The 50,999-nt window shown below is 37.8% G+C and carries 37 protein-coding genes, 17 pseudogenes and 1 other annotated feature; of the genes and pseudogenes, 25 read left to right on the top strand and 29 right to left on the bottom strand.

Going from position 1 to position 50,999, the window contains the following annotated elements; translation table 11 throughout:
• Nucleotides 1-151 (bottom strand): hypothetical protein (locus F944_RS16935; RefSeq protein WP_004986520.1); only part of this gene is annotated, 151 nt, incomplete at its 3' end.
• A 64-nt stretch (nt 152-215) separates the two neighbouring features.
• A pseudogene (locus F944_RS02915) lies at nt 216-565 on the bottom strand (AAA domain-containing protein); the annotation flags it as partial.
• Between the two features lies 1 nt (nt 566).
• Between F944_RS02915 and F944_RS02910 the strand changes: the two are divergent.
• The 5 genes and pseudogenes from F944_RS02910 to F944_RS02890 form a co-directional block, all read left to right on the top strand.
• A pseudogene (locus tag F944_RS02910) lies at nt 567-800 on the top strand (transposase); the annotation flags it as partial.
• 183 nt (nt 801-983) lie between these two features.
• Nucleotides 984-1,625: an SOS response-associated peptidase gene (locus F944_RS02905; protein WP_004986506.1), complete on the top strand. Its 642-nt coding sequence runs from the start codon at nt 984-986 to the stop codon at nt 1,623-1,625.
• Between the two features lie 111 nt (nt 1,626-1,736).
• Nucleotides 1,737-2,363 (top strand): LexA family protein, encoded by a 627-nt coding sequence (locus tag F944_RS02900; protein ID WP_004986501.1) that lies wholly within the window; start codon nt 1,737-1,739, stop codon nt 2,361-2,363.
• A gap of 14 nt (nt 2,364-2,377) precedes the next feature.
• Nucleotides 2,378-3,673 (top strand): Y-family DNA polymerase, encoded by a 1,296-nt coding sequence (locus F944_RS02895; RefSeq protein WP_004986500.1) that lies wholly within the window; start codon nt 2,378-2,380, stop codon nt 3,671-3,673.
• 4 nt (nt 3,674-3,677) lie between these two features.
• Nucleotides 3,678-3,896, top strand: a pseudogene (locus tag F944_RS02890) (hypothetical protein).
• 423 nt (nt 3,897-4,319) lie between these two features.
• Here the strand turns inward: F944_RS02890 and F944_RS02885 are convergent.
• The gene (locus F944_RS02885; RefSeq protein ID WP_010589064.1) at nt 4,320-5,276 is read right to left on the bottom strand and encodes an IS5 family transposase; all 957 of its coding nucleotides are present in this window, start codon (nt 5,274-5,276) and stop codon (nt 4,320-4,322) included.
• 20 nt (nt 5,277-5,296) lie between these two features.
• Between F944_RS02885 and F944_RS16630 the strand changes: the two are divergent.
• A pseudogene (locus F944_RS16630) lies at nt 5,297-6,530 on the top strand (IS3 family transposase).
• Nucleotides 5,572-5,688 (top strand) — a sequence feature (AL1L pseudoknot). Its footprint overlaps the pseudogene before it by 117 nt.
• A gap of 170 nt (nt 6,531-6,700) precedes the next feature.
• On the opposite strand, the gene F944_RS02865 reads toward F944_RS16630, so the two are convergent.
• From F944_RS02865 to F944_RS16625, 3 genes and pseudogenes are all read right to left on the bottom strand, one after another.
• Nucleotides 6,701-11,743, bottom strand: coding sequence for a tyrosine-type recombinase/integrase (locus F944_RS02865; RefSeq protein ID WP_004986494.1), 5,043 nt, complete (start codon nt 11,741-11,743; stop codon nt 6,701-6,703).
• On the bottom strand, nt 11,740-12,408 hold the full coding sequence (locus tag F944_RS02860) for a hypothetical protein (RefSeq protein WP_004758937.1): 669 nt from the start codon (nt 12,406-12,408) through the stop codon (nt 11,740-11,742). Before F944_RS02860 ends, F944_RS02865 begins: the two co-directional genes overlap by 4 nt.
• A gap of 149 nt (nt 12,409-12,557) precedes the next feature.
• Nucleotides 12,558-13,102 (bottom strand): annotated as a pseudogene (locus tag F944_RS16625) (IS3-like element ISAba14 family transposase); the annotation flags it as partial.
• Nucleotides 13,103-13,525: 423 nt separating this feature from the next.
• Between F944_RS16625 and F944_RS16620 the strand changes: the two are divergent.
• Nucleotides 13,526-13,927, top strand: a pseudogene (locus tag F944_RS16620) (IS30 family transposase); the annotation flags it as partial.
• A 700-nt stretch (nt 13,928-14,627) separates the two neighbouring features.
• Nucleotides 14,628-15,938, top strand: coding sequence for a replication initiation protein (locus F944_RS02840; RefSeq protein WP_004986490.1), 1,311 nt, complete (start codon nt 14,628-14,630; stop codon nt 15,936-15,938).
• A gap of 123 nt (nt 15,939-16,061) precedes the next feature.
• Here the strand turns inward: F944_RS02840 and F944_RS02835 are convergent, their stop codons facing one another.
• The 3 genes and pseudogenes from F944_RS02835 to F944_RS16930 form a co-directional block, all read right to left on the bottom strand.
• The gene (locus F944_RS02835) at nt 16,062-17,060 is read right to left on the bottom strand and encodes a ParB/RepB/Spo0J family partition protein (protein WP_004758941.1); all 999 of its coding nucleotides are present in this window, start codon (nt 17,058-17,060) and stop codon (nt 16,062-16,064) included.
• Nucleotides 17,060-17,677, bottom strand: coding sequence for an AAA family ATPase (locus F944_RS02830; protein ID WP_004758942.1), 618 nt, complete (start codon nt 17,675-17,677; stop codon nt 17,060-17,062). Before F944_RS02830 ends, F944_RS02835 begins: the two co-directional genes overlap by 1 nt.
• A gap of 186 nt (nt 17,678-17,863) precedes the next feature.
• Nucleotides 17,864-18,019 (bottom strand): annotated as a pseudogene (locus tag F944_RS16930) (IS5/IS1182 family transposase); the annotation flags it as partial.
• A 421-nt stretch (nt 18,020-18,440) separates the two neighbouring features.
• Between F944_RS16930 and F944_RS02825 the strand changes: the two are divergent.
• From F944_RS02825 to F944_RS02815, 3 genes and pseudogenes are all read left to right on the top strand, one after another.
• Nucleotides 18,441-19,334 carry a phytanoyl-CoA dioxygenase family protein gene (locus F944_RS02825; protein ID WP_004758968.1) on the top strand — a complete coding sequence of 298 codons (894 nt, stop codon included), beginning with the start codon at nt 18,441-18,443 and terminating at the stop codon, nt 19,332-19,334.
• Nucleotides 19,331-19,738, top strand: a complete 408-nt coding sequence (locus F944_RS02820) for a RidA family protein (RefSeq protein ID WP_004758971.1) — start codon at nt 19,331-19,333, stop codon at nt 19,736-19,738. The genes F944_RS02825 and F944_RS02820 overlap by 4 nt, the downstream gene beginning before the upstream one ends.
• Nucleotides 19,739-19,799: 61 nt before the next feature.
• Nucleotides 19,800-20,339, top strand: a pseudogene (locus tag F944_RS02815) (NAD(P)H-dependent oxidoreductase); the annotation flags it as partial.
• Between the two features lie 95 nt (nt 20,340-20,434).
• On the opposite strand, the pseudogene F944_RS16615 reads toward F944_RS02815, so the two are convergent.
• Both F944_RS16615 and F944_RS02810 read right to left on the bottom strand, forming a co-directional pair.
• Nucleotides 20,435-20,955, bottom strand: a pseudogene (locus F944_RS16615) (transposase); the annotation flags it as partial.
• Nucleotides 20,956-21,126: 171 nt separating this feature from the next.
• Entirely contained in the window at nt 21,127-21,999 is an 873-nt protein-coding gene (locus F944_RS02810; RefSeq protein ID WP_228623686.1) for an AraC family transcriptional regulator, read from the bottom strand.
• A gap of 184 nt (nt 22,000-22,183) precedes the next feature.
• Here F944_RS02810 and F944_RS02805 point away from each other — a divergent pair, with 184 nt between their 5' ends.
• Nucleotides 22,184-23,656, top strand: coding sequence for an amidase family protein (locus F944_RS02805; RefSeq protein WP_004986488.1), 1,473 nt, complete (start codon nt 22,184-22,186; stop codon nt 23,654-23,656).
• A gap of 155 nt (nt 23,657-23,811) precedes the next feature.
• Here the strand turns inward: F944_RS02805 and F944_RS02800 are convergent, their stop codons facing one another.
• Nucleotides 23,812-24,471, bottom strand: coding sequence for an IS1595-like element ISAba36 family transposase (locus F944_RS02800; RefSeq protein ID WP_000782406.1), 660 nt, complete (start codon nt 24,469-24,471; stop codon nt 23,812-23,814).
• A 163-nt stretch (nt 24,472-24,634) separates the two neighbouring features.
• Here F944_RS02800 and F944_RS02795 point away from each other — a divergent pair, with 163 nt between their 5' ends.
• Nucleotides 24,635-25,546: an OmpW/AlkL family protein gene (locus F944_RS02795; protein WP_004986483.1), complete on the top strand. Its 912-nt coding sequence runs from the start codon at nt 24,635-24,637 to the stop codon at nt 25,544-25,546.
• Between the two features lie 192 nt (nt 25,547-25,738).
• Here F944_RS02795 and F944_RS16610 read toward each other — a convergent pair.
• Nucleotides 25,739-26,035, bottom strand: a pseudogene (locus F944_RS16610) (transposase); the annotation flags it as partial.
• Nucleotides 26,036-26,105: 70 nt separating this feature from the next.
• Here F944_RS16610 and F944_RS02785 point away from each other — a divergent pair.
• Nucleotides 26,106-27,181 (top strand): IS3 family transposase gene (locus F944_RS02785; protein ID WP_101433652.1). Its coding sequence is split into 2 segments (ribosomal slippage): nt 26,106-26,358 and nt 26,358-27,181, totalling 1,077 coding nucleotides; the frame shifts between segments, so codons are not numbered across the junction.
• Between the two features lie 23 nt (nt 27,182-27,204).
• On the opposite strand, the gene F944_RS02780 is transcribed toward F944_RS02785, so the two are convergent.
• Both F944_RS02780 and F944_RS02775 read right to left on the bottom strand, forming a co-directional pair.
• The gene (locus F944_RS02780; protein WP_004986481.1) at nt 27,205-27,771 is read right to left on the bottom strand and encodes a hypothetical protein; all 567 of its coding nucleotides are present in this window, start codon (nt 27,769-27,771) and stop codon (nt 27,205-27,207) included.
• A 56-nt stretch (nt 27,772-27,827) separates the two neighbouring features.
• Entirely contained in the window at nt 27,828-28,217 is a 390-nt protein-coding gene (locus tag F944_RS02775) for a hypothetical protein (RefSeq protein WP_228200829.1), read from the bottom strand.
• 86 nt (nt 28,218-28,303) lie between these two features.
• On the opposite strand from F944_RS02775, the gene F944_RS02765 reads away from it, so the two are divergent.
• The 3 genes and pseudogenes from F944_RS02765 to F944_RS02755 all read left to right on the top strand — a co-directional run.
• Nucleotides 28,304-29,442, top strand: a protein-coding gene (locus tag F944_RS02765; RefSeq protein ID WP_092586050.1) for an IS3 family transposase whose coding sequence is annotated in 2 segments (ribosomal slippage) — nt 28,304-28,562 and nt 28,562-29,442 — 1,140 coding nt in all. Because the reading frame shifts where the segments join, the coding sequence is not laid out codon by codon here.
• 35 nt (nt 29,443-29,477) lie between these two features.
• A pseudogene (locus F944_RS02760) lies at nt 29,478-29,690 on the top strand (LexA family protein); the annotation flags it as partial.
• A 24-nt stretch (nt 29,691-29,714) separates the two neighbouring features.
• A pseudogene (locus F944_RS02755) lies at nt 29,715-30,722 on the top strand (Y-family DNA polymerase); the annotation flags it as partial.
• Between the two features lie 286 nt (nt 30,723-31,008).
• Here F944_RS02755 and F944_RS02750 read toward each other — a convergent pair.
• Nucleotides 31,009-32,235, bottom strand: a complete 1,227-nt coding sequence (locus F944_RS02750) for an OmpP1/FadL family transporter (protein ID WP_004986468.1) — start codon at nt 32,233-32,235, stop codon at nt 31,009-31,011.
• A 235-nt stretch (nt 32,236-32,470) separates the two neighbouring features.
• On the opposite strand from F944_RS02750, the gene F944_RS02745 reads away from it, so the two are divergent.
• Complete coding sequence (locus tag F944_RS02745) at nt 32,471-33,475, top strand: phosphotransferase enzyme family protein (RefSeq protein WP_004681103.1); 1,005 nt, start codon at nt 32,471-32,473, stop codon at nt 33,473-33,475.
• A gap of 98 nt (nt 33,476-33,573) precedes the next feature.
• Nucleotides 33,574-34,608: an AraC-like transcriptional regulator QhpR gene (qhpR, locus tag F944_RS02740; RefSeq protein ID WP_004681105.1), complete on the top strand. Its 1,035-nt coding sequence runs from the start codon at nt 33,574-33,576 to the stop codon at nt 34,606-34,608.
• Nucleotides 34,609-34,676: 68 nt separating this feature from the next.
• On the opposite strand, the gene F944_RS02735 is transcribed toward qhpR, so the two are convergent.
• The 5 genes from F944_RS02735 to F944_RS02715 form a co-directional block, all read right to left on the bottom strand.
• The gene (locus tag F944_RS02735) at nt 34,677-36,020 is read right to left on the bottom strand and encodes an aspartate aminotransferase family protein (RefSeq protein ID WP_004758963.1); all 1,344 of its coding nucleotides are present in this window, start codon (nt 36,018-36,020) and stop codon (nt 34,677-34,679) included.
• 381 nt (nt 36,021-36,401) lie between these two features.
• Nucleotides 36,402-37,607: an IS256 family transposase gene (locus F944_RS02730; protein WP_004986466.1), complete on the bottom strand. Its 1,206-nt coding sequence runs from the start codon at nt 37,605-37,607 to the stop codon at nt 36,402-36,404.
• A 169-nt stretch (nt 37,608-37,776) separates the two neighbouring features.
• Nucleotides 37,777-38,100, bottom strand: a complete 324-nt coding sequence (locus F944_RS02725; RefSeq protein ID WP_004678285.1) for a type II toxin-antitoxin system HicB family antitoxin — start codon at nt 38,098-38,100, stop codon at nt 37,777-37,779.
• An 8-nt stretch (nt 38,101-38,108) separates the two neighbouring features.
• Nucleotides 38,109-38,354 (bottom strand): hypothetical protein, encoded by a 246-nt coding sequence (locus F944_RS02720; protein ID WP_004678286.1) that lies wholly within the window; start codon nt 38,352-38,354, stop codon nt 38,109-38,111.
• A 53-nt stretch (nt 38,355-38,407) separates the two neighbouring features.
• The gene (locus F944_RS02715) at nt 38,408-38,839 is read right to left on the bottom strand and encodes an Arc family DNA-binding protein (RefSeq protein ID WP_004986465.1); all 432 of its coding nucleotides are present in this window, start codon (nt 38,837-38,839) and stop codon (nt 38,408-38,410) included.
• Nucleotides 38,840-39,012: 173 nt separating this feature from the next.
• On the opposite strand from F944_RS02715, the pseudogene F944_RS16605 reads away from it, so the two are divergent.
• Nucleotides 39,013-40,346 (top strand): annotated as a pseudogene (locus F944_RS16605) (ISNCY family transposase).
• A 127-nt stretch (nt 40,347-40,473) separates the two neighbouring features.
• Here the strand turns inward: F944_RS16605 and F944_RS02695 are convergent.
• The 5 genes and pseudogenes from F944_RS02695 to F944_RS16600 form a co-directional block, all read right to left on the bottom strand.
• Nucleotides 40,474-40,899, bottom strand: a complete 426-nt coding sequence (locus F944_RS02695) for a hypothetical protein (RefSeq protein WP_004986461.1) — start codon at nt 40,897-40,899, stop codon at nt 40,474-40,476.
• Nucleotides 40,900-40,954: 55 nt separating this feature from the next.
• Nucleotides 40,955-41,917, bottom strand: a complete 963-nt coding sequence (locus F944_RS02690) for an IS30-like element IS18 family transposase (RefSeq protein WP_004986464.1) — start codon at nt 41,915-41,917, stop codon at nt 40,955-40,957.
• Nucleotides 41,918-42,136: 219 nt separating this feature from the next.
• Nucleotides 42,137-42,532 carry a type II toxin-antitoxin system tRNA(fMet)-specific endonuclease VapC gene (vapC, locus tag F944_RS02685; protein WP_000639719.1) on the bottom strand — a complete coding sequence of 132 codons (396 nt, stop codon included), beginning with the start codon at nt 42,530-42,532 and terminating at the stop codon, nt 42,137-42,139.
• Nucleotides 42,529-42,759, bottom strand: coding sequence for an antitoxin (locus F944_RS02680; protein ID WP_000401521.1), 231 nt, complete (start codon nt 42,757-42,759; stop codon nt 42,529-42,531). The genes vapC and F944_RS02680 overlap by 4 nt, the downstream gene beginning before the upstream one ends.
• A 580-nt stretch (nt 42,760-43,339) precedes the next feature.
• Nucleotides 43,340-44,673, bottom strand: a pseudogene (locus F944_RS16600) (ISNCY family transposase).
• Nucleotides 44,674-44,838: 165 nt separating this feature from the next.
• Here F944_RS16600 and F944_RS02660 point away from each other — a divergent pair.
• Nucleotides 44,839-45,264, top strand: coding sequence for a hypothetical protein (locus tag F944_RS02660; protein ID WP_004986461.1), 426 nt, complete (start codon nt 44,839-44,841; stop codon nt 45,262-45,264).
• Nucleotides 45,265-45,391: 127 nt separating this feature from the next.
• On the opposite strand, the pseudogene F944_RS16595 reads toward F944_RS02660, so the two are convergent.
• Nucleotides 45,392-46,725 (bottom strand): annotated as a pseudogene (locus F944_RS16595) (ISNCY family transposase).
• 388 nt (nt 46,726-47,113) lie between these two features.
• Here F944_RS16595 and F944_RS17445 point away from each other — a divergent pair.
• A complete protein-coding gene (locus F944_RS17445) occupies nt 47,114-47,191 on the top strand; it encodes a hypothetical protein (protein WP_261484713.1) in 78 nt (25 codons plus the stop codon).
• A 35-nt stretch (nt 47,192-47,226) separates the two neighbouring features.
• Nucleotides 47,227-47,652 (top strand): annotated as a pseudogene (locus F944_RS17365) (IS5 family transposase); the annotation flags it as partial.
• Between the two features lie 321 nt (nt 47,653-47,973).
• Here the strand turns inward: F944_RS17365 and F944_RS02635 are convergent.
• Entirely contained in the window at nt 47,974-48,195 is a 222-nt protein-coding gene (locus tag F944_RS02635; protein WP_035245357.1) for a helix-turn-helix domain-containing protein, read from the bottom strand.
• Nucleotides 48,196-48,390: 195 nt separating this feature from the next.
• Here F944_RS02635 and F944_RS02630 point away from each other — a divergent pair, with 195 nt between their 5' ends.
• Together F944_RS02630 and F944_RS17175 are read left to right on the top strand one after the other, a co-directional pair.
• Nucleotides 48,391-48,642: a hypothetical protein gene (locus F944_RS02630; protein WP_004986445.1), complete on the top strand. Its 252-nt coding sequence runs from the start codon at nt 48,391-48,393 to the stop codon at nt 48,640-48,642.
• 203 nt (nt 48,643-48,845) lie between these two features.
• Nucleotides 48,846-49,279 (top strand): annotated as a pseudogene (locus tag F944_RS17175) (transposase); the annotation flags it as partial.
• A 98-nt stretch (nt 49,280-49,377) separates the two neighbouring features.
• Here F944_RS17175 and F944_RS02620 read toward each other — a convergent pair.
• Nucleotides 49,378-50,574: a tyrosine-type recombinase/integrase gene (locus F944_RS02620; protein ID WP_004986438.1), complete on the bottom strand. Its 1,197-nt coding sequence runs from the start codon at nt 50,572-50,574 to the stop codon at nt 49,378-49,380.
• Nucleotides 50,575-50,999: the final 425 nt, after the last annotated feature.

Raw genomic sequence — 50,999 nt, 5'->3', positions numbered from 1 at the left:
AATACCAAACACGCAATGTTTCAGGAGTACAACCGATTTTAGGAGCAATAGCTGTGATTGCTGCCCAAGTAGAAGGATAATCTTTTTCAGATTCAATTAGTAATTGAACCGCTCTTTCTCTGATTTCAGGGGTATATTTTAATTTTGTCATCGGGATAGTCTCTCAGAATATTGACTCTCCGACAAACCCGGTACGGTTCAGTACTTTACAAATTCTTTTTAGTCTGCTGTTTGCTTTGATCAGCATAATTTAAATGCAGCTGACCACTACGAGCAAAAACCAAGAAATCTTTTAGATCCCTTACACCCTCACTATTGGTGCGTGCCAAATTAATTTCTTCTGGACTTAAGGCCGAGACAACATGTAATCCTTGACGAGCACTAGTAATTGCTACATTTAGACGGCGCTGACCACCTTGACGGTTAAGCGTACCAAAATTCATAGATAAGCGGCCATCACGGTCTTTTGCGTAAGTAATTGAGAAATCGATAATATCGCGTTCACCCCTTGCACATTCTCTAAATTTTTAACAAATAAATGCTCAATGCCTGCTTTACTCAATGTCGACCTACATTCACCATGGCAGAAAGGCACATGCGAAAATATGAATGGTTTAATTAGGCAATATTTACCTAAAGGGATTGATTTAAATCAGGTAGATCAGCATTATTTAAATCAAGTTGCCATGTCACTGAATACTCGTCCTAGAAAAGAGTTAGATTGGCTTACACCATTAGAGAAGTTTGCTCAAATTTTTGATTATCATAAGGCTTTTGAAACTGTCGCTCCTCATGTTTGAATCTGCCTGTTTGTGCATTTTCATTAGTTTTAGTACGTGAAGGACAAAAGTTCACGACTCTTGATTTGTTGCTTATAGTCTGTCTAATTGTATTTTCTTACCTATCATTCAAATATTGGTACATTCCGTTATGGAATTTTAAGGCAAATAATTCGAAATGTGACACTTAAAGGTATGATAATCATGTGCTCGAATTACCTATTTCCAAGTAAAAGAAATTTGATGCTTTTGGGTGTCGATACTAGCCAGTTCGATCTTGAGCTTAAGGATCATGTCTTTCCTTCTTATCACGCTCCAATCATCTTGAATGGCTCAGAACATTTGGAACTTGATATCGCAAAGTTTGGATTACTTCCGAGTTGGGCGAAAGAATTGAAATTTAGCAGCCACACTTATAATGCACGTACCGAGTCTGTAGCTGATAAGCCCAGCTTTCGACACTCATGGAAATACAGCAAGTTCTGCCTAGTCCCTGTGCAAGAGTTCTACGAACCCAAATACATCAATGGCAAGCCATACTGGTACACCATCAAGCGTAAAGATGATCAGCCTTTCACGGTTGCAGGGATCTATGATGATGCGGCGATTGATGGCAATAAGGTACGTTCCTTTTCAATGTTGACCATCAATTCGGATCATCACCCCTTCATGAAGCAATTCCATGCACCGATGGATGAAAAACGCTCCATCATCGTTATTCCACAGCAGTACAGAAAAGACTGGCTGACTGCAGATCATGAACACGCGCATGAATATTTTTTTCAACTGCCCGATGAATTCATCACTTTTCCACGCGATGAGCAGAAACAAAACGTCTTATTCTGACGCATCCTTGTTTATCCACAACTTTTTAAATTTGATTTTCAAACGTTGTTAGTAATATCCTATTTAGACAAATTCTACTTCCAAACACGTCTCGTAGCGTAGGAGTATCACATGTCTAAGAAGTTGCCTATCTACTTCTCTGACGACGCATGGTCATCTTTACAAGAGCTCATGGGTCCAGAGGGTAAGCCAAGCCCTACCATCAATACCGTGCTTGAACAAATCGCTGTTCAAAATGAACTGGTTGCGCAGTTAGGGCTTACTGCAGTTCTACCCAAATCTAAAGTATCCATTCCCGTCTCTTTAGAGCGCATCCCTGCAGGCCCAGCCTTCAGCACCAAGGATGAGCAAGACAAAGCGCTCGATCTGAATGAGTTCCTGATTCACAACCCGATTTCTACGTTCATTGCTTATGTAGACAGTGAATCCATGCTTGATGCTGGCCTAGAGATTAATGATCCAATCATTATTGATCGCAGTATTGAAGCCAAGCATTACGATATTGTTATTGCCCTGATTGATAACAATGCCTCGACAATTAAGCGGCTGATGATCACCAATAAGATGTCAAAGTCCGAAACCAAAGAGATATTTGGCGATGAAGATTATCCGCTTCCAGAACTTTGGTTGAAGGCTGAAAATCCTAACTACAATCACATCATCCCTGATGACAGTCAGACCATCTCAATCTGGGGTGTGGTGACTTTTAATTTAAAACGTATTTATCACCGCTCATAAAAAGAAGAATAACCATGAAAAGTGAAAATGAAATATTCGCGTTAGTCGACGTGAATAATTGCTACGTCTCGTGTGAACGTGTGTTTAATCCTGCCTTGAATGATCGCCCGACCATCGTGCTCAGCAACAATGATGGCTGTGCGGTGGCCAGAAGCCAAGAAGCGAAAGACCTCGGGATTAAAATGGGTGTTCCTGTATTTCAAATTCAGGATCTGATCAAGCAACATGACATTCAGGTGCTATCAAGTAATTTCTCCTTATATGGCGAAATGTCCAAGCGCTTTATGGAGCTGCTTGGGGACTATGTTGCACCAGGAGACCAAGAGGTCTATTCCATTGATGAATGTTTCCTAAAGCTCACAGCTTATGAGCATCTATTTGACCTGACTGAATATGCGCAAGATATGAGGGCTAAAGCTTGGCGTTGGTTAGGACTACCCTGCTGCATTGGAATCGGTCGCTCTAAAACTGAAGCCAAGATTGCCAATCATCTCGCCAAAAAGAACAAGTTCTTCAATGGGGTCTGTAATCTGGCCCATATGGACCCGTGCTCTACAGAGATGCTACTCGCACAAGTGAATGTATCCGAAGTTTGGGGCGTTGGCAGGCAGAACTGCAAGAAGCTCAATGCCATGGGTATTCAATCTGTTCTAGATCTGATCAATGCCAATCCTAAAGAAATCAAAAAGCAGTTCAGTATCGTGATGGAAAAGACGGTGCTTGAGCTACAAGGCCTTTCTTGTATTGACCTGAGTGATGATGCGGTAGCGAAGAAGCAAATCATCAGCAGTCGTTCATATGGGAACCCAGTCTATGAAATGGATGACATCAAAGCATCTGTCCGGCTTTATGTTGCTCGAGCCGTAAAGCGAATGCGGGAAGATGGCTCAATCTGCAAAATGATTGGGGTCTATATCCAAACCAGTCGCTTTGATAAGTCCGAGCGCTACTCGCCATATATCGTGGTTCAGATGCATGAGCATACAGACGACTTATTACTCATCACCAAGGCAGCAATGAAAGGTATCGATCAGATATTTAAGAAGGGTTTTAAGTATAAAAAGGCGGGAATCGTGCTGCTCGAAATTACGGATAAATCCAAATTTGTACCCGATCTATTCACGGACTATTCACATAGGCATGAACGCGAAAAACTTTCAGATGCCATCGAAGCCATCAGTGAACGGTTTGGGAAGAATCTCGTCACATTGGGAATTGCCAACAATCAAGAAGCCTCATGGCACATGAATCAAAACCTTAGATCACCATCGTATTTAACCAAATGGTCAGACTTACCAAGAGTGGGATAAAAACATGCACTTATTTAAATTAACTGATGAACAACTCGCACAGCTTCTTATCCCGAAACGTTTTGTACCACCTACTCCAGCTGAACATGAAGGCAAGAACATGGTTTATGTTTTTGATAGCTAGGATAAGTTTGAACTGACTTATGCTGAACTGGTGGAGATCATTAGCAAAGCGAGAATGGCTGGACCGAAGTTGATACCTGTTTTAGGTACTGTGAATTAGATTGAGCAGTGGCCGCACGCCACTTGAATCATTATTTGATTGGAAGCGGATTTGGGCTGAGAATAATTTAGCTCAAATTTAACTTAACAAGCCCATTAAAAAATGGGTAACTGTCAGATCGAGTTTGGACTACAACACTTTAGCTCATCGATTTACCAAAGCGCTAATCTTCACACTATTGTCTAAAATCCAGTAATCAAACTATGATGCTAAAGCTTTTAAATTCCCCTTATTATGAATCAAAGTCAGCATGATGCTTTTCATAAAGACAGTTTACTTATAACAAGGAAATTTCTAAACAATACCCCTTTCAACATACTTAGGCTATTTCAACCAGATTTCATTTTCTTGCATGATTTTTAACATTAAATGGCTTTGTTGCATAAAGATTTTAAAAATAGAGCTTTCCTAAGTTGCTCAAATTTAAGTGACAACTTGGGTATGAGGTCGGCCTAATTCTGTAAATTTATTTAAAATGGCTATACGGGCATGTACTTCGTTGACTTGGCTTTGAAAGTTCCTAGCACTGAGTTTATCGCCTAATAATTTAATGCAGTGCATCTTGGTTTCAACCAGACTTTGCTGATGATAGCCCGACCATTTTTTCCATAGTGTCCTGCCTAAACGTTTAACAGCGCGAAGTAATTCATTTCGCTCTAGCGAATGAGCTTTTTTATCTTTCCAAGGCTTGGCATTTTTTCTTGGTGGAATCACTGCGTGTGCTTGCCGATCTGCAATAACCTGACGACATTGCTTGGTGTCATAAGCTCCGTCTGTATAGACTGAATCAATCTGCTCATCCAACGGGATTTGATCCAGTAAATCACCAAGGACTTGTGAATCACTTACGTTATTGGTTGTAAGCTGAACAGCTCGTATTTGTAGGGTTTTAGCATCTATACCAATATGCAGTTTACGCCATTGCCGACGATATTCAGGCTGATGTTTCTTACGCTTCCATTCGTCTTCACCTAAAAATTTTAAACCCGTAGAGTCGACGAGTAGCTGTAACCCATCACGACTTTTCTGGTAGCTAATTCGAATATCAATATACTTTTGTCTTCTACAAAGCGTCGTGAAGTCTGGTGCTGTCCAATCTAATCCGCAAAGTTTAATTAAGCTTTGGACAAAGCCAGTGACCATGCGTAAAGTGAGTCTAAATAGAGATTTGATCATCAAACAGCATTGAATCGCTATGTCGGAGTAGGTTTGACTTCGACCTTGTTTGCCTTGTGGTTCTGCATACCATTGTGTTTTTGGATTGAACCAAATGGCAATATTCCCACGATTAATGAGAGCTCGGTTATATGCGGGCCAATTGGTTGTGCGGTAGATTTTGTGTGTAGGCTTTGAACCGTACCGGGTTTGTCGGAGAGTCAATATTCTGAGAGACTATCCCGATGACAAAATTAAAATATACCCCTGAAATCAGAGAAAGAGCGGTTCAATTACTAATTGAATCTGAAAAAGATTATCCTTCTACTTGGGCAGCAATCACAGCTATTGCTCCTAAAATCGGTTGTACTCCTGAAACATTGCGTGTTTGGTATTTAATGCATCTGGATCAACTAAATCCTGCCAAAGTACAACAGATATCTGACCAAGAAAAAATGAAGCAAATGGAACGTGAAATTAAAGAATTAAAACGTGCCAATGAAATTCTACGTAAAGCAGCCGCTTTTTTCGCCCAGGCGGAGCTCGACCGCCCACACAAATAATGGTGGATTTCATCCATAACAATAAAGACTTATATGGTGTTGATGCGATTTGTAGGATTTTACCGATCGCAGCTTCAACCTATTACCGAACTTTAGATCTCGCTGACAATCCAGAACATCGAGCGAAACGAGATCTACATGATGAGCATCATGCTGAACAAATTAAACGAATTTGGAAGGAAAGTTTAGGTCGATATGGTGTACGTAAAGTTTGGCAAAAATTGAAACGTGAAGGCTATGTTATTGCACGTTGTACAGTTGCTCGATTGATGCAGAAGCTAGATATACAAGGTGTTTGGCGTGGTAAGAACAAACAAACTACCCGCAACCGAGATGATCAAAAACGAGCAGATGATTTAGTGAAACGTAATTTTAGTGCTGATCGACCTGACCCTTGCGAAGCAGTGCTTCTCAGGTCAGTGACTTTACGTATATTCAAACTCATTCAGGCTGGGTCTATACCGCCTTTATTATTGATGTGTTCTCACGAGCAATTGTTGGATGGAAAGTATCTACACGGATGAATACAGATATGGTGCTCGATGCACTTGAGCAAGCATTGCACGATCGAGGCATGCCAAAGAATGTGATTCATCATTCCGACAGGGGTGTGCAATATCTTTCGATTCGCTATACCAATCGTTTAGAAGCAGCAAATTTACGAGCATCAGTCGGTACAACTGGTGATTCATACGATAATGCTTTGGCTGAAACGGTGAATGGCTTATACAAAACAGAGGTGATTGAATATTTAAAAGCAGATTGGCAAGGTTTAGCAGATGTACAACTTGCGACATTAAATTGGGTAGATTGGTTCAACAAAAAGCGTGTACACAGTGCACTGGGTTATGTATCGCCTTTTGAGTTTGAAGCAATGTACTATGATAAGATTAACCCGTTAGGTCAGGTGGCCTAACTTAAATAAAAAAGTCTCCGACAAACCCGGTACGGTTCACATAGCTGTCTTTAACAAATTCACAGAATCTAGCTGCACTTATACCCAAGTTGTCACTTGAATTTAGCTCAATTAGGGTAGCGCTGTCTTTTAAACCTTTCTGTAATAAAGCGTGCGTAAGTCATATTTAATTAGATTCTGATATCATCTCTAATCACCAAATATCGTGCACTCAACCACGTAAGTGCCCATCGCACGGCGCTTAATGTGGCTTGTTGAGACATAATTCTAAAATAATTATATTTATTATGTTTCATCATCATCGGAAAAAATTGATGTTCTGTAAGGATTGAAAGCATAGGTTCATCCTCTGCGGTAAAATGCATCAATGCTTTTGTTACATTACTTTCATACAACCATTTTTTTATTAACCAATTATAAGTTTCTGATTGGTTTTGTTCTAAATAATCAAATCGCTCTAAAATCTCTTGTGCAGAATTAAAATCTACAGCACTGAGTAATTCAGGCAAACGAGCTAACTTTCCTTGTGTCGATAATGGGTGTCTTCCTATATTTGAACCACGTTTACCTGACGGAATGTTTGCCATCGTAATCAAAGCTCTCTTCCAGGGCTCAATATCTAATCGTGGCTGCCCCTGCGCAGAAATAAGATACCGCTCAATATATTCAAACTTTTGAAATAATTCGTGTTTAATTAATTTTCCAGTCGAATTCCCTCTTTTTTTAGCATAGATGACCCACCTCTGACTTTGTCTTTTTTTGAGTACATATTTTTCAATGGTATCTCTCAACTCATATTTTAGATTACCATTTTGTTGATGAATCGCTTGGAAATGCCTGAATAAATTACTCCGACTCATGACTCGCTTAAAAAATGCAGTATGTAAATTGGGTTGCTGTTGTTGCATGCTATAGGCATAAGTAGCCAGAAATAAGATATGAACATAATGCTTTAATGTTGTCGATTCATGTAAATGTCCAAGCACTCGACTAATCGCCTTAATCCCTTGCCCAACCTGTCCTTCATTGCCTACTAGCGTATTAAATTGCTCATTCGATGGCATCCAAGTTTGTAGCCATGGCAGTTCTATTGTCAGCGCTTTAAAATCCACCACTGTTTGCAAACACTTTAAAGTATATGCACTTGCAAACGTATGTCTTAAATGATGTAAGCTGAGATCAACATCTCCAGTGACTTTCTTTAATATTTGAGATATTTGATTGAAAAAAGGCCTATGCTCACTGTCCTCATCAGACATTAATATCGAATATTTTTTATTCTTATAAATATCATCTAATCCCTTTTGAATCGTCTGACTTAATAAATTCATCGGAACAACACGTTCTGATCCAAGTGTTTTTAACTGATGCTCACCATAAGGACGAATTCGGAGCATATCCTCATCAATATCTAAGGGCCGTAAATGAAGTGTCTCTGAACGGCGTACACCCATCGCTGCAGATAAACGAAAATGACGCTGAATCTCTAGACGTAAAGCAGCATCACTCACCCCAGATTCTACAGATTGTAATATTTGAACGATCTGCTGCACTTCATTTTTTGCAAAAACTTTAGCACTTGCTTGATGCGCTGTACGATTGTGTAACTTTATACGATCATCATTTAACTGAATTAAAAAATCTCTAAAGCGATTCCACGCAGCGAGATGCTTGCGGTGTGGAAAATGCTCTTGCGTCAACTCCATCCATTTTTGAAATACATCTTCATCAATCTGGCTATCTTTTGTTAAGTCTTCTGAAAACCCCAATATACCTGCACTGACTATGGCCAAATGTAGATGAATTATATTTCGATTCTGTCGACTTAACTCTTCTGCATCACAGCGTAAAATCAACCATTGCACAAAGCACGTTAATAAATTGACTGAGTAGTGATTCGTTTTATTATTGGCAAGCTGTTTAAGCCAAATGCTTGATCTAGACTCACCTTTTAGTTGCTGAATCATCGCTAAAATATCAGACAAATTTAGTTGCTCATCGCCTATTTCTATTTCATTTTCTGGCTCAGTACTATCTAAACCTGTGGTTAATTTTTCATATTCGGATAAGCGTAATAATTCATTTATTGAAAGATCTTCAGTCAGGACTTGGCCTGCTATATAACCTGCAATTAACGGAGTGCTATTTAACATCACATTTTGCTGTAAAGCTTTCAACCATTGAGCCAACGATAGAGTTGACTTAAGCCCTATTTGTTTTAAATATGTATTAAAACACTTTTGCCAAGTCGTTCTTTGTTGATTTCTTGACTGTGCTAAAATCTCTTTTAATCGGGGCTGTAGATACTGTCGGTCTACTAAAATTAAAGTCGAGACATAAGGACTTAACAGTACTGTACGGCGTATCTTCGTCACAGATCTATCATTATTCACTGTCAGCTCAACGAGCCGACTATTCCCCATAGCGACTATATGTTGATCAGAAGCAATAAACTCCAACATCGCTTGTAAATGGCTCACTCTGCACAGTTGTGCATACATGGAGAGTACAACCAGCAAACGTCCTATTTCAATATCACAATTTTGATGTTCAGGTAAATGTTCTAAATCCTTCTGAATAAGATCAAGTAAGTTTTGTTCAATATAACACCATGTACTAAAACTATTTTCAGATGTCAGCCATGTACGATGAGCCTTTTGAGGAAGTTGAACGAATAAAGGAATTTTCGTTTTATCGCGAATATAAGCACAATATGCTTTGATCGCTTGTGGCAAATCAATGTTTGTATTTTTAGCTAAATGGGAAGCTAATACATGTCCAAGCTCGAAAGATACGTTTGGCTCAGGATTTTCCTCAAAAATCAACTGACAATAGGACTCATACTCTGAGTTTTCCAGCCATTCTTTTACATCATTTTCTGAATATTGTATTCTCGGCTTCGTCTCTGCTTGAACTGTTTTAATCTCTTTGGTTACAACAAATGTTGGAATATTCAGGTTTTTAAAAAAATCAAGACATTCGAAACCTAACTGTTTTTGCAGGTTTTCTTGTACATCAAGCCACTGTTGTTTAAATGTTGATACAGGAAATACTGATAACATATCCCATGGATAACGACCGCGTACCCAGTGCCCAAGTCCAGCATCCTTGAACCGTCCAGGTAACTGATTATTATCAGAGCGAACCAGCTTCCGTGCCCAATTTCTACCTAAACCTTCAATCTGATGAGGATCACAAAGTTGCAACGCATAAGATGATAAATCAACACGTGGTTCAACTTGATCCCCCAGCATTCTCATCAAACCACGTAAAACTTGAATCTGTTTGATAAATGCTGCCGTCAATGGCACATAACGATCGGTTGATTCATCTTGATGATGTTTATCTTGAATCAATGCCCAGCCTTGCTGACTTATCCACTTTGGAAAGGGTTGCTTAATCCCCCGTCCTGCAGTTGCAAGATTCATCCATAATTCTGTATACAACGTTAAGTTATCAAAGAGCGTCTGCCAATCTTTCTGTTCGGCAGCCTGATTTATTCTCTTCTTTATTCGTGTAATTTCATTTTGTATTTCAACAATCTTTATCCCAGTCGGGCTACCCACGCGTTCACTAGAAGAGTGCATATATTCAGGAATATCAATTTTTATCGTTCTTAAACAATCAGCCCATAACTGCTCAAGTTTCCTCTGTTCAAAAGATGCATAATGAATTAAGTTATCATAATTCCGACCGGATGCATTAGTCACTGCTTTAACGACAGCTAAATCACCTTGGCTATGCTCATATAACAACCGTGGAAGAAGATCTTTAATGCTTTTGAGGCTGATTTCTAACTCTTTCGGCACACTGTTAATAAGTCTTCTAACTTCGCGTTCAACTGCCGGTTGACGGGTTTTAATCGCAAGATTTTTGACTTGATTCACCAAATCATTGAGCTCACTTGGTAAAACCAAATGTAATTTCTTGGTCCATGGCACATGAAATTTAGACTCTTCTGGCTTTGTTTTGAGTGTCGGTGTGCCTGCTAAAACGCTCAATACGTATGCAGATAAAGTATGATCATACTGAATAGCAATATTATTCTGATCAGTATTTTGACTAAAACACGGCGCTGTTAATTCAGTAACCGAACGTCCAGTGAGTAAACTCAATATCAAAGCTAATTTTGCGCGTAAAATTAAGCTGGTATCAGCCTTAGATGGTTGACAGAGCCTAAACACATCTTGAATCGAATTTAATGACAATCGCCATTTGGTCCAAACTAAACCAGCATTTGTAGCTTCAACATGCTGAAAAATAGACTTAGATGCATAAAGCCCTCGAATTAAATCGGATTGTTCGGCCAAAAAAAATGTAAACAATGGCTCCAATGGTGTTTCATCTTCTTCAATCTCATCATCCTCAAATACTTCAGAGACTAGACCACGATGAATTTCATCTACATCCTCTAAAGGTTGGATAGCAATACTTAATGAGCCGTATCGTTGCAAGATCAGTTTTTGATGCTTTAACCCTATACGGTGTAAAAACTCTCGACGTTTTTTCTTATTTTTTAGTCGATTCTTTTGCCAAATTTGTGATAAAAAGAGCTTTAATGCATAAAAAACTTCATTTAATCGTTTGTCTTCAGAACCAGCGGACATCAAATGAATCAGTTGTTTCGGTCCGTTTTTAGTCAGTAATTTTTCGACTTGTTCTAAAATATCCTCATTACTTGGATCACCCAATAGCCTGATCGCTAAAAAGGCGTTATACACACGAGATCCTTTTTGATCTTTCAGCTTTATGCTTCCATCACCCTTTAAATAATGACTATAAAGCTTTAGAGTATGTACATTTTTTTGAAAGTGAAATATTTGCTCTAAAAACCAAATAATTACAGTATCAAAACGCTCATTATTTCGACTTAGTCCTGCTTGAATCAATAGCAAATCACAAATTCCACTGTCTCCAGTGTATGGACGTAATGGCGTGAGTTTATGTTTGTTTCTATCTGTTGTTTCTGAGAAAAAATGTGAATGTTGATCAGAATTCTGTAATGTACTAATTATCTTTAAAGTATTAAGCTCATTACGAAATATTGGTAATTCATGATCACCAATCAATGTGAAAATTCGCTGACAAATGACAACAATACCAGCTAAGCTATAATGTGCACGCAACAAAAATAATGCTTGGATAAGTTCTTGTTCTTCTATATTTTCATGCTGCTTCATCCATTCTATGAGCTGCTTAAAATAAATATTCATAAACTGCTCCTAAGACGATAGATCCATGCTTTCTTAAAGTCTGTTAAAGCTAAAGCAATTTCTGCGGTTGGTGCCACACAAACAATTTGCTGCTGATGTTTTTGATAAAGTTCCTCCAGTCGAGGTAAAAATACAAAAAAGTCAGCTATGTGAAAATAGGGTTGCACAGACTTGCCAAGCTCTTTTACTTTAATTTTTTCTAATGGCAAAAGCTTCTGGGCGATATAACCTGCTAAAATATTTTCGATTAAAAAAGTACCACTCACCACCGGTGGTGCCCAATCTACCAATTTTTGAACAAAGGAAATCGGTAGTTTTTTTAAAAAATGCTGTGTATGAAAAAATAAAGGCATTTCTTCTAGATCTAAATGCTTTAGTCGAAGTTCTTTTGCAACCACCATCTTATTCTGTGCTTTATCCACTTTAGCCCAGTGCCTTCTTTTCACACTGTTCTTTAGAGTTTTTACATTAAATAAATCCCGATCGACAGCAAGCAGCAACTTACGATATATCGCGAGCAGTAGTAATGCTTGATTCTTAATTTCTTCTGAAAACCTGCTCTTTTCCCCATTAAGTAACATCATTTTCAAAACTAAAACAGGGCATGGTTTTTTAAACCTGCCTTCAGATATTGTTAATGCATCAATGAGCAATGGTGTCATCATTTTTTCTGCAAGTTAAGTTATTTTTAGCGTTGAAATAATAGACTAACATAGTCCCAAAATAAATAAAATTAAATCAAACAAATTTAAGATTTAATAAGAAAATAATTGATTTATATAATTTATTTACTAACTTTATTTTTATATCAATTCATTAAAGTACGTGTATGACGTCGTCCTATATGATGCCCTTGACGATTCAACAAATCACGCATCATACGACTGCCTGCAAAAGGATATTGCATATGTAATTCATCAATACATCGCATCAGTTTCAGATCTGATGAGCTAACAGGTTTTGGGCGATAATAATAACAACCACGGGAGACTTTCAGCAGCTTAGCTTGCTTAGATACTGAAATCTGAAGTGAGTCGTCGATTAACTTTTGTGGTTGAAGCGGCCCAGTTTCTTCAACACACCTTCTAAAAAATCAATTTCTAATGCCTGCTCACCGATTTTTGCATGTAACTTTTTAAGATCAATGGGGGGTTCTGATGGAGCTTTTGATTGATCGAAAGCTTGCGAGGAAGCTGAGATCAATTGATTTTTCCAGTCAATAATTTGGTTTTGATGAACATCAAATTCAGCACTCAATTCAGCAAGTGTTTTTTCTGCTTTAATCGCAGCAAGTGCTACCTTAGCTTTAAAATCATTTGAATGATTTCTTCTTGGTCTACGTGCCATAAAATACTCCATATATTGATGTTTATAACATCATTTGAGGAGCAAAATATCACTTATAGCTGTTGTTCAAATTTCCTGATCCACCTCTGAGGTGCTATAGACAATAGATTTTCACTGGAATATTTTTTTCAAACACGATATAGAATATTACGTCTATGTAGATACTAAGCTGTTTTTAAAAAATCAGAGATGGTCACATCTAAAACTATCAGCCAATCACACAGTCCAGCACCATCCATCTTCCAACACAGCAAGAATCTTGTGAAACGAAAGACCAGCTGCAAATCGAACTGGAACGTGTAGAAAACAGTATTGTTCAACTCAATCACGAAATCAGTATTTACCAACGCTATGCCGATCAATTCCCACGGCTGTCGAATGCTCTTCATTATTCCTGCATGAATCACAGCCAAAATAATTTAGAACTACTCGAATGTGAAACGTAAGAGTCTATATGTACATATCGTTCATTTGTGGCAAATGAGAACCTCAACTAAAACGATCTCGTGTCCTTTAGAATGTTTGCGTAGCAGTCATGCTTATAGTGTGACTTTTGATAATGGTAAGGAGTTTTCAGAGCATAGTAGGATAACAGATGCATGCATAGACACTTACTTTGTGGATCCATAAAAGTCTAATCAACGCGCTAAAAATGAAAATACGAATGAATATTTGCCAAAATCCTTATCGTTTGATGATGTATCAAAAGAGCGAATAGAATAGATAGAGTTTGGTCTAAATAATCGTCCTAGAAAGATACTATGTTGGTATACACTCAGTGAAGTGATCGCTGGTTTTTATAGTGTTGCACTTGTTGCTTCAATTCGTCTTATTTAAAATTTTATTAAAAAATTAAATTAAAGGTTTATAAGTATTTATATATGTTTATATATATTTAATAAGGTTTATAAGGATATTTTTATATTTAAATTCAATTGGTTATTCATTAATAACCATACGTTTTGTCCGTTCAACCATACGTTTTGTCCGTTCAACCATACGTTTTGTCCGTTCAACCATACGTTTTGTCCGTTCAACCATACGTTTTGTCCGATAACCATACGTTTTGTCTCAATTTATCCACAAAATTATCAATAGTAAAAATTCTCTTAAAGTGAATATACAAATATTCATTGCAGTTAGCACAATAAAAACTATAACCATGAATTTTTTCTATTCCAAATAAATGATGATGTTTTAAGCACTATCAATACGTTTTGTCCGATGTACATGCTTTTTTATTGAAGATTGGTTTTTCTTTCTATTGATATATTGGATTATTTTACTTATTTTTTTTATTGTAATGACATTAAAAGCATTTAATAGCAATGCTTTGAGCTTATTTGAATTTTATTTTTGATATAACCATACGTTTTGTCCTGTTCTCATTATTTATTAGATTATATGAAATGACCATACGTTTTGTCCGTTGTTGATAATTTTATTAAATATCTGTGAATAACCATACGTTTTGTCCGTAAGCTAAAAGATATATTTTTATTGATCTGTTTGCTTTCATTGTTGATTTCAATACAAAATGTTATTAATGTATGGTTATAAAATTGTAACCACGGAGTTTGGTTTGAAAAGTACAGAATTAATAAAGCCTTCTTCTCGTCGTGTTCAATACACTGATTTAGTGGCTACACGTAATGATATGACCACTGCAAATTACAGTTATGAAGCTAATGAAGAAAAGCTAGTGTACTGTGCTATGGTTGCTGTGCGCAAAAATGAACTAAATAAAAATATGCGCTTTGATCCAGATGAGTTAATTACGATTAGTGCAGCTAATTTTGGTGAATTGATTTCAGAAAAAGATTTAGATAAAGATGTTGTCACAGCAAGTGAGCTATATGAAATTCATCGGTATGGTGAAAAGGCCTTGCAGCGTGTTTATGATAGTTATAAGCCTAAGGTAATGTTGATCAAGAAAAAAGATGATCCTACACCAATTAAGGTACCAATGATTATTTATTGTCATTATAGTAAAGAAACTAAATGCATGCAGATTCGTTTTGCTAGAGAATTTTATAATTACTTCTACAACTTAATTAATCCGACAGGTATGACGCATTCATTTAGTACACACCAAATTCGCTATGTTATGCGGATGCGTTCTAATTATGCCATGCGGATTTATAGGATTCTCAATTCTGAATTATGGAAAGCTGAGTCATTAGGTATTCAGCAAATTCATGATATAAGTTTGGAAAGATTGCGTTTTGCTTTAGATATTGAAGATAAATATAAACTAATCGATAACTTAAAAAGCCGTGTTTTGAATGTTGCTAAAACACAAATTAATAAGTTAAGTAATCTTGAAATTGATTATGAAACGATTAAAAATGGAAAATTTGTTGTAGGTATACGTTTTACTTACAAAATGAAGGAAGAGCATAGAAATCTAATTTTTCAACGTATTATTGATCGATTAAAAGAAAAACATCTTAAAAATGCAATTCCATATAGTGATGATGGATCACACTTTAAAGATAAAGAACGCGTTAAATATATTAAACCAGTCACTAAGTTGAGCTCTAAGCAAATCACAGTTTTAGTGAATTGTGATGTTTTCTTAAACGATTATGGTTATTTTTTAGGTAATTTGGATACGATTACAGCTAAAAAAACGATGCGTAGCTTATTAACAAATAAGTTAGATATATTGAATGATCATAAACTTATTGATCTGGATTACTATTTTTGGATACAAGCAAAACGCAATATGAATATCTTTAAAAAAGATGCGTCTGAAGATAATATGGCAGAGCATGAAGATAAAAATATTGCAGATTCTGATATGGATGAAATTTTAGATCCTGCAGAAGATCAACTACCTTTCTGATGATAACCTTTCTTATGTATCATTTTTTAATCTTATATATATGGTAAATGGTAGTATCCAATATCAATCTATAACATATTGGATACTCAATTATAAATTTCCACTGTGGAAATTTATAATTTTTTATACCTTATCGTCTAAATCAGCAAGAAAAGCTTCTAGTTTTTCAATTTTTTCTTGATTAAATTCAGCATTTAAACTAGTACGAATATTTACGACTGTCTTCCCATTGAGATTTTTTTCAATCTTAATTGAGCCAAATTTAAGACCATTTTTATCTTTTAGTACCATTTTATTAATTTTAGACGTATTTGTGATATTTTGTTCTTGCTTTTTAGCTATCTCTTGTACAGTTAATGCTTTTTCTATTTCGTAAATGAATTTTTTTGATGGACGATTAGTTTCTGTAAATTCATTTAGATATTTTTTCCATATATTAAATGTGGCAGATTCAACCAATTGATGATTAAATTTTAAAACGAGTTTATTTAATTCGGTTAACAATTGTTGTGCAGTTGCACCTGAAATAGCTTTTGGATTTATTTTTAGATCTTCTTTTATATAATCTGGAAGTTTATAAAAGCTCATTAATCTAAAGTATTTAGATTGATCTAGTTGATATTTTTGAGTGATAAATTCTACATTTTGTATAGAGTATCCAAACTCATTACAATGTTTTTGTATGGCGTTGACTAATTCAAAATCACTAAGATTCGATCGATGTAAGTTATCAATCAATGAAATTAAAGCTGTTTTTTCCTTGGATTTATCATCTCGAATAATTGCACGAATCGTCTTATGCTTTAATATATCTCGAACAGCTCTAAACCTTTTTTCTCCACCGACGAGCTCATATCTTTCCTCTTTTTTTATAACAACAATAGGGTAAATTTGTCCATTCGTTGCAATACTCGTGGCAAGAATTTCAACTTCCTGTAAAACTTTATCTGTAATAATACGAGGTTGATGCTCTGAGAAGTCAATAAGTTCTATAGGTACATCAACAATATTATTTTCAATTGATGATATTAACGATACTTTTCCTGTTCCTGCTGCATTAATAAATGCCTGCTCCATTTCAAGAGAATCATTAAAATCGACAATTAATGGTTTTTTTGCCATTACAGGATCTCCACCAAAAATTCATTTAATTCATCTTTTGCTTTGCTGCTACCCATTTCTAATACTGATTTTCCTTCGATCATCGCATCGCGAAATTGTTTGCGATCACGCAAAATTGTATTTAGTGTTTTAACAGACTTGACTTGCTGTAATAGCTCTAAAGCAGCATCAATTTCTGTAGATTTATTATTAGTTGGGGCTTTATTTAACACCACAAATGTTTTTAAATTTTTATTCACTTGTTTTGCTGTATTTACTAATCTTAGAACAAAAGGTAGTACTTCAATATCTGTTTGACTAGGTTGTGTTGGAATAATAAGAACATCTGCTGTTAATAATGCTGAACGAAATTCAGCTGAATCACGCCCTGCAACATCCAATACAATATATTTATTATTTTGTTTTAATTGTTGTAATTCTTCTTTTAAATTATCTTTAAGAGCAATGGTTGTAATAGAATCTTGTAGTCTACGTTTACTCCATTTTATAGAGGATTGTTGATCATCTCCATCTACAAGAGTCGTCTTGCCTTTTTTACTCAGAGCAACAGCTAAGTTGGTTGATAGCGTTGTCTTTCCAACACCACCTTTTTGATTTGCGATTACGTATATTGTCATGGGTAATATATATAAAAATTAAATTTATATTAGCATAATAAAAAAATAAAAAAAATATTTTTAAATTTCCACTGTGGAAATTTAAAAAATCAAATTATCTATAAGCCTAGTTATTATCTTTTTCGGATTCAATAGGCCTTGTTGCACAAAGATTTAAAAATTAAGGTTCCCCATATCACTTCAAATTTAAGTGATAACTTGGGTATGAGGTTGGCCTAATTCCATAAATTTATTTAATACTGCTACACGGGCATGAATCTCATTGACCTGGCTTTGAAAGTTCCTTGCACTCAGTTTATCCCCCAATAATTTGATGCAATGCATTTTGGCTTCCACCAAAGAAGCAATGTACTATGATAAGATTAACCCGTTAGGTCAGGTGGCCTAACTTAAATAAAAAAGTCTCCGACAAACCCGGTACGGTTCAGTCAATTTTGAGAGAATAAAGCATATTTTTACGAAAAAACGTATTATTTCTATTTAAATGATAAAAATCATTATATTGTGAATTTAAGGACGTAATGATTATAAAAAAATGTGTTATTATTTGGTGCATTAGTCACTATAATTATGCATTTTTGCCTAGAATCTTGATGGCAAGCACTCAATTAATAATAATTCTCAATAATTGGTTATCATAAGCAATTAAACCGACTTTTTTGAATCAGAGCTTAATTTATATAACTTAAGTTAGATGTCGCCATTCTCCAGACTATTTAAATTACATTTATCTTATGTGATTGAGTTTATATTGGAGAAGACTATGGAACTGATTCGTTTACCAAATACCGCAACTGGTGATGACATTGCAAAAGCATTGAGAGAGCATGGTCATTGTATCATTGAAAACCTAGTTTCTCCTGAGATTATGGATCGTATTGCCGAAGAAACGCATGAATATGTTTATTCAAGTCCATATGGCGAAGATGTATTTTTGGGTAAAAAGACCCAACGTACTGGTTCTTTGGTGGCTCGTTCAAAAACTGCACGTGAAGAAATCATTACTCATCCATTAATGCTGGATGCGGCAAAAAAACATTTGCATAAAGCGTCTACGATTCAATTGCAATTAACCCAAATCATTACAGTTAATCCAGGTGCTCCAGCACAAGTATTGCATCAAGATCAATTGACTTGGGACTTTTTTGATTTTCCAGATGATTATGAACCACAGTTCAATACACTTTGGGCAATGACTGAATATACAGAAGAAAACGGTGCAACTCGTGTCGTACCAAACAGTATGTATATTGGTGCACGTCAAAAATTTACGCAAGATCAAACGATTGCTGCGGAAATGAGCAAAGGTTCTGTTCTAGTGTATACAGGTAAAATTTACCATGGTGCTGGTGTGAATAATACCGATAAAATTCGTCAAGCAATTAATGTGAACTATTGTGCAGGTTGGTTAAGACAGGAAGAAAACCAATATTTGGCAACGCCACCAGAAATAGCACAAACACTTGATGATGAATTGCTTAAATTGATGGGTTATCAATGTGCTTGCTTTGCATTGGGTTATGTACGTGATTTTGAAGATCCTTTGGATGTATTCAGGGGTAAAGCTGAGCGTCGTTCTGCGGGGTTAAACCTTGTGGTTGATACAGGTAATGACATCATCAAGGAATATGCTGTGGAAGTAGGGGATCGCACATGAAATTAAGTACACCAGATTTGGATTACTTCAAGCAAGATGTTTTTGATCTGTTTGCGTTCAGTCAAATAATAGAGGTCGGTAATACGGTATATCTTTCGGGCATTGCACCACTTAAAGGTGGCTTGGCGGATTTATCGCTGGTCGGAAGTACTGTTGCGGATCAATTAGATTTTGTTCTAAGTATTGCTAGTAAAAGTCTAAACAGTATTGGATTAGATTTTGGCAATATTGCAACGTGGACGATTTATACGACTGATATCGCTGAATTTACAAGCCAATCCAGTGATATTCTGAAAAAATATCTTGGCTCACATCAACCTGCATGTACTTTGGTTGAAATCAGTAAATTGATTCATCCAGAGCAATTGCTTGAAATTACGATTACAGCTGTTAAAGCATCATAAATCATATGATGGTTGCTTGATTTGGACCCAATCAAGCAGCCTCCTTTTGGGAGAATACTTCATGTTTGAGCATCCACCGACATTGCGACTGGTTGTGGTTTCTGGCGGATTTGGCATGCAATCCAAAACCGAAACATTGGTGCAAACGATTGCCGATGAAATTGCCAAACGACTTTCAGTTGAATTGGAATTTGTTAAATTTAGTGAAATTGGTGGCTTTATTGGTCAAACATTTGATCGTAAGCAATTACCTGAACATGTGCAAATAGCGTTGCATACAGTAGAAACGGCTGATGCCTTAATTGTGGGAACACCTGTTTACCGTGCGTCTTACCCTGGATTATTCAAGCACTTTTTTGATCTGATAGAGCAATTTGCTTTGGTGAATGTTCCTGTCATCCTTGCTGCATCTGGTGGCAGTGAAAGACATTCACTGGTGATTGAACATCAATTAAGACCTTTGTTTAGTTTTTTTCAAACTCAAACAATGTCATTGGGTGTGTATGCGACAGACAAGGATTTTTCCAGTGATTATAGGATTATTAATCATGAATTGTTAGAGCGTATTAGCTTGACAATCCAACGTGCCTTACCTATTTTACGAGCCATAAAATTAAGACATTTTATGAAAAACTAGACCGATTGCACAGATTCTTATATTAATTTAGGGACTTAAGAGATTTATTACAGAGTAGTTTAAGTGTGAAAATTGAGGTATAAATTACCATGCCGATGATTGAATGTATATCTTGCGAAGTGGTGCTACTCACTTTAAGATGCAAATACAACAAATTTTTGTCAATACCATTAAACTTACTAAGCCGCTTTTCGCATAGCCCCAGAATGATTTTATGTCATTAATATGACGTTCCCCACAAGCAAATTCATTGTTACCATGATCCACTCTCAAATGCTTGTCAAAAACAATATCAACTAAACGATCAAAACCTCTTCAGCCATCCGTATTGATTACTGAATCTAGGTCGATATGTCTACGGATAATCCCTTGAAGCGTGGCTTTGGAGCAATCAGTAACAATTTCTGTGTAGACATCCCCACCACGTATAAGTATTTCAAATACGATTTTTACCTTACGCAGCAGTGCTGCTCACTCCAGGACCTCTTTTACCTTTTACACGATGAGCACAAAAGTAGGATTTATCATCGACAGTTCCATTGAAAGGAGATACTTCTTCGCATTGACTCGCAATCTTTTTTACGTAATTGTATAAATGGTACTTAAGGAAGTTACCATACTTTTTAATATGATTAACTTCCTAAGCCCCCAATGTATTACTATACTTTCACCTCAGTAGTATACCAGTGAGCAACTATGTGAAATATCGTCACAACTGGGCTGTGCCCTATGATTAAATCACAGTGAGTACTCAAGCATTTTGCTTGCGATACAAGCTTGGTGAAACATGTGCCCAGCGCTTAAACGCACGGGTAAAATTCGATGGATCTTGATAACCTAATGTTTCTGCGATTTTCTCTATAGAAAGTTCTTTTTGATTTAATAACATCATGGCTTGCGTATATTTTTTGCTTTGTTGTAATTTTTGAAAATTCTGTCCTTGTTGTTTTAGTTGCCTATAAACGGTTTTGGTGGATACGGATTTTATTTGTGCGATGTCATTCAATGTGTGCATCGTCACATGATCAAAGGCTTGATTTTGATGATACACTGCCAATACTTGTTCGCAATGTGTGATGGCACGCTCAAAGCTTAACTTATTCGCACAAAAACTTTTTTCAGCTAGAAAATGCTCAGGAAAACGAATTTTCCATTCCGTCGCATGATACCCAATGTATATTCCAGAAGGAAAATCTTGGGTATTTTTTTCGCCTTTGAAAAATATATGAATATCAGATGCCTTAAATGGTAATATTTGCAATATAATTTTATAAAGGCAAATGATTGCAGATTTTAAAATAATCTTTTGGTATTTTTCATTGATAGGTAAAGTTGGTTGAATCTCTAATTCAACATTATTGCCGTGTTTTCGAGAGAGTAACGCCAATCCAATACCAAAGACATCCCAATATTTTAAGGCAACGTCTAATCCGGATGACAACGTTTCTGAGGATATGATTGCAGTGCCAATGGGGTCAAATAGTTGTGACGTAAATCGCCAACCAATTTCCTCACCAAGATCATGATCAGGAAGTTGTCGCCCAATCCAGTCTAATAACAAGAAATATTGTGTTAGTTCAACATGATCCTTAACAATATTTTGTTCACTACAAAATTTTGCCAAATCAACACCTTGTTCTTCAGCATAGTCCATATACGTGTCTACCAATATCGATGGTATCAACATTATTTCATCCCTTTTTGTTGTTTTGTCCGAAAATGACAGATTTTATGTCCGATCATGAGCTTCAATATTGCACCTTATGCTTACAAAATCTACTTGAATTGTTTGATAGGAAGCAAAGAAAATGCCAAAAGATTTTGTTTATGATGATGCAACTGCGTTAGTACAATCCATCCAAAATGGACAAATCAGTAGCCGTGAATTGCTGGAATCACAGATTGAACGGATTAATAAATACAACAAACACATCAATAGTTGTGTTGCATTTGATTATGACAATGCAAGGATTTTAGCAGATCAGGCTGACCTCGCCATCAAGCGACAAGCCCCACTTGGTAAATTACATGGCATTCCGATGACCATCAAAGATGCCTTTAAAGTGAAAGGCATGCCGTGTACCGATGGCAATCCAGAATTCCAACACTATGTCCCCACCGAAAATGCTGTTTCGGTCAATAAATTGGTCGGTGCTGGAGCCATTCCTTTTGCAAAAACCAATGTACCCTTTAAATGTGCAGATATTCAAACCTACAACAAATTTTATGGTACTGCCAATAATCCATGGAATTTAAATCTCACAACAGGCGGCTCATCAGGTGGTTCTGCTGCGGCACTAGCATCGGGATTTACACCGATTGAGCTTGGTAGTGATATTGGTGGTTCTATTCGAACACCAGCACATTTTTGTGGTGTCTATGGTCATAAATCCACCTATGGATTGATTGATTTCAGAGGACACATCATGAATTACGAGGACGAGTTATCCCAACCTGACCTTGCCGTCATTGGTCCAATGGCTCGTTCAGCACGGGACTTAAGTTTATTATTAGATGTTTTAGTCGAGCCAAATGCGGATGACTTTAGAGCTTTTAAACTCAAGGAATCTGAAAAACAAACCATTCAAGAGTTTAAAGTATTATTCTGGATGGATGATGAATCGTGTCCAATCGATTCACGCCTAAAGAAAAAATACGATCAACTTTTGCAAACCCTGCAAACTGCCAAGGTTAACGTGGATGTAGGTCGTCCAAAAAATTGGGATTTTGATGAAATATTTAAATCCTACGCCACTCGATTGATCAGCCAAATGACTTTTGCAGATCCTAAACTAAGTCGATTGTCCATGTCGGCATCTACGCCATTAATCAAATTACTTAATGGTAAAGCAGGCATTCCGCCTTTGGCCTATGGATTTACACAAGGTGCTAACCTGAGTCATGCAGAATGGCTTGCCAAATATGAAGAGTCATTGCATATCAAGCAAAAATGTCTTGAAATTTTTGCAGAATACGACGTCATTATTTGCCCACCTATTTTGACTCTAGCGTTTGAACACAATCATAAAGAACCTTTGATGTTTCGCACGCTACAAGTCGATGGAAGAAAACGTTTCTATCTTGAGTTATTCAAATGGATTTCGCCAGCAACTGTATTTGGGTTGCCATCAACCTCTGCACCGATAGGCTTATCTGAGGACAATCTACCAGTCAATATTCAAATATTGGGACAACCGTATGCAGACAAAGTCACCATTAAATTTGCTGAACTGCTTGCACAAATTACGGATGGATTCCAAAAACCGCCTTTGGATTTTTAGTTGCACTATCCATCATAGCGTAATTTAACAGTCTTTCACCGACTAGAAATCAATTGATTGACGATGTTTTGTTGTTTTAACACAGTTATGAACTAAACCATTTTTGTTAGGGGAACTAAAATGAACAAATCATTTTGGGGCTGTAGTAGATAAGGTCAAATACCCGTCCAATCCAACAGTATTTCGAGCTGTTGTTTTGGACTCCCATAGTTAAATCTAAACTCACATTCTTTAATAAACAATGGAAAGGCATTTCGGTCAATCCCATTGTACTTCCTTAGGATGCGTTTAGCTTGATTCCAGAAATTTTCTACACCATTAATATGATTTCGACCTTTTGCAAAATCTTTAGAATGGTTAATTCGCTCATGATAAAAACAATTAACATCAAGCACATTGTAGCTTCGATAGCTATCAGTATAAACCACACTATCAGGCGCTACTTTACGTGTAATAACAGGCATTAATGTATCAGACTTGGTATCAGGGACAACCTTGACATAAACCATACCACCGCGCTTTAGTATACCAAATACAGCCACTTTTCCACCAGCACCACGCCCACGCTTTCCCTTACGAGTGCCACCAAAGTAGCTTTCATCTAACTCAACCTCTCCCTCAAAAATATCATCGGCAGTTTGGTCAAGGTGGTACATGATTATTTCACGTATTTTTCTATAAAATAGTGCGGCAGTATTAGGCTGAATATCCAGCAAATTGGCCGCAGTTCTAGCTGTTACCTCAGCAACAAAGAACTCGACAAGCTTTCTTTGGGTATTTTTATCTAATTTACAACGATTTATCTTCATTTTCATAGAGTAGCACTTCTGCTAATCTACTACAGCCCCATCATTTTTATATGTTGGTTTGATATGCATCACTTTACCTGCAAGTGCTTACGCCGATTCAAAATATTTTAGCCTGAAAAGTGATGAGGGCTTTAAGCGATTTTCAGTTTCTGCGGGATGGTTGCATACCATGCCACAAGGTGCCGTGACTTCCATGGATGTCATTTCAGCAGCTAAAAGTGGCACCTATCGAGTGGGGGATGTGTCCAAGTCAGTTGTGGCTGATGCTGCTGTACGTGAATCTAATCCTGCATTATATGACACCATCATGTCCTTCCCTGCTGATGTCGTTCCAGCAGCAGTCACTGGTTCAGTTCAGGTCGATAGCCTAGCAAGCTGGACAAATCATGGGACAGGGTTAGAGGCGACAAAAGGGGATGCCTTTGGAATGATGTTTAATTATCATTTTACCGATAATTTATCACTGCAAATAAAAGGTGGTATTCCACCTAAAGTACGTATTAAGGGAGTTGGTACAACATACTCACCGTTACGTGGTACAAATATCACGCCACTGGGTGATATTGAGCTAAAACGGGACACGTATATTACCAATTTAGAGCAGGGAAGCAGTGCCTCTACAGCACGGGCGTGGCTACCCGCAGTTGAATTACATTATCAATTTGGTAAAACTGGAGAAAATAAATTAAGACCTTATGTTGGTGCAGGTCTAGTATACGCCCATTTTGGCAGTCTTAAATTGAATTCTGTAATTGAAGCTGAAGTTGCTGCTTCGGGACATATGATTCAGAATATCCTTGATGGTGAAGCAGGTCCTAGTATCGAGGGTAAACCGTCTTCCGCATCACCTGTAGTTAAAGTTAAGACTACAGATGTTTTTGCACCTGTTCTCACATTAGGGACAACCTATGATCTTAATTCAAATTGGTTTGTCGTTGGTTCGGTGTCATATATGCCGATGGATAGCAAGGCAAAAGTATATGTCAATGATGCTAATACTGGTCGTGAGCTAGTTTATACTGAAACACGGATTGATATTAATCCGATTGTCACATATTTGGGAATAGGCTATCGATTCTAATCGATAAAAAAGTTAAATTTTACAAAGGATCTTATAATATGAAGAAAATTCGTCATCTAGTTGTAGGGATATGTTATGGATGCCTAGTTCAAAATGTATCTGCAAAAATTTAGATTTATGTGTTTTTGATATCTGCAATAGGCTTTGTTGCACAAAGGCTTGAAAGGCAGAGCCACCCTAAGTGAGCCAAATTTAAGTGGCAACTTGGGTATGAGGGCGACCTAATTCTGTGAATTTATTCAAGACTGCTACGCGTGCATGAATCTCGTTCACCTGACTAGGGAAACTCCTTGATGTTAATTTATCGCCTAATAATTTGATGCAATGCATCTTGGTTTCAACCAAACTTCGGCGATGATAGCCAGACCAGTTTTTCCATATAGTCTTGCCCAAATGTTTAACTGTTCGAAGTAGTTCATTGCGTTCTAACGAGCTAATCTTTGTATCTTTCCAAGGTTTAGCATTTTTTCTGGGTGGGATTACTGCATGGTAATCCCCCCTAAAAATAATAGGATCTAAAAGTAGAATTTTCTCTTAAGATACGAGCAGGAGATTCTGCATGAAAACATCTAAATTTACTGACAGTCAGATCATGTCCATCTTGAAACAGGCAGAATCTGGCACACCTGTAGCGACCCTTTGCCGTGAACACGGCATGAGTAATGCTACCTTTTATAAATGGCGTGCCAAATATGGTGGTATGGATACATCATTAATGGCTCGACTGAAAGAGCTAGAAGCCGAAAATACCAGACTTAAAAAGATGTATGCGGAAGAGCGATTAAAGGCCGAAATCATCCAGGAAGCGATGGCAAAAAAGTGGTAAAGCCATCTTGCCGGCGTAAGATGGCACAACAGGCAGTTGCCCAGCATGCCATTAGTATTCGTTTGGCTTGTAAAGCATTTGGCATTAGTGAAACCTGCTACCGCTATCAAGCCAAACTCAGCGATGACAATGCACTCATTGCTGAACAGCTCATTGAACTCACTGAGGAAAATTCCGATTGGGGCTTTGGTTTGTGCTTCTCGTATTTACGGCATGTTGAGAGTTGCTGCTGGAATCACAAGCGGGTTTACCGCATTTACTGTGAGTTGGCACTGAATCTGCGTATTAAACCGAGAAGAAGACTAAAACGGCATGCGCCTGAACCATTGAAAGAACCAATCCGAGAAAATCAGGTTTGGTCATTAGATTTTATGCATGATCAGCTTTCCGATGGTCGCAAGTTTCGATTATTGAATGTGATTGATGATTACCGCCGCGAAGGCCTAGCCATTGAAGCAGGGTTCTCATTGCCCACAATCAGGGTTATTCGTACGTTGAATCAATTGCTGGAGTGGAGAGAAAAACCGTTAGTGATCCGATGCGATAATGGTCCCGAATTTATCAGTCACGAATTTGTGCGCTGGGCTACTGAGTACGGTATTCGTATTGAATATATTCAACCGGGTAAGCCCCAGCAGAATGCGTATATTGAACGCTATAATCGGACCATACGTTATAGTTGGCTGAGCAAGCATTTATTTGATACTTTGGATGAAGTACAAGATTATGCAACAAACTGGTTGTGGCATTACAACCATGAAAGACCACATCAAGCTAACAAAGGAAAGCCACCTCTAATGGCTGCTTAACCTCTACTTTTAACTTCGGTTATTTATGGGAGGATTACCGTAAGAAGTCCATCTTCACTCCAAAACATTGCTACAATTTTTTTCCAATAAATGTTTGTAGCTATCTTCTGTTTTTCGGAATACCCATTGAGGCCTAAAGATAATTTTAATCTATGGAACATGCATGCAATCCAACAGCATGTATAAATTACATCACGTTTAACAAAAGTATTTGGATTTTTTTTTGATAAAGATTCATGGACTAAGTTTACATGCGCTAGTGAAGCTTTCATATTTGGATGATCTGGACCAAATTCAAACCAAAACCAGAAATGTTGTAAAGTGTCATCTGCCCTTTTTTGCGGCTGTTTAACCGCTTTTTTGGTTGACACACCCATTACGATACTACCCTCAGGAGGCTGAGTAAACGCTGGAATACCAAGGGTATAAATAAGATTCATCACAAAATCATCGATATAATAATTTGTAGATAATCTCCAAATCTCGGCATAATCCACTGCTGGATCAAGGCTTTCGATGGCCTGACTGATCCACTTATAATCTTTTTTATGATCGTAATCATTAACTAAATGATCAGCATGATTTTCCATAGTAAAATTCCTTTTTTAATTACATTCTAGAGAGTTCATCCTTATTAATTAGTAAATTAACTTTGGACATTACTCTGATTTAGCAATTTTTCGATAATTTTCCTCGCTCTATTTGCAGCAACATCGACATGAATATCTATATCTGATCGATTAGGAAATTTTTGCATATTTAGATACTGTTGATGGATGACTTCTCTGTCTTCATCAAAAGTAAGAATGGTTTGCTGAATTACTTTCTCTTTAATTTCTTCTTTCTTAGAGTCATCAAAGGGATTTGTAGCCATCGTCCAAAAATAATGACATGTATTTTCAGTTTCAGGTGTTATACCGTGGAATCCTCTCATATGAAAACCACCTTTACTATCATCTTCAAGTGACTCACTACTTACATTTACAGCACCAGTCCAAATGAGAATGTGAGAAACATTGAATGAATAGCCACCGATTTTGTAGACACCTTTTAGTTAGATATGGACTGCCACCACTCTCCTAGACAAATTTCGTCTATTCTTTTTGCATAGGAGAGAACATTATGAGTGGACAACGATACACCCCAGAATTTAAAGAAGAAGCTGTTAAATTGATTACTGAACGTGGATATTCTGTCACTGATGTGGCAGAACGTTTAGGTGTATCACAGCACAGCATTTATAAATGGCTAAAGGCCGTACAGCCTTTACGCAACAACCCTGATGAACATGAACTACTCGAAGCAAAGAAAGAGATCCTTCGTCTTAAAAGTCAGCTTAAGCAAACTGAAGAAGAGCGGGATATCTTAAAAAAGGCCGCAAGGTACTTTGCAAGCCTGCCCGAGTAAAGTATCAGTTTATCCTTGAGTACAGCCATCAATTTAAGATTAAGACGATGTGTCGGGTTCTTAAGATTGCTCGTGCTGGCTATTATGCCTGGCTACATGAACCCGAATCAGGCAGAACAATTGAAGACAAACGGTTATTACAACTGATCCGTTCTTCTTATGATGCCAGTTATGGTATCTATGGTTATCGTCGCATCACGCTGGATCTTAAAGAGCTAGGTGAAAGCTGTGGACCGAATCGTGTGCTGAAGATCATGAAGAACAATGGCATTGCCGCTGTTCGAGGATATAAGAAGCATAAAAGCTATGGTCGTGGTCGTCCTCAGATTGTGCCACCTAACCATTTAAATCGAGAATTTGTTGTAAACACACCTGATACCTCGTGGGTGACTGATATTACCTACATCCGCACTTGGCAAGGCTGGTTATATCTGGCTGTGGTTCTCGATTTATATTCAAGGAAAGTCATCGGTTGGTCAATGAAACCTACGCTTGCCAAGGATATCGTTTTGGATGCCCTTTTAATGGCGGTATGGCGACGCAGACCCAATGAACCTGTGATCATACACTCAGACCAAGGCTCACAATACAGTAGCGGAGACTGGCAGAAATTCTGTCAGAAGCATAATTTAGTTCCGAGTATGAGTCGTCGTGGAAACTGTTGGGACAATGCTGTTGCTGAATCCTTTTTTAGCAGCTTAAAGAAGGAAAGAATTAAAAAGAGGATCTATAAAACACGAGAAATGGCGCGTGCAGATGTATTTGATTATATCGAGATGTTTTACAATCGAATCAGGCGTCATTCGCATCTCGATGGGATGAGTCCAGAAGCCTTTGAGGCAGCTTCAAAATGAGGCCGTCTCGTGTCTAGGATACTGGGAGCAGTCCAGTGGATCGAAGTCTTGAAGCTAAACACGAAGATATTGTTATTGCCTTAATTGACAATGAGTTCACCGTTAAGCGGTTAATGGTTGAAGGTGATAAGTGTTGGCTTAAAGCAGAAAATCCAGATTATGACGATATTCACCTTAATGATTGCCAAGAATTATTAATATGGGGTGTAGTGACATTTGTCATTAAGCCATTTAGGAAACATAAATAATCTAATCCTATTGGTCTAATCTACATGGAAAATCAAAATAAGATCTTTGCTTTAGTAGACATTAATAACTGTTATGTAAGTTGTGAACGTGTCTTTAATCCAAGTCTAAATAATAAGCCAGTAATCGTATTGTCTAATAATGACGGTTGTGCTGTGGCTCGTTCACAAGAAGTTAAAGACTTAGGCATAAAGATGGGCGTACCTTTTTTTCAACTCAAGGATCTTGTAGAGCAGCACAACATTACAGTCCTTTCGAGTAATTATGCTCTATATGCGGAAATGTCCCGTAGATTTATAAAAGTCCTAGCTGAATTTGTTACACCTCAAGAACAAGAAATTTATTCGATTGACGAATGCTTTTTAGATCTAACTGCTTATGCTTCAAATTATGATCTAACTGCTTATGCTCATTTAATTCTGGATCGGCTCACACGTTGGCTAGGTTTGCCAGCCTGTATTGGAATTGGTCGGACTAAAACAGAAGCAAAACTGGCTAATCATATCGCTAAAAAGAATAGTTATTTAAAAGGTGTATGTAACCTTGTTTCAATGGACTATTGTTCAATTGAGGGCTTATATCAGTCTATAGAAGTTAGTGAAGTATGGGGTATTGGTAGAAAGCATACTAAAAAGCTGAATAGCCTAAGCGTAAATACAGTTCTAGATTTTGTCTGTTCTTCCCCCTTAATAATTAGAGATCAATTTTCTATAGTCATGCACAGAACATTATTAGAATTACAGGGAATCTCTTGTATTGAAATTGAGCAAAGTCCTAAAGCAAAAAAACAAATAATAGCAAGCCGTTCCTTTGGCCAGAAAGTTTATAGCCGTGAGGATCTTAAAGAAGCAATTACGCTTTATGTTCAGGATGCCGTAAGCCGTTTAAGGAGTGAAAATTTACTATGTGGCTGTATTATTAGTTTTGTGCAATCTAATCCATTTGATAGTTCTGAGCGTTTTTATAATAAATCTTTGTCTTATGCTTTACCCGATCCATCTGACAATAGTTTATTACTTTCTAAAATTGGCACGAAAAGTAACATAAATACAAAAAGAGTAAATGCTCAACTACGGTTGTAAAATGAACTGAAAAGTTAAAAAATATACTTGTGTAGAGTAAAAACACTAAAAAAAAATATTAATTTTATGATTTATATGGATTTATTTTTAAATGCTGAGTGGCTGATTGAATATTATGCAAAATGTTTAAGTGTTTATTTGTTGCTCAAATGAATCACAAGTGTATAAAAAAGAGCGTAGATGTCATTGTTGAAAAAGAAAAAACCATCTTTACAGATGGTTTTTTCAGCATTAATAATTAGAATTTGTAGCCCATTTTTAGGCCGTATGCGATTGCATGGTTATCTTTGAATTCTGCTACATAACCTGCTGTATCAAACTGAGCGCCAGTTTGGGCTTTAGCATCACCTAACCAAAAGTATTTCACGCCGCCAGCAATGAAAGTTTGTGGTGTTGGGCTAAATTGAGCACCTAAACCTACATTCCAATAACCTTCTGTTGGACCTAGCGTGTCTACAGGATTACCTGCACCAGAGTCCCAACCTACAGAAACGTTACCTGCCCATTGATCATTTAACTTACGTCCAACACCTACTGTTGCAGAAATTTGGTCGTCAGTATATGCAACAAGATCAAATTCAGGCTTACCACTTTGACTTTGTACAAGTGCATTTTTACTTGCTAAACCAAACTTATAAGGTTGAATAGAGAAATTTGACCAATCAACCCAACGAACATTAGCAAAAGCAACTGTATTTGCCATGATGCCTGTTTGGAAATCTAGGTTTACAGATTGTGGGGTCGTGATATCTGTATTTAGAGAAGGTGCTGCATTTAAACCAGCAAATAGACCAGCTGAATTAAAACTTTCTTTAACATTTACAGAGTGCTCAATTTCAGAGCGATATGTAACAGATGCTTTTAATGCAATATCAGGAATTTGAAAAGCCGCACCAGCTAACCAGCCAATATCACCAGTTTCTTTAATACTTGCATTATAGCCACCAAAAGTAGCACTTCCATCGTATGCTAAGCCACGAAGTTGAACATCACCTTCAATGGTTTGATAAACAGGACCAGCATAGAAATTAAAGTTTTCAGTTGGTTGGTAGCCAAATATCATTGAAATACTTTGTGACTTTACTTCAACTTCAGTTGGCTCGGTACCATTATGAAATAATCCTGACCCATTTAGCGCTAAAGCTGAATCAGTAGTTGAATACGTAGCATCAGCACCAAATGGCTGATCGTAAAGTAAACCAAACGAGAAGTGATCAGTAACTTGTAGTTTTAGTGCCGCGCTAGGGAAGTAATAATCATCACCCATGTCAGATAGTGATGAGCCATTAGCATTAGCTTTACCAGATACATCTGGATCTAATACAGAAATACCTGCTTCAAAATAGTTACCAGGTTGCAAGAATGCAGAGATTGACTGACCTGAACGATCTAGAGCAGCGGCAAATGCCCCCGTCATTGGTACAGTTGCTAAAATCATTGCTGTCGTTAATGTCTTTAATTTCATTCTACGTCTTTCCTTGAGGTGCAAATGTTTGTTGCTCATTTTGTGTTTTTTCATGATGCTCGATCACCTTTTCACCAAATTCGACCACTTTAATATCGGTGAAATATCGGCTTTAAACTTGACAATAAATCATGAGCATAGTCGCTTGAAGTCAAGTTGCTCTTTTTTTTCTTTTATAAGATCAGCTCAAAGTCTGGGACTCCGCACCCAAGATCAGCATGAAAAGGAGTACAACATGAGCGTCCAACAAAATGAATATTTAAGCATTCAACAACTCTACGAATTGGCAAAAAAAGCCATGCAAACCTATCCAGCATGCTATCAAGGCGAGATCAAATTACTCTGCCAATCTGAAAATGCCACCTTTGTTGTGAAAACCGCTCAACAACAATATGCACTACGCATTCATCGTCCCAATTATCATTCCAAACAACAAATCGAAAGTGAACTAGCATGGTTAGATGCGTTAAATGCGCATGGCATCGCGGTGCCGATTGCCATTGCCGACTGTCATGGAGATAAAGTCCAAACATTGGCACTCAGTCCAGATATTTCAAGGCATGCAGTGCTCTTTCATTGGGTGAAAGGTGTAATGCCTACAGCAGATAATGTCGATCCATGTGATTTTAAGCAGTTGGGTGAAATCACAGCACAACTGCACCTGCACAGTAAAACATGGGAGATGCCAGCCTACTTCCAACGTATTGTTTGGGATCATGAAAGTATGGTTTTTGCCGATGGACATTGGGGTGACTGGCGTCATGCCCCACAGTTAAAATCGGTAGATCATGCCGTGATTGATGAGGCAATTTGCCGTGTTGCCACCGAGCTAAATCAATTTGGGAAGTCCAAAGATCACTATGGGCTGATCCATGCTGACCTCAGACTGACCAATCTGTTGTTGAATGAAAAAAAGGTTGGTGTGATTGATTTTGACGACTGCGGCATGGGCTGGTTTATGCATGACTTAGCTGCAGCAATTAGTTTTAATGAACACTATACTGCTGCACCCAAGTGGGTCGAACAATGGTTGAATGGTTATGAAAAAATTGGGCATGTGAGTGCAGAAGAGTATGCGTTGGTTCCCACCTTTATTATGCAACGTAGAATCCAATTGATGGCTTGGTTCGGTTCACATGCCTATACCGACATGGCCAAAAGTTTGGGAGCTCAATGGTCGGATGAAACTGTGCGACTTTGCAAAAAATATCTTAACAACCAAATTCCAGCAGGTATATAAAAAAATACCTGTAGGCAGAAGCAAACCGTAAAGCATTGAATGGCATAGCTCTTGCTTAATTTAGAACAATAACGGTTCTGTATTAAAAGAGGCTATGCATGATTCAATTTAATCCTCTCTCCATCAACGCTCAAGACATCAGCAACCAAGGCATTTTATCAGCTGCCGCGACAGGCCTAAGTGACTTTATTCTGCATAAAGGTGCCGATGTCGATCGCATTTTTGGGATCAGTGGTATTAATCCTGAATTATTGCTCAGCCCCACCCTCAGTTTGCAACTCACCAATTATTGCGAAGTCTTGGAACAATCCGCAAAACTATCACATTGCGATAATTTCGGACTGCATTATGGACAGCAATTTCATCCCAAAGCTTTAGGACTGATTGGCTATATTGGTTTATGTTCAGCATCGCTGGAAGATGCATTAAAGAACATGACCTCACATTTTAATCTGCATCAAAAAGATACTTTATGCCGTATGGTTGAAGTCAATGATGCCTATCGTTTCGACTACCAAGTCCAGCATGGTGCAATTTTATCGCGACGACAAGATGCCGAACTCACAGTGGGCATGTTTATGAATGTAATTCGTGAAGTCTTGGGCACACACTATTCACCACGCGAAATTCATTTTGAACACCCACGTCCCGAGTTTTGGCAAGAACACAGTAAACTGTTTAATGCATCAGTGTTTTTTGATCAGCCATTCAATTCAATTTTGATTGCCAAATCAGACCTTAAAACCGCAATGCCACAGTCGGACCCGTTGCTGCTCACCATGATGCTCGACACTTTAAAAATTCTGAATACGCAATCGCAGTCACAAAGTTTAACCAATCAAGTCCGTGCACACATTCAGCAAGATTTGATTCATGGTGAACCCAACTTGGAAAAAGTTGCACTAGATTTACATATGAGTCCATGTACCTTATCACGGCGCTTAAAATCACACGACATCACCTTTACTCAACTAATTGATCAAGTTCGTTATGAACTGGCCAAACACTATATTCAACAGAAGAATTTACCGATTTCTGAAGTAGCATTTTTATTAGGCTATTCCGAAGTCAGTGCCTTTTCCCGTGCATTCAAGCGTTGGTTTGGCTGTACACCACGCCAATTACGACATTAAGTGGTAAGACATCAATAAAAAAGAAACCCCGCTCATTGAGCGGGGTTAAATATGTATGACATTTAAGTTTATTTTTGCAGTTTACTTAAGGCTTGATCCAATGCTCCAACCAACCAATCAATATCCTTTTCTTGGAACACCAATGGTGGACGTAACTTCAAGACATTGCCATATGGTCCCGCAACAGAGGTCAGCACACGATGCGTATTACGCAATTCTTCAATCAAATCCAGTGCCAGAGCTTTATCAGGCATTTTGGTGAAACGATCTTGTACCAATTCGAAACCAATAAATAAACCAGCACCACGCACATCACCAACACAGTCATACTTTTCCATCAGCTTACGCAATTCTGTCAAAAGTAGACCACCAAGGCGCTGACTATGGGCTTGTAACTCTTCTTCTTGAATAGTTTTCAGCACGGCCTGCGCCGCTGCCATCGCCACAGGATTCCCCCCAAAGGTATTGAAATAAGGGATTTTTTGACTAAACGCAGACAACACATGATCTTTCGCGAGTAAACCTGATACTGGAATACCATTGCCCATCGGCTTGCCTGTGGTAATGATGTCGGGCACCACACCATGACGCCCAAAACCCCAAAAAGAATCGCCTGTACGAGCAAAACCAGGCTGTACTTCATCAGCAATGAAAATACCACCATTGGCATGCACTACATCCACTGCTTTTTTCAGGAAACCAATAGGATTTGGTATTACCCCGTCTGATGAAAAAATGGAATCGGCTAAGAAGCCTGCAAACTTGATGCCATTGGCATTCATATCATCAATTTGTGCTTGAATTTGCGCGGCGAACCAGTCACCTAAATCTTCACCCTCAAAACGATATTGATCAGGTGCTGCCACCAAACGAGTTGTAGCAGCTAAGGTCTGTCCTGTACCAAGCGCAGGCGAACAGCCCGAAGTAAGATCACTAGTACCATGATAGGCTTCTTGCGACACAATAATACCCGTACCACCACTGTATTCACGGGCAATACGAATGGCCAAATCATTCGCCTCAGAACCCGTACACATATACATGGCTTTGTTAATTTCAGTCGGTGTGGTCGCTAAAAGTTCGTCGGTATAATCTAAAATGCGCTCATGTAAATAACGAGTATGTGTATTCAACATTTGCATTTGTTCATTTACGGCATTGATTACCGCAGGATGGCAATGTCCTATACTAGCGACATTGTTATAAGCATCCAAGTATTGATTGCCTGCAGCATCCCAAAGGTATTGTCCTTGCCCTTTTACAAGATGCACTGGGTTTCGATAAAACAAGCGGTAAGATTCACCTAAATTTTGGCTACGTCGATCGGTCAGTTTTCGGGTTTCAGAATCTAGTGCACTCGCATGCTCGGCACGGAAGCTATTGGTATCCATAATGGTAGATCGCGTATTCATCTACTATTCCTCTCTCACAAACTGTTTTTTAGTGCATTTGAATGATTTTTATATTGCACACTGCTCATTTTAAAGACTTGACTTTAGAGCGCGATATGTAATTTTTGAAGTCAAATCTTATAAGATAATTTCTTCACAATACGAGTGATAGGATATCTATCTGAGCACTTTTATTATGAAAAGTGAATAAATAGCCTTTAAATGAATTCGCTAAAGAAGAGAGGTGGTCCCACATGTTTGAACAACTAAAAGCTTATTTATAAGTGATATTCTGCTCTAGTTAAGCTACCTTATTTTGTTGTGGTAGCTGGTCATAGTAAAACTCATCTGGGGTCATTTTGTCCAGAGAGGGCGTTCAAAATTCTGTGTCAGTAAATTTGACTAGATTTTAATTATATCATCTAATCGACCTTCAAAGTAAATGGATAATTGAGTAATCGTTTGTCCCCATTCCTGAATAGGCATTGTCCATTTTTCTGATGCCTGTTGAATACCAATATACAGTAATTTCATCAGACTATCCTCATTGGGGAAAGCTCCTTTGGTTTTGGTTAGTTTACGGAATTGACGATGTACGGCTTCAACGGCATTGGTGGTGTAAATCGGCTTCCTAATCGCTTTAGGATATTTGACATAGGCGGATAGTAGATGCCATTTGGTACGCCACGACTGAATGACCACACCATATTTTTCGCCCCATTTTGCTTCTAGCTCATCCAGTGCTACTTCTGCCGCTCCTTTGGTATCAGCACGGTAAATTGGCTTTAAATCAGCCATAAATGGCTTCTGATCTTTACTGGCAACATAGCGTAAGGAATTACGGATTTGATGAACGATACACAGTTGTATTTCTGTTTGAGGGTAAATCGCTGCTATGGCTTCGGGGAAACCTTTTAGTCCATCTACACAGGCAATCAGAATATCCTGAACACCACGATTTTGTAGGTCTGTCAGTACACTAAGCCAATGGTTCGCCCCTTCGCTTTCCGATAAATGCAAGCCGAGTAGTTCCTTCTTACCTTCAACATTTAAAGCTAAAATGGTATAGATCGCTTTGCTCACATAAACACCTTTATCCTTCACTTTGTAATGTATGGCATCTAACCAAACAAAGGGATAAATTGTATCGAGTGGGCGTTGTTTCCATGCTTGTAACTGAGGGAGGAGCTTATCTGTAATATTGGTGATAGCACCATCTGAAATCTCCAATCCATACATATCAGCAACATGCTTTTGAATATCACGATAGCTCATACCAAGTGCATAGAGTGATATGATTTTATTGTCAATTTCTTCTGATAATTTGGTCTGGTTCTTTTTAACTAACTGTGGCTCAAATTCACCATTTCGATCTCTAGGGGTTTCAAGCTCAAATGAACCTGATGTAGATTTTACGGTCTTGCGAGTATAGCCATTGCGGCGATTACCTTGTTTCGGATTCGCTTCAATGTAATTCTCGATTTCTGCTTCAAGAGCAGCTTCGGTCAGTTGTTTAATTAAAGGGGTGAGTATGCCATTTTCTCCAGTCAGTGCTTGTCCTGACTGGAGTTGCTTTAAGGCTGTTTCAAAATCAAATGTAGTTGCCATAATGCATCATTCCTGTTTTTAACAGTTTAAGGAAATGACACAGTTTTTTGAACACTACCGTGCAAAATACTGGATAAAACGACCACCTATTCCTGTTCGTAACATACCAGTCATTCCTATTTCTTGAACCACTTGGATATGAGACAAAATCTCATATCCTTTTAACTGGTTACATAGCTAATTTTGCGGATACTAAACGATTCATACTTACACCACGTTCTGCTGCTTCTAATGCTAGTTTTTGATGAACCATTGATGGAACACGTACAGCAAAACGACCACTATATTTCTTCTCTGAAAGTGGCACTGGTACTTTTTCATTATTACTGATCATATCGGCTACAACCTCAGCAACAACATTAACAATACCTGAAAATGCTTTAGATTGATCTGCATCAAGCCAAGATAATGATGGAAATTCAGCACATTGTCCAACGTATTCATTATCTTCTGCTGACCACATAACACGGTAAGTATATTGCTTACTATCCATTTTCCACCTCACAATACGTTAAGTTTATCGAGTGCAGCCAAAACTTGCTTCACTTGGTATGGTTTAGCTTTCCCACCATCATCTTGAAGGTTTATACGAGGATCGCCTTGCCACGGTGTTTTAAATACGGTGTGACTACCACCTGTTTGTCTTGGCTCACCAAAATACTGTTTGCAAACCTTGATTAAATCCACAAAACGAATATTTTTTGGATTATTCCGCATTTGCTCTATGAGTTGATCAATATTAGCCATTAATATGCCCAATAATTCCAATCTCTAAATAGTATCTATAATGGTACTATTATTCAAGTGCTGATTTCACCATCACCATGTACAAGCCAAGACGGATTAACCTTTAGATACTCTGCTATTTCTCGAAGTTGATGGAAAGATGGTTCATGTTTACCTTGTATCCAATCTAATACAGGTTCAGCAGTTTCATATCCTAGTTGTTCAGCAATGTGTGTATATTTAATTTCTTTTACCTGTAATGAATTAAACAACTCTATTGCTTTAGTTAAGCGATTTGATAGTTCTTTCTTGCGATCAATAAGTTGATATTGGTTCAATACACTATTATTGTCTAATTTTTTAAAGTTAAAGCTATTTTCTAATCGTGCCACAATTTCAGCATTCATAGATCGTTTCAAGCCTTGAGCTTCATTTTCAATTTTTAACTTTAATGTTGTTGGTAATCTAAGTTTAAATTGTGTATCTAATGTTTGTGGTTTATTCATTTTCGGCTCATTACGAAAGGAACGACTGGTACGTTACGAACAAGAATGGGTGGTATGTTTATGCAGGAATATGCAACTAAGTGTAAGCCCAAAATAGAAATGTCTATATTCTCACCAATAAAAATGTCTAGTTTATGATGGCTTAAACATCATGGACTGGATATGAAATATAGATGCTGATCACTATGTCTGACAAAGAAATTCAACGTCTTGCTGTTCTGCAAGACGTTCGAGATCATCGTATTACACAAGTCCGTGCTGCAGAAATTCTTAATCTTTCAACCCGTCAAATAACCCGATTATTGCACAAGCTAAAGCAAGATGGTGTTTCAGGCCTGATACATGCCAGTCGTGGTCAACCAGGTCATCGTCGCCATGATGATTTATTAAAATCGAAATTTTTTCTATTATTTCTGAACATCTGCTTGGATTTGGACCCACCTTGGCTCATGAGAAGCTCAGCAGCATGTTTGCCCTAGATATCCCGGTAGAAACGCTTCGGCGCTGGATGACGGCAAATGACCTCTGGATTCCTCGATCCAAGCGCCTTAAACGTCCATATCAGCCACACTATAACCGTGATTGCTTCGGTGAGCTAATCCAGATTGATGGCTCATATCATGACTGGTTCGAAGGACGCGCTGCTAAGTGCTGCTTGCTGGTTTATATCGATGATGCTACTGGAAAGCTGTTGCATCTGCGCTTTTGTGAGGCCGAAACGACCTTTGACTATATGCTTTCAACCCGAGCCTACATTGAACAATACGGCAAACATCTGGCCTTTTATAGCGACAAACATTAGGTCTTCCGAGTGAACCAAAAATCTAGCCTAAACAGCCAGATCACGCAATTTGGCCGGATTCTGAATGAGTTAAACATTGATATTATCTTTGCCAACTCACCACAGGCTAAAGGTCGCGTAGAACGCGCGAATAGAACCCTTCAAGACCGGTTGATCAAGGAGATGCGTTTGGAAGGCATCAGTTCAATTGCCGAAGCCAATGCATGGCTACCCTGCTTCATTGAGCACTTCAATCAGAAATTTGCCAAGTGTGCGAGAAACTCGAAGAATTTACATCTACCCCTAACCGAATCTAATCTTGAACTGGATGATATTTTTACCTGGCAGGAACCGCGTAAGGTCACGAAGAACCTAACCATCACGTATGATAAATGTATTTATATACTTGAACCGACAGAGCTGAATCATAAGCTTGCTGGGCAATACATTTCAATTCTAGAGTATCCAGATGGCACTTTGGCCCTCATGCATGAAGGACGAAAGCTCAACTACAGCATCTTCAATAAATTGGCTGGGCTGCAGCAAAATGAGATTGTTGAGAATAAACGGTTAGGTTCAGTCCTGGCTCATATCCAGCAACAGCATGAAGAGTTGGAAAAACAGAATAAACGTTCCCGTCTCAAGAAGAGTATGCCAAGTCGTAAAGCTCAGAAAGCTGTTATTGAACAAAGAAATTTAAATCCTGTGCTTGACTCTTGCAGTTAAAAACAGGACATTTTAAATGGTTTATCGCATAGACATTTTAATTGGTGAATAACATAAAAAATCCTAGACTCAAATCTAGGGTTTAAATTTAAAAAAATACATAAAAATTAATAACATGGTATTAATATTATCCCATTGTAATTTGTTTCAATTCTAATGAATTATGAAACTCAAAATGTAAATAATTATCAAATATTTTGTATTTAAGCCAACTGTTACTTTCTCTTTCGGGGGTTCCAAATAAATTAGCTACAGATTGCATCGTACTTTTGTGATTAATACCTGTGATCAGATTTTCTAAAAATGGGTATGGGTAATATTCTTCATTCTCTTTGACGTAGATGAAAATGGTATCTAGTATCTGATGTTCATTAAACCTGAACGTAATACCTCTCTTAAAAAATTGCCAATAGGATAGCTTTTCTCCACCAAAATTAGTCTCTAATGAGTCAAACTCACTTGCAACAAGAATAACTGCTTTCAAAATATCTGAACTTGACTCTTTAGTTCCAAGACAAGATAAAAAAACCTCTACATCACCTGAAAAATTCACTTATGACATACCTAAATCAAAATTTTCTTTATCCTTTGGTTTTTATCAGGCGGATTCAAGCGGCAAGTGCAACAGTATAAAAACCAGCCATAACTTCACTCGGTGTATACCAACCTAGTGTTTTTCTAGGACGATGGTTGAGTGCAAATTCTATCTGCTCTATTTGTTCGTTTGACACGCCATCAAACGATGATGATTTTGGCAGATATTGACGGATTAAACCATTCGTATTTTCATTTCTAGCTCGCTGAATAGACTTGTAAGGATCAGCAAAATACGTCTCTATGCCAGCATCGGTAATTCTTTTGTGTTCGGAAAATTCTTTACCATTATCAAATGTCACACTATAAGCATGGCTCATTCGTAAACGATCTAACGCACAAGTAATCGTTTGAGAGGATGCTCTCGTTGATCCTAAATGAACAATATGTACATACAGGCTCTTTCGATCAACAAGGGTTAATAAAGCACCTTTATGATGTTTACCAATCACCGTGTCACCTTCGAAATCTCCTAAACGTTGTCGTTGATCAATGACCTGGTCTCGGCAGTGAATACTTGTTTTATCAATGATTTGACCCCTACGATCCGTGTTTTTGTAACCGCGTTTTCGATATTTCTTCTGATGCCTTAAGTGTAGATGGAGTTTACCGCCTTTTGATTTATCTTGATAAATGTACTGGTAAATCCACTCATGTGAAGGTACATCCAGCCAACCGCGTTGTGTTAAAGCACCTGAAATTTGTTCTGGTGACCAGTCCAAACCAATCAAATAATCAATATAAGCGAAGGCAAATGCTGTCATTGATGATGAAGGACGGTACCGTCTTTGACTTGCAAATTTAGCTGCCTGTTGAGCTCTATATCCACGTTGCCCAGTATTTCTTTTTAATTCACGGTAGATGGTTGATCGTGAACGTCCTAACTCCCGAACAAGGGAGGCGATTGAGCCTTTACTTTTCAACGTAGCATAAATTTCGTATCTTTCATCTTGAGAAAGTTGGGTGTATTTCTTCATTGTGTGCTTTCCAATTGCGAGTTGAAAAAGTCTAATGATTCTATGAATACACCTAACTTTTTCAACTGACTACAAATGTGTTGCACTTGGGATTTGAATCTGCGTCATATTAAAAATGAAATCTCTGATTCAAAGTTAAAATTTTCAAAAGCTGTATCCATTTAACATAAATCTCTTATACGAATTCTAGCCCTGCATAGGGCGGGCTAGATATAGCGATTAGACCCAATTCTCTAGCTTCAGACCATCAATTCGTTCAAATTCTTTTGTATTGTTCGTAACTAATACAACATCCAATGCCAAAGCATGAGCAGCGATCAGCATATCTAAGCTGCCAATCGGTTTACCTGTAGATTGAAGATTCTGGCGTAATTTGGCGTAATGCCAAATCGCCTGTTCATCGTAAGGAAGAATCTCTAAAGGTGACAAAAACTTGTTTAACGCCTGTTTATTGCGTTCAGATCCAGACTTCTCTACACCAAAAGCCAGCTCAGATGCCGTGATACTCGAAATCGCAAGCTGGCCGAGTTGATATTGCTTAAAGCGCTCAAAAACTTGTTGAGGCTTATTGTTGATGACATAGATACAAATATTTGTGTCTAAGAGGTAAATCATCTGAACTCCTCACGGAGCTGTTCGCCTTGATCAGCTCGCTCCAATTGGAATCCAACCTCAAACTCATTTATTGCTTCTAACATGACATCCCAAGGATTGTCGATGGGCATGAGTAATACACCACGACCGAAGCTTTTGATGGCCACTTCCGTGCCATTAAAGCGAAAGGCTTTAGGCAAGCGAACAGCCTGACTGCGACCAGTTTGAAATACTTTCGCAATTTCCATAATTACCTCCCGAAACCAAGATATATATCATTGATATATATCTTAACATTAAATCTTGTAAAGTCAAAGTGAAATTAAAATCATAAGGCAATAAAAAAGCCCGACATCCTGTCGGGCTTTTTCATATCGGGGTGCTCGTCTTACTGATCTCGTGCTGCCCATTCCTTGCGCTATTTTCTTATTCTTGTTTTCTGGAAACATCCAGTTCCCTTATGTATTCATCATAGGGCTAATGCTTTGGATTACCAATCCTCAAAAATCTTAAATTCATGTAAGTTTTAGCTTACAAAGTTGGCCTATTTTATCCCAAGAGTTGTCCGCAGAAATTGGGGATTATTTATGAACTGTGACCCTTGAGAAATCAGGAAAAAATGCAAAAACGAATGTTTTTTGATCAATTTTATTGGCTAAAAGTTACAGTTTTACTTAAAAAGAAACCGACTTGTTTCCAAGTCGGTTGAACGAGAACGTTCCAGAGGGTATGAATAACGATAAGATACTGATCTTAAAGTAATATTAAAAACACTGTTATTCACCAATTAAAATGTCTATGCGATAAACCATTTAAAATGTCCTGTTTTTAACTGCAAGAGTCAAGCACAGGATTTAAATTTCTTTGTTCAATAACAGCTTTCTGAGCTTTACGACTTGGCATACTCTTCTTGAGACGGGAACGTTTATTCTGTTTTTCCAACTCTTCATGCTGTTGCTGGATATGAGCCAGGACTGAACCTAACCGTTTATTCTCAACAATCTCATTTTGCTGCAGCCCAGCCAATTTATTGAAGATGCTGTAGTTGAGCTTTCGTCCTTCATGCATGAGGGCCAAAGTGCCATCTGGATACTCTAGAATTGAAATGTATTGCCCAGCAAGCTTATGATTCAGCTCTGTCGGTTCAAGTATATAAATACATTTATCATACGTGATGGTTAGGTTCTTCGTGACCTTACGCGGTTCCTGCCAGGTAAAAATATCATCCAGTTCAAGATTAGATTCGGTTAGGGGTAGATGTAAATTCTTCGAGTTTCTCGCACACTTGGCAAATTTCTGATTGAAGTGCTCAATGAAGCAGGGTAGCCATGCATTGGCTTCGGCAATTGAACTGATGCCTTCCAAACGCATCTCCTTGATCAACCGGTCTTGAAGGGTTCTATTCGCGCGTTCTACGCGACCTTTAGCCTGTGGTGAGTTGGCAAAGATAATATCAATGTTTAACTCATTCAGAATCCGGCCAAATTGCGTGATCTGGCTGTTTAGGCTAGATTTTTGGTTCACTCGGAAGACCTAATGTTTGTCGCTATAAAAGGCCAGATGTTTGCCGTATTGTTCAATGTAGGCTCGGGTTGAAAGCATATAGTCAAAGGTCGTTTCGGCCTCACAAAAGCGCAGATGCAACAGCTTTCCAGTAGCATCATCGATATAAACCAGCAAGCAGCACTTAGCAGCGCGTCCTTCGAACCAGTCATGATATGAGCCATCAATCTGGATTAGCTCACCGAAGCAATCACGGTTATAGTGTGGCTGATATGGACGTTTAAGGCGCTTGGATCGAGGAATCCAGAGGTCATTTGCCGTCATCCAGCGCCGAAGCGTTTCTACCGGGATATCTAGGGCAAACATGCTGCTGAGCTTCTCATGAGCCAAGGTGGGTCCAAATCCAAGCAGATGTTCAGAAATAATAGAAAAAATTTCGATTTTAATAAATCATCATGGCGACGATGACCTGGTTGACCACGACTGGCATGTATCAGGCCTGAAACACCATCTTGCTTTAGCTTGTGCAATAATCGGGTTATTTGACGGGTTGAAAGATTAAGAATTTCTGCAGCACGGACTTGTGTAATACGATGATCTCGAACGTCTTGCAGAACAGCAAGACGTTGAATTTCTTTGTCAGACATAGTGATCAGCATCTATATTTCATATCCAGTCCATGATGTTTAAGCCATCATAAACTAGACATTTTTATTGGTGAGAATATAGACATTTCTATTTTGGGCTTACACTTAGTTGCATCGCTTGAATCCGCCTGATAAAAACCAAAGGATAAAGAAAATTTTGATTTAGGTATGTCATAAGTGAATTTTTCAGGTGATGTAGAGGTTTTTTTATCTTGTCTTGGAACTAAAGAGTCAAGTTCAGATATTTTGAAAGCAGTTATTCTTGTTGCAAGTGAGTTTGACTCATTAGAGACTAATTTTGGTGGAGAAAAGCTATCCTATTGGCAATTTTTTAAGAGAGGTATTACGTTCAGGTTTAATGAACATCAGATACTAGATACCATTTTCATCTACGTCAAAGAGAATGAAGAATATTACCCATACCCATTTTTAGAAAATCTGATCACAGGTATTAATCACAAAAGTACGATGCAATCTGTAGCTAATTTATTTGGAACCCCCGAAAGAGAAAGTAACAGTTGGCTTAAATACAAAATATTTGATAATTATTTACATTTTGAGTTTCATAATTCATTAGAATTGAAACAAATTACAATGGGATAATATTAATACCATGTTATTAATTTTTATGTATTTTTTTAAATTTAAACCCTAGATTTGAGTCTAGGATTTTTTATGTTATTCACCAATTAAAATGTCTATGCGATAAACCATTTAAAATGTCCTGTTTTTAACTGCAAGAGTCAAGCACAGGATTTAAATTTCTTTGTTCAATAACAGCTTTCTGAGCTTTACGACTTGGCATACTCTTCTTGAGACGGGAACGTTTATTCTGTTTTTCCAACTCTTCATGCTGTTGCTGGATATGAGCCAGGACTGAACCTAACCGTTTATTCTCAACAATCTCATTTTGCTGCAGCCCAGCCAATTTATTGAAGATGCTGTAGTTGAGCTTTCGTCCTTCATGCATGAGGGCCAAAGTGCCATCTGGATACTCTAGAATTGAAATGTATTGCCCAGCAAGCTTATGATTCAGCTCTGTCGGTTCAAGTATATAAATACATTTATCATACGTGATGGTTAGGTTCTTCGTGACCTTACGCGGTTCCTGCCAGGTAAAAATATCATCCAGTTCAAGATTAGATTCGGTTAGGGGTAGATGTAAATTCTTCGAGTTTCTCGCACACTTGGCAAATTTCTGATTGAAGTGCTCAATGAAGCAGGGTAGCCATGCATTGGCTTCGGCAATTGAACTGATGCCTTCCAAACGCATCTCCTTGATCAACCGGTCTTGAAGGGTTCTATTCGCGCGTTCTACGCGACCTTTAGCCTGTGGTGAGTTGGCAAAGATAATATCAATGTTTAACTCATTCAGAATCCGGCCAAATTGCGTGATCTGGCTGTTTAGGCTAGATTTTTGGTTCACTCGGAAGACCTAATGTTTGTCGCTATAAAAGGCCAGATGTTTGCCGTATTGTTCAATGTAGGCTCGGGTTGAAAGCATATAGTCAAAGGTCGTTTCGGCCTCACAAAAGCGCAGATGCAACAGCTTTCCAGTAGCATCATCGATATAAACCAGCAAGCAGCACTTAGCAGCGCGTCCTTCGAACCAGTCATGATATGAGCCATCAATCTGGATTAGCTCACCGAAGCAATCACGGTTATAGTGTGGCTGATATGGACGTTTAAGGCGCTTGGATCGAGGAATCCAGAGGTCATTTGCCGTCATCCAGCGCCGAAGCGTTTCTACCGGGATATCTAGGGCAAACATGCTGCTGAGCTTCTCATGAGCCAAGGTGGGTCCAAATCCAAGCAGATGTTCAGAAATAATAGAAAAAATTTCGATTTTAATAAATCATCATGGCGACGATGACCTGGTTGACCACGACTGGCATGTATCAGGCCTGAAACACCATCTTGCTTTAGCTTGTGCAATAATCGGGTTATTTGACGGGTTGAAAGATTAAGAATTTCTGCAGCACGGACTTGTGTAATACGATGATCTCGAACGTCTTGCAGAACAGCAAGACGTTGAATTTCTTTGTCAGACATAGTGATCAGCATCTATATTTCATATCCAGTCCATGATGTTTAAGCCATCATAAACTAGACATTTTTATTGGTGAGAATATAGACATTTTGAATGGGTTCTAACATTTTAATTTCGTAAAACCGCCATTATGTTAAATTTAGAACATGTTACTTTAAGTTCATAGAGGCTTTGTTGCACAAACCTATCTGTAAAGGCTTTTTCAGCGATATAATTTTCAAATGAAGAAGCCTACACATAAAATTTACCGCACAACCAATTGGCCCGCATATAACCGAGCACTCGTTCATCGCGGAAATATTGCCATTTGGTTTGATCCTGCTACACAATGGTATGCTCCATCAAAAGGCAAAATAAGGGCGAAATCAAACCTACTCCGATGCAGCCATCCAATGCTGCTTAATGATTAAATCCTTACTCCGTCTGTCTTTACGTATGGTCACTGGCTTTGTGCAAAGTCTGATTAAACTTTGCGGATGAGCAGCTACGAATATCAGTGATATTCGTACACCACGCTTTGTAGAAGACAAAAGCATATTAATATTGCAATCAATTACCAAAAAAGTAGCGATGGGCTGCATCTACTCATAGACTCTACAGGCATGAAGTTTCTAGGTGAGGGCGAATGGAAACGCAAGAAATATGGACCTGAATATCGTCGCCAATGGCGTAAACTTCATATTGGCATAGATGCTAAAACTCTACAAATACGCGCTATTCAGCTTACAACCAATAATGTCAGTGATTCACAGGTGCTTGGTGATTTACTTAATCAGATTCCACAAGATGAGCAGATTGACTCTGTTTATACCGATGGAGCTTATGACACCAAGCAATGCCGTGAGGTCATTGCAGATCGGCAAGCGCATGCGGTGATTCCACCTAGAAAAAAATGCGAAACCTTGGAAAGATACAAAGAGCAGCTCGCTAGATCGAAATGAATTACTTCGAACAGTTAATCTTGGAAGCAGTGCTTCTCAGGCAGGACACTATGGAAAAAATCAGGCTATCATCGGTGAAGTTTGGTTGAAACTAAGATGCACTGCATTAAATTATTAGGAGATAAACTCAGAGCAAGGCGTTTTGATAGCCAAGTCAATGAGATTCATGCACGTGTAGCAGTCCTCAACAGATTTACGGAATTAGGTCGACCACTTACCCAAATTACGCCTTAAATTTAGCTCAATTAGGGGCGCTTTGCATTTCAAATCTTTGTGCAACAAAGCCGACCTGTAGCGAAAACTTATCAAACGAAGTATTGGTTAATCTTTTTCTTCAACATCTTCCTTAAACTCAAACAAATCATTCATCGTACAGTTAAAGTATTTACATAACTTATCGGCGACTGGCAATTCAATACGTACAGCACGATCATAATACATACTCGTAAGCGTATTGCGATTGATGCCTGTCGCACGTACTACATCACTTAATTTTAAAATTTTTCGATCGCCCATGAGGCTGGATAACTTGCAAGTAATCATATATCAATTAATTTACAAAAAAATAACCTACTAAGAGTTATTTTAAGTTGTTGACTGAGTAATACCCTGCTATAGTTAACCTACAGCAGATCATTACAACTTATAGAAAGCATAATTCATCTATTTCAACTAAATTATAACTTTTTAAATGTAAGGATTGAAGCTGTATTAGATTATTTTGTGGAGATGACAGCCATGTTGCCAAATGAATTATTGATCAGCCAGCAAGCTCGTGACTTAGGAAATCAATTAATTAAAGAAATGAACATCAATAGAAGTTACGGAATGGCTAATTTTCTTGGAGTAAATACTTGCTATGATAATCATCAGGCTGTACTTATTTGGACATTTCAACTTCTTGAAAGGGAACCTACCTTAAACGAATTAGCAGAAATTAAAAAATATTTTCTTTTAATCTTTCCAGATAGTGTTTATCAATTAGCCTAAGTTGTTTTTAAAAATTATTTTCAGGGAGGGATTACCGGATAGTCTGATAATTCTGAATAAGATCATAATCCGCTGACGTTTAACTAATATTTACGAAATTCCACACTGACTGTATGGTGGATGGTACTCCATCGAGGTGATGTGTGCTGAAAAAACAGGAGGTTTTAACTTGGTAAACCATACATACTCATCAGGAGTTTACCATGAGCAAGAAACACAAGACGTATACGGCAGAATTTAAAGCTGAAACCATCAAAGCAATAGAAGCCATTCAAGGCAATGTATCTAAAAACAGCTAGAGAACTCGGCATTTCCATGCAGACCCTTTCGCATTAGAATAATAAGGCAAAGGCAGGGACTTTAGCTGGTACTAAATAGTATTCATCTGATCTAAACGCTTTGCTCGAAGAAAAATAAGCAACTTAAACAGCAGCTTAAATCCGCTGAAATGGTGAAATGGAACGTGAATTTCTAAAAAAGGCAGTAGCGTACTTTGCCAAATAAAGTCAGTAAGGTACGCCTATGTGAAATCCCAAAACACTTATTTCCGATTATTTTGATGGCACGATTACTTCATGTATCAGTTTCACGCTTTTATGATTGGCTAAAACGAGGTGTGAATAAACGATTAGTTCAGGTGGCCTAACTTAAATAAAAAGTCTCAGACAAACCGGGTACGGTTCACTATTTTTGTCGTGTACAGAGAGTTTTTCTATATAAAAGTATGATACTCACCTAGCCATTACTTAAATAATCACCCCACCACTGCATCATTTCAGTCCGTTGAGCTAAATAGTCAGCGTGATTATAGCTGGCACGGGTACGGTTCTTATCAATATGTGAAAGTTGTGCCTCAATCCAATTATCTTGGAACAAACCTGAGTCATTCAAAATGGTACTAAAAGTTGAACGTAATCCATGAGAAGATAGTTGATGTTTGCCATACCCCATCTTACGTATGGCCATATTTAGAGTATTAAAATGAATCGGTTGATTGTGTTTGCGAGGGCTAGCAAAAAGGTATTTTTCACCGTATGACCACTGCATGACGTCTTTCAAAATCTCTAAAGCCTGATTTGAAAGTGGAACTAAAAAATCTGGAATCTCATGGCCTAATATGACTTTTCGTCGAAACTGTTTAATATGCAAGGCAGGTATTTTCCATATTTTTTCATTTAAATCAAAATGATGAGGCTCAGACAATAACAATTCAGCCCCTCGCACTCCAGTATATAATTTAAACATCAGTGCTTTTTTAATAATCGGATGGGCATCCAATTTTTGTAATTTATACTTAAAATCAGATATATCCTCCGCTTTCAAATACGGATAATTCTTCTTGATTTTACTGTTAATGGCGATTTTATTTAAACCATGCGCGATGTTGAATTCACAATAACCCATCGCTACAGCGTAGTCATAAATTTGGTTCAAATAACTACAAGCTTTCTTGACAGGTTCTTTTACTTGGCGTCCCTCTATTTTTTTGATTACTGAAACCAGGTCATAACGCTTGATGTTTTGAAAAGGTAAATCCTGAAGGTCTGGATAAATATCTTGCTGTAAGCATCTTTCTGCTAACTGTAGTACACCACAGCGGGGTAGATCGTTGAAAGCATTCTTCAGTTTGAACTGTAACCACTCCTCCCCGACCTTACCAAAGGTGATGACATTAGAGGCAGTATCATGTTCAAAACAGAAATTATTGTCTTTAAAGTCATCTCTGACTTGTCGTGCCTTTTTCAGTGATAAATCAGGATAAAGACCTAACTGAATGCGTCGACGTTTTTTAGTTTGTGGATTTGTATAGCGATAGCACCAAGATTTTCTTCCACTCGGTTCAATCTTCAGGCTAAGCCCATCTTCATCGGATAAAAAACAGGTTTTTTCCTTGCAATGAGCTTGGCGAACTTTAATTTCAGTAAGACTCATGGAATTTAAATGAAACCTAATAAGGGGTTGATTGTATCAATTATATCAAAATAGAAAGCTTTATATATGATGCGTATGATACGCATCATATGAAATTGTAAATTATTATTTTATATATTTATTATTGAGACTATTCTATATTTAGTAACCAGTTTAAGTACCACCTTTACTTTAAGTTCCCAACAACTAACTTTTTCTGTAATCAATGTTTAAATAAGTATTATGCAGCTAATTCTAAGATGATTTAGCAAAGGTCTTATCTGAAAAATTTGTCAAATATGTAGCAATTCACACGATTAATTTTTTTCCAGGGTAAATTATATTGATGAGTGAACCGTACCGGGTTTGTCGGAGAGTCAATATTCTGAGAGACTATCCCGATGACAAAATTAAAATATACCCCTGAAATCAGAGAAAGAGCGGTT

This window comes from Acinetobacter ursingii DSM 16037 = CIP 107286, from assembly GCF_000368825.1.
Classification (GTDB): domain Bacteria; phylum Pseudomonadota; class Gammaproteobacteria; order Pseudomonadales; family Moraxellaceae; genus Acinetobacter; species Acinetobacter ursingii.
Note: the sequence above shows the minus strand (reverse complement) of the source record. Positions and strands in the feature narration are given on the sequence as shown.

What these genes read in the sequence shown, in the direction of transcription:
- F944_RS02905 (WP_004986506.1), top strand. Translation starts at nt 984, where the DNA reads ATGTGCTCGAATTACCTATTTCCAAGTAAAAGAAATTTGATGCTTTTG.
- F944_RS02900 (WP_004986501.1), top strand. Translation starts at nt 1,737, where the DNA reads ATGTCTAAGAAGTTGCCTATCTACTTCTCTGACGACGCATGGTCATCT.
- F944_RS02895 (WP_004986500.1), top strand. Translation starts at nt 2,378, where the DNA reads ATGAAAAGTGAAAATGAAATATTCGCGTTAGTCGACGTGAATAATTGC.
- F944_RS02865 (WP_004986494.1), bottom strand. Translation starts at nt 11,743, where the DNA reads ATGAATATTTATTTTAAGCAGCTCATAGAATGGATGAAGCAGCATGAA.
- F944_RS02860 (WP_004758937.1), bottom strand. Translation starts at nt 12,408, where the DNA reads ATGATGACACCATTGCTCATTGATGCATTAACAATATCTGAAGGCAGG.
- F944_RS02840 (WP_004986490.1), top strand. Translation starts at nt 14,628, where the DNA reads ATGTTATTAATGTATGGTTATAAAATTGTAACCACGGAGTTTGGTTTG.
- F944_RS02835 (WP_004758941.1), bottom strand. Translation starts at nt 17,060, where the DNA reads ATGGCAAAAAAACCATTAATTGTCGATTTTAATGATTCTCTTGAAATG.
- F944_RS02830 (WP_004758942.1), bottom strand. Translation starts at nt 17,677, where the DNA reads ATGACAATATACGTAATCGCAAATCAAAAAGGTGGTGTTGGAAAGACA.
- F944_RS02825 (WP_004758968.1), top strand. Translation starts at nt 18,441, where the DNA reads ATGGAACTGATTCGTTTACCAAATACCGCAACTGGTGATGACATTGCA.
- F944_RS02820 (WP_004758971.1), top strand. Translation starts at nt 19,331, where the DNA reads ATGAAATTAAGTACACCAGATTTGGATTACTTCAAGCAAGATGTTTTT.
- F944_RS02805 (WP_004986488.1), top strand. Translation starts at nt 22,184, where the DNA reads ATGCCAAAAGATTTTGTTTATGATGATGCAACTGCGTTAGTACAATCC.
- F944_RS02800 (WP_000782406.1), bottom strand. Translation starts at nt 24,471, where the DNA reads ATGAAAATGAAGATAAATCGTTGTAAATTAGATAAAAATACCCAAAGA.
- F944_RS02795 (WP_004986483.1), top strand. Translation starts at nt 24,635, where the DNA reads ATGCCACAAGGTGCCGTGACTTCCATGGATGTCATTTCAGCAGCTAAA.
- F944_RS02780 (WP_004986481.1), bottom strand. Translation starts at nt 27,771, where the DNA reads ATGGAAAATCATGCTGATCATTTAGTTAATGATTACGATCATAAAAAA.
- F944_RS02750 (WP_004986468.1), bottom strand. Translation starts at nt 32,235, where the DNA reads ATGAAATTAAAGACATTAACGACAGCAATGATTTTAGCAACTGTACCA.
- F944_RS02745 (WP_004681103.1), top strand. Translation starts at nt 32,471, where the DNA reads ATGAGCGTCCAACAAAATGAATATTTAAGCATTCAACAACTCTACGAA.
- qhpR (WP_004681105.1), top strand. Translation starts at nt 33,574, where the DNA reads ATGATTCAATTTAATCCTCTCTCCATCAACGCTCAAGACATCAGCAAC.
- F944_RS02735 (WP_004758963.1), bottom strand. Translation starts at nt 36,020, where the DNA reads ATGAATACGCGATCTACCATTATGGATACCAATAGCTTCCGTGCCGAG.
- F944_RS02730 (WP_004986466.1), bottom strand. Translation starts at nt 37,607, where the DNA reads ATGGCAACTACATTTGATTTTGAAACAGCCTTAAAGCAACTCCAGTCA.
- F944_RS02725 (WP_004678285.1), bottom strand. Translation starts at nt 38,100, where the DNA reads ATGGATAGTAAGCAATATACTTACCGTGTTATGTGGTCAGCAGAAGAT.
- F944_RS02720 (WP_004678286.1), bottom strand. Translation starts at nt 38,354, where the DNA reads ATGGCTAATATTGATCAACTCATAGAGCAAATGCGGAATAATCCAAAA.
- F944_RS02715 (WP_004986465.1), bottom strand. Translation starts at nt 38,839, where the DNA reads ATGAATAAACCACAAACATTAGATACACAATTTAAACTTAGATTACCA.
- F944_RS02690 (WP_004986464.1), bottom strand. Translation starts at nt 41,917, where the DNA reads ATGAAGAAATACACCCAACTTTCTCAAGATGAAAGATACGAAATTTAT.
- vapC (WP_000639719.1), bottom strand. Translation starts at nt 42,532, where the DNA reads ATGATTTACCTCTTAGACACAAATATTTGTATCTATGTCATCAACAAT.
- F944_RS02680 (WP_000401521.1), bottom strand. Translation starts at nt 42,759, where the DNA reads ATGGAAATTGCGAAAGTATTTCAAACTGGTCGCAGTCAGGCTGTTCGC.
- F944_RS17445 (WP_261484713.1), top strand. Translation starts at nt 47,114, where the DNA reads ATGATTAAATCCTTACTCCGTCTGTCTTTACGTATGGTCACTGGCTTT.
- F944_RS02635 (WP_035245357.1), bottom strand. Translation starts at nt 48,195, where the DNA reads ATGATTACTTGCAAGTTATCCAGCCTCATGGGCGATCGAAAAATTTTA.
- F944_RS02630 (WP_004986445.1), top strand. Translation starts at nt 48,391, where the DNA reads ATGTTGCCAAATGAATTATTGATCAGCCAGCAAGCTCGTGACTTAGGA.
- F944_RS02620 (WP_004986438.1), bottom strand. Translation starts at nt 50,574, where the DNA reads ATGAGTCTTACTGAAATTAAAGTTCGCCAAGCTCATTGCAAGGAAAAA.